Annotated in this window: 47 protein-coding genes and 5 tRNA genes (2 of these 52 running past the window's edge); 14 read left to right on the plus strand and 38 right to left on the minus strand. The window is 66.8% G+C overall.

Annotation, left to right across the window (positions count from 1 at the left end; all coding sequences use genetic code 11):
• A protein-coding gene (locus AXE84_RS11115) for a LacI family DNA-binding transcriptional regulator (protein WP_060957917.1) crosses the window boundary here: on the plus strand, window positions 1-206 show its 3' portion. The gene continues 826 nt to the left of window position 1, outside the view; only the last 206 of its 1,032 coding nucleotides appear in the window; its start codon lies beyond the left edge, outside the window; it ends in the stop codon at window positions 204-206.
• Window positions 207-289: 83 nt separating this feature from the next.
• On the opposite strand, the gene AXE84_RS11120 is transcribed toward AXE84_RS11115, so the two are convergent.
• The 4 genes from AXE84_RS11120 to AXE84_RS11135 all read right to left on the minus strand — a co-directional run bounded on the left by AXE84_RS11120 (window position 290) and on the right by AXE84_RS11135 (window position 5,644).
• Complete coding sequence (locus AXE84_RS11120) at window positions 290-2,356, minus strand: PTS beta-glucoside transporter subunit IIBCA (protein ID WP_208854602.1); 2,067 nt, start codon at window positions 2,354-2,356, stop codon at window positions 290-292.
• 231 nt (window positions 2,357-2,587) lie between these two features.
• Entirely contained in the window at window positions 2,588-4,120 is a 1,533-nt protein-coding gene (locus AXE84_RS11125) for a glycoside hydrolase family 32 protein (protein WP_060957919.1), read from the minus strand.
• A 43-nt stretch (window positions 4,121-4,163) separates the two neighbouring features.
• A complete protein-coding gene (locus AXE84_RS11130) occupies window positions 4,164-4,409 on the minus strand; it encodes a hypothetical protein (RefSeq protein WP_060957920.1) in 246 nt (81 codons plus the stop codon).
• On the minus strand, window positions 4,406-5,644 hold the full coding sequence (locus AXE84_RS11135; RefSeq protein ID WP_060957921.1) for an inorganic phosphate transporter: 1,239 nt from the start codon (window positions 5,642-5,644) through the stop codon (window positions 4,406-4,408). The genes AXE84_RS11130 and AXE84_RS11135 overlap by 4 nt, the downstream gene beginning before the upstream one ends.
• 308 nt (window positions 5,645-5,952) lie before the next feature.
• Between AXE84_RS11135 and AXE84_RS11140 the strand changes: the two genes are divergently transcribed.
• Window positions 5,953-7,554 (plus strand): Hsp70 family protein, encoded by a 1,602-nt coding sequence (locus tag AXE84_RS11140; protein ID WP_060957922.1) that lies wholly within the window; start codon window positions 5,953-5,955, stop codon window positions 7,552-7,554.
• Window positions 7,555-7,579: 25 nt separating this feature from the next.
• Here AXE84_RS11140 and AXE84_RS11145 read toward each other — a convergent pair whose 3' ends face one another.
• From AXE84_RS11145 to gndA, 7 genes are all read right to left on the minus strand, one after another.
• Window positions 7,580-8,539, minus strand: coding sequence for an aldo/keto reductase (locus tag AXE84_RS11145; protein WP_060957923.1), 960 nt, complete (start codon window positions 8,537-8,539; stop codon window positions 7,580-7,582).
• 161 nt (window positions 8,540-8,700) lie between these two features.
• On the minus strand, window positions 8,701-9,273 hold the full coding sequence (locus AXE84_RS11150) for a MerR family transcriptional regulator (RefSeq protein WP_370538944.1): 573 nt from the start codon (window positions 9,271-9,273) through the stop codon (window positions 8,701-8,703).
• A gap of 272 nt (window positions 9,274-9,545) precedes the next feature.
• On the minus strand, window positions 9,546-10,022 hold the full coding sequence (locus AXE84_RS11155) for a hypothetical protein (RefSeq protein ID WP_010615196.1): 477 nt from the start codon (window positions 10,020-10,022) through the stop codon (window positions 9,546-9,548).
• Between the two features lie 128 nt (window positions 10,023-10,150).
• Window positions 10,151-10,915 (minus strand): MerR family transcriptional regulator, encoded by a 765-nt coding sequence (locus tag AXE84_RS11160; RefSeq protein WP_176713536.1) that lies wholly within the window; start codon window positions 10,913-10,915, stop codon window positions 10,151-10,153.
• On the minus strand, window positions 10,912-11,364 hold the full coding sequence (locus tag AXE84_RS11165) for an FHA domain-containing protein (RefSeq protein WP_010615194.1): 453 nt from the start codon (window positions 11,362-11,364) through the stop codon (window positions 10,912-10,914). The genes AXE84_RS11160 and AXE84_RS11165 overlap by 4 nt, the downstream gene beginning before the upstream one ends.
• 257 nt (window positions 11,365-11,621) lie before the next feature.
• On the minus strand, window positions 11,622-14,315 hold the full coding sequence (gene pepN / locus AXE84_RS11170; RefSeq protein ID WP_060957925.1) for an aminopeptidase N: 2,694 nt from the start codon (window positions 14,313-14,315) through the stop codon (window positions 11,622-11,624).
• A gap of 81 nt (window positions 14,316-14,396) precedes the next feature.
• On the minus strand, window positions 14,397-15,872 hold the full coding sequence (gndA, locus tag AXE84_RS11175; protein WP_060957926.1) for an NADP-dependent phosphogluconate dehydrogenase: 1,476 nt from the start codon (window positions 15,870-15,872) through the stop codon (window positions 14,397-14,399).
• A gap of 425 nt (window positions 15,873-16,297) precedes the next feature.
• Between gndA and zwf the strand changes: the two genes are divergently transcribed.
• From zwf to AXE84_RS11215, 8 genes are all read left to right on the plus strand, one after another.
• A complete protein-coding gene (gene zwf / locus AXE84_RS11180) occupies window positions 16,298-17,881 on the plus strand; it encodes a glucose-6-phosphate dehydrogenase (RefSeq protein ID WP_060957927.1) in 1,584 nt (527 codons plus the stop codon).
• Window positions 17,878-18,849: a glucose-6-phosphate dehydrogenase assembly protein OpcA gene (locus AXE84_RS11185; RefSeq protein WP_060957928.1), complete on the plus strand. Its 972-nt coding sequence runs from the start codon at window positions 17,878-17,880 to the stop codon at window positions 18,847-18,849. Before zwf ends, AXE84_RS11185 begins: the two co-directional genes overlap by 4 nt.
• Window positions 18,842-19,636 carry a 6-phosphogluconolactonase gene (pgl, locus tag AXE84_RS11190; RefSeq protein ID WP_081093164.1) on the plus strand — a complete coding sequence of 265 codons (795 nt, stop codon included), beginning with the start codon at window positions 18,842-18,844 and terminating at the stop codon, window positions 19,634-19,636. Before AXE84_RS11185 ends, pgl begins: the two co-directional genes overlap by 8 nt.
• Before the next feature lie 82 nt (window positions 19,637-19,718).
• A complete protein-coding gene (locus AXE84_RS11195; protein ID WP_060957929.1) occupies window positions 19,719-20,780 on the plus strand; it encodes an HNH endonuclease family protein in 1,062 nt (353 codons plus the stop codon).
• A gap of 22 nt (window positions 20,781-20,802) precedes the next feature.
• Window positions 20,803-21,240 (plus strand): RNA-binding S4 domain-containing protein, encoded by a 438-nt coding sequence (locus tag AXE84_RS11200; RefSeq protein ID WP_060957930.1) that lies wholly within the window; start codon window positions 20,803-20,805, stop codon window positions 21,238-21,240.
• Between the two features lie 100 nt (window positions 21,241-21,340).
• Window positions 21,341-21,417 (plus strand) — tRNA-Pro (locus AXE84_RS11205).
• A gap of 473 nt (window positions 21,418-21,890) precedes the next feature.
• Window positions 21,891-22,850 (plus strand): CAP domain-containing protein, encoded by a 960-nt coding sequence (locus AXE84_RS11210; RefSeq protein ID WP_060957931.1) that lies wholly within the window; start codon window positions 21,891-21,893, stop codon window positions 22,848-22,850.
• Between the two features lie 144 nt (window positions 22,851-22,994).
• A complete protein-coding gene (locus AXE84_RS11215) occupies window positions 22,995-23,864 on the plus strand; it encodes an HAD family hydrolase (protein ID WP_060957932.1) in 870 nt (289 codons plus the stop codon).
• A 61-nt stretch (window positions 23,865-23,925) separates the two neighbouring features.
• Here AXE84_RS11215 and AXE84_RS11220 read toward each other — a convergent pair whose 3' ends face one another.
• From AXE84_RS11220 to rapZ, 18 genes are all read right to left on the minus strand, one after another.
• Window positions 23,926-24,222 (minus strand): rhodanese-like domain-containing protein, encoded by a 297-nt coding sequence (locus AXE84_RS11220; RefSeq protein ID WP_029316695.1) that lies wholly within the window; start codon window positions 24,220-24,222, stop codon window positions 23,926-23,928.
• A 63-nt stretch (window positions 24,223-24,285) separates the two neighbouring features.
• Entirely contained in the window at window positions 24,286-25,941 is a 1,656-nt protein-coding gene (gene pgi, locus AXE84_RS11225) for a glucose-6-phosphate isomerase (protein WP_060957933.1), read from the minus strand.
• A 118-nt stretch (window positions 25,942-26,059) separates the two neighbouring features.
• The gene (locus AXE84_RS13340; protein WP_236750059.1) at window positions 26,060-26,380 is read right to left on the minus strand and encodes a helix-turn-helix domain-containing protein; all 321 of its coding nucleotides are present in this window, start codon (window positions 26,378-26,380) and stop codon (window positions 26,060-26,062) included.
• A 27-nt stretch (window positions 26,381-26,407) separates the two neighbouring features.
• Window positions 26,408-28,423 carry a hypothetical protein gene (locus AXE84_RS12950; RefSeq protein ID WP_150116273.1) on the minus strand — a complete coding sequence of 672 codons (2,016 nt, stop codon included), beginning with the start codon at window positions 28,421-28,423 and terminating at the stop codon, window positions 26,408-26,410.
• Between the two features lie 251 nt (window positions 28,424-28,674).
• A complete protein-coding gene (gene der, locus AXE84_RS11235) occupies window positions 28,675-30,834 on the minus strand; it encodes a bifunctional cytidylate kinase/GTPase Der (protein ID WP_060958263.1) in 2,160 nt (719 codons plus the stop codon).
• 130 nt (window positions 30,835-30,964) lie between these two features.
• On the minus strand, window positions 30,965-32,125 hold the full coding sequence (locus AXE84_RS11240; RefSeq protein ID WP_060957935.1) for a prephenate dehydrogenase: 1,161 nt from the start codon (window positions 32,123-32,125) through the stop codon (window positions 30,965-30,967).
• Window positions 32,122-33,096 (minus strand): pseudouridine synthase, encoded by a 975-nt coding sequence (locus tag AXE84_RS11245; protein WP_060957936.1) that lies wholly within the window; start codon window positions 33,094-33,096, stop codon window positions 32,122-32,124. The genes AXE84_RS11240 and AXE84_RS11245 overlap by 4 nt, the downstream gene beginning before the upstream one ends.
• Window positions 33,093-33,692 carry an SMC-Scp complex subunit ScpB gene (gene scpB / locus AXE84_RS11250; RefSeq protein WP_060957937.1) on the minus strand — a complete coding sequence of 200 codons (600 nt, stop codon included), beginning with the start codon at window positions 33,690-33,692 and terminating at the stop codon, window positions 33,093-33,095. The genes AXE84_RS11245 and scpB overlap by 4 nt, the downstream gene beginning before the upstream one ends.
• Window positions 33,689-34,510 (minus strand): segregation and condensation protein A, encoded by an 822-nt coding sequence (locus tag AXE84_RS11255; RefSeq protein ID WP_060957938.1) that lies wholly within the window; start codon window positions 34,508-34,510, stop codon window positions 33,689-33,691. The genes scpB and AXE84_RS11255 overlap by 4 nt, the downstream gene beginning before the upstream one ends.
• Window positions 34,500-35,372, minus strand: coding sequence for a ParA family protein (locus tag AXE84_RS11260; protein ID WP_009406376.1), 873 nt, complete (start codon window positions 35,370-35,372; stop codon window positions 34,500-34,502). The genes AXE84_RS11255 and AXE84_RS11260 overlap by 11 nt, the downstream gene beginning before the upstream one ends.
• 160 nt (window positions 35,373-35,532) lie before the next feature.
• Complete coding sequence (gene xerD / locus AXE84_RS11265) at window positions 35,533-36,456, minus strand: site-specific tyrosine recombinase XerD (RefSeq protein ID WP_060957939.1); 924 nt, start codon at window positions 36,454-36,456, stop codon at window positions 35,533-35,535.
• A gap of 91 nt (window positions 36,457-36,547) precedes the next feature.
• Window positions 36,548-36,790, minus strand: a complete 243-nt coding sequence (secG, locus tag AXE84_RS11270) for a preprotein translocase subunit SecG (protein ID WP_060957940.1) — start codon at window positions 36,788-36,790, stop codon at window positions 36,548-36,550.
• Window positions 36,791-37,022: 232 nt separating this feature from the next.
• Complete coding sequence (gene tpiA, locus AXE84_RS11275; RefSeq protein ID WP_004564942.1) at window positions 37,023-37,802, minus strand: triose-phosphate isomerase; 780 nt, start codon at window positions 37,800-37,802, stop codon at window positions 37,023-37,025.
• A gap of 15 nt (window positions 37,803-37,817) precedes the next feature.
• Window positions 37,818-39,011, minus strand: coding sequence for a phosphoglycerate kinase (locus AXE84_RS11280; RefSeq protein WP_060957941.1), 1,194 nt, complete (start codon window positions 39,009-39,011; stop codon window positions 37,818-37,820).
• 112 nt (window positions 39,012-39,123) lie between these two features.
• A complete protein-coding gene (gap, locus tag AXE84_RS11285; RefSeq protein ID WP_004564944.1) occupies window positions 39,124-40,131 on the minus strand; it encodes a type I glyceraldehyde-3-phosphate dehydrogenase in 1,008 nt (335 codons plus the stop codon).
• A gap of 251 nt (window positions 40,132-40,382) precedes the next feature.
• Window positions 40,383-41,363, minus strand: coding sequence for a DNA-binding protein WhiA (gene whiA, locus AXE84_RS11290; protein ID WP_004564945.1), 981 nt, complete (start codon window positions 41,361-41,363; stop codon window positions 40,383-40,385).
• Between the two features lie 266 nt (window positions 41,364-41,629).
• The gene (locus tag AXE84_RS11295; protein ID WP_004564946.1) at window positions 41,630-42,640 is read right to left on the minus strand and encodes a gluconeogenesis factor YvcK family protein; all 1,011 of its coding nucleotides are present in this window, start codon (window positions 42,638-42,640) and stop codon (window positions 41,630-41,632) included.
• A 3-nt stretch (window positions 42,641-42,643) separates the two neighbouring features.
• Window positions 42,644-43,618 carry an RNase adapter RapZ gene (gene rapZ, locus AXE84_RS11300; RefSeq protein WP_060957942.1) on the minus strand — a complete coding sequence of 325 codons (975 nt, stop codon included), beginning with the start codon at window positions 43,616-43,618 and terminating at the stop codon, window positions 42,644-42,646.
• Window positions 43,619-43,738: 120 nt separating this feature from the next.
• Between rapZ and purT the strand changes: the two genes are divergently transcribed.
• A complete protein-coding gene (gene purT / locus AXE84_RS11305) occupies window positions 43,739-45,025 on the plus strand; it encodes a formate-dependent phosphoribosylglycinamide formyltransferase (RefSeq protein WP_060957943.1) in 1,287 nt (428 codons plus the stop codon).
• A gap of 27 nt (window positions 45,026-45,052) precedes the next feature.
• Here the strand turns inward: purT and AXE84_RS11310 are convergent, their stop codons facing one another.
• The 6 genes from AXE84_RS11310 to AXE84_RS11335 all read right to left on the minus strand — a co-directional run bounded on the left by AXE84_RS11310 (window position 45,053) and on the right by AXE84_RS11335 (window position 49,429).
• Complete coding sequence (locus AXE84_RS11310) at window positions 45,053-46,510, minus strand: glycoside hydrolase family 1 protein (protein ID WP_060957944.1); 1,458 nt, start codon at window positions 46,508-46,510, stop codon at window positions 45,053-45,055.
• A gap of 119 nt (window positions 46,511-46,629) precedes the next feature.
• A complete protein-coding gene (locus AXE84_RS11315; protein WP_060957945.1) occupies window positions 46,630-46,842 on the minus strand; it encodes a TOBE domain-containing protein in 213 nt (70 codons plus the stop codon).
• A 50-nt stretch (window positions 46,843-46,892) separates the two neighbouring features.
• On the minus strand, window positions 46,893-49,049 hold the full coding sequence (gene uvrC / locus AXE84_RS11320; RefSeq protein ID WP_060957946.1) for an excinuclease ABC subunit UvrC: 2,157 nt from the start codon (window positions 49,047-49,049) through the stop codon (window positions 46,893-46,895).
• 124 nt (window positions 49,050-49,173) lie between these two features.
• Window positions 49,174-49,248: transfer RNA gene (locus tag AXE84_RS11325), tRNA-Val, on the minus strand.
• 1 nt (window position 49,249) lies between these two features.
• Window positions 49,250-49,320: transfer RNA gene (locus tag AXE84_RS11330), tRNA-Cys, on the minus strand.
• A gap of 36 nt (window positions 49,321-49,356) precedes the next feature.
• Window positions 49,357-49,429 (minus strand) — tRNA-Gly (locus AXE84_RS11335).
• 150 nt (window positions 49,430-49,579) lie between these two features.
• On the opposite strand from AXE84_RS11335, the gene AXE84_RS11340 reads away from it, so the two are divergent.
• Window positions 49,580-49,652: transfer RNA gene (locus AXE84_RS11340), tRNA-Val, on the plus strand.
• A 163-nt stretch (window positions 49,653-49,815) separates the two neighbouring features.
• On the opposite strand, the gene AXE84_RS11345 is transcribed toward AXE84_RS11340, so the two are convergent.
• Window positions 49,816-51,192 carry a UTP--glucose-1-phosphate uridylyltransferase gene (locus AXE84_RS11345; RefSeq protein ID WP_060957947.1) on the minus strand — a complete coding sequence of 459 codons (1,377 nt, stop codon included), beginning with the start codon at window positions 51,190-51,192 and terminating at the stop codon, window positions 49,816-49,818.
• Between the two features lie 208 nt (window positions 51,193-51,400).
• Here AXE84_RS11345 and AXE84_RS11350 point away from each other — a divergent pair, with 208 nt between their 5' ends.
• A complete protein-coding gene (locus AXE84_RS11350) occupies window positions 51,401-54,097 on the plus strand; it encodes a DUF2339 domain-containing protein (protein WP_060957948.1) in 2,697 nt (898 codons plus the stop codon).
• A gap of 49 nt (window positions 54,098-54,146) precedes the next feature.
• On the opposite strand, the gene uvrA is transcribed toward AXE84_RS11350, so the two are convergent.
• Window positions 54,147-56,993 (minus strand): excinuclease ABC subunit UvrA, encoded by a 2,847-nt coding sequence (gene uvrA / locus AXE84_RS11355; protein WP_060957949.1) that lies wholly within the window; start codon window positions 56,991-56,993, stop codon window positions 54,147-54,149.
• Window positions 56,994-57,132: 139 nt separating this feature from the next.
• Between uvrA and AXE84_RS11360 the strand changes: the two genes are divergently transcribed.
• The gene (locus AXE84_RS11360; protein ID WP_060958264.1) at window positions 57,133-57,417 is read left to right on the plus strand and encodes a YciI family protein; all 285 of its coding nucleotides are present in this window, start codon (window positions 57,133-57,135) and stop codon (window positions 57,415-57,417) included.
• Between the two features lie 77 nt (window positions 57,418-57,494).
• Here AXE84_RS11360 and AXE84_RS11365 read toward each other — a convergent pair whose 3' ends face one another.
• Window positions 57,495-57,671, minus strand: partial view of an HAD-IC family P-type ATPase gene (locus tag AXE84_RS11365; RefSeq protein WP_060957950.1) — the 3' end only. The gene runs 2,313 nt beyond the window's last position; the window shows 177 of its 2,490 coding nt (coding positions 2,314-2,490); its start codon lies off the right edge, out of view — the gene reads right to left on this strand; the stop codon is at window positions 57,495-57,497.

Genomic DNA, 57,671 nt, shown 5'->3' on the forward strand with positions numbered 1-57,671 from the left:
CCATGCAGCACGCGCTGCCGGCGCTGACCACGATCCAGCAACCCATCACCAAGCTGGCACGGGCGGCAGTCGACCTGCTCCTGAAGCGGATCGACTCGGCCACCGCTGTCTCCGCGCAGAGCACGCAGTCGGGTGGTCCCGGGGTGGAGGACCTGCAGGTCCCCTCCCCCATGCCGGTGAAGCTGCTGCCCGGCCGCACCACCTAGTGATCCGCTGACGATGCTCGTGGGCCCCGGCCTGCATGGTCGGGGCCCACGAGCATCCGAATCACGGACGATCCTTGACTGGATCAGGCTTTGGCCTGAGCGGCGTCGGCCTGAACATCCGTCTTGTCGGCACCGCAGTCATCGGCCTTGCGCACGACGTCGAAGAGCGCATCGCCTCGGTGAATCGTTCCAGCACCGTGCTCCTCGATCCCCTCGTAGCCCTGGGCGTTGGAAACGACGATCGGGGTGACGGTCTGGTAGCCGGAGGCTCCGACGGCGGCCCAGTCGACGTCCACCAGCGGCATGCCCCGCAGAACCTTGTCGCCGGCCTTGACCTTGGGGCTGAAGTGCTTGCCCTCGAGCTGGACGGTGTCCATGCCGACGTGAATGAGCAGCTCGACTCCGCTGGCGGATCGTAGGCCGTAGGCGTGACCGGTCGGGAAGGCCACGAGGACCTCGCCGTCGACCGGGGAGACAACCGGCCCCTCGGCGGGTGCAATGGCCATGCCCGGACCGAGCATGCCTGAGGCGAAGGTCTGGTCCTCCACCTCGGACAGCGGGATCGCACGTCCCTGGATCGGAGCGGTGACGGTGAAGTCCTCAGTGGCCTCAGCGGGCAGCTCGACGGTCTCGGCGTGCTCGGCCATGGCCTCGGCCTCCAGGGCGGCCTCATCGGCGTCGACGTCATCGCCGGCCAGAGATGCCTTTCCTCGAGTAGTGCCGTAGGCGAAGGCGGCGCCGAAAGCGGCGAAGAAGACGATAACCTCGAGGATGAGGTACTTGACAATGTCGTCGGGAACGATCGAGACGAAACCAACGAATCCGGCGGCGCCCAGAGCCTGGTTGTGGATATCGAGCAGGGCGACGGCGGCACCCCCAAGGGAGGCCACACCCATCCCAATGAAGAACGGCCAACGCAGACGCAGGTTGACACCGAAGATGGCGGGCTCGGTGATACCAACGATCGCGGAGACACCACCAGCACCGGCCAGCCCCTTCATCTTGGAATCCTTGGTCAGGAGGAAGACCGCCAGGGTCACAGCGCCCTGGGCGATATTAGCCATGGAGGCGATCGGGAAGATGAAGGAGCCGGGACCGCCACTGCTCATCTGTGCGATGAGAGGCAGCTCCACGGCCGGGAAGGACTGGTGCAATCCGGTCACCACGATCGGCGAGTAGACCATGCCAAAGAGGAAGCCGCCCACGGGTCCGGCGGTCGTGTACAGCCAGCTCAAGCCGTTGGTAATACCGTCGGAGAGCTCCCGCGCCAGAGGGCCCACGACGACGAAGGTGAGGAAGCCGGTCACCAGCAGCGTAATGAGCGGGGTCAGCAAGAAGTCGGCAGTTCCCGACAGGCGCTTGTGGAGCCATTTCTCGATGTATGCCAGCAACCATGACACGCACAGGACAGGGATGACCATGGCCTGGTAACCGATCTTGTCCACGGTCAGCCCAAAGAGGTGCCAGACCTCAATAGTGCCGGCCTGTCGAGCCGTCTCGATCTCGTAGGCACTGGTCAACTGGGTGGACACCATGGCGGCCCCCATGGCCGCACCCAGGTAGACGTTGCCACCGAAGCGTTTGACTGCGGAGAAGCCGACGAGCACCGGCAGGAAGGCGAAGGCTGCCGAGGATACGAGGTTGATGACGTCGTCGTAGTCGGCAAGCCATGAGAACCGGTCGACGAGTCCGTAGGCACCAGTGGGGTTGTCCGACGTGACGAAGGAGGACGCAGTGAAGAAATCGGCCGTAAGGACATTATGAATCGCCATCATGAGACCGCCGGCAACAAGGGCCGGTAGCAGCGGGACGAAGATATCCGCAATGGCCTTGATGAAACGGGACAGCGGGTTACCGCTCTTAGCGGCCTGCTCCTTAGCCTCGTCCTTGGAGACCTCCTTAACCCCTCCGGTTCGGATCATCTCGGAGAAGACGAGGTCGACGTCTCCCGGTCCCACGATGATCTGGAACATGCCGCCTGCAATGAAGGTGCCCTTGAGGTCAGGGTCATTGTCGAGAGCCTTCTGGTCGACCTTGTCCATGTCATTGAGGACAAGACGCAGACGCGTTGCGCAGTGCGCTGCTGCGTTGATGTTGTCGGCGCCACCGACGTACGTCAGGACGTCCTTCGCCACGCGGGCGTGATCCATTGCCACCCGGAGGTTTCCTTTCTCGTGATGGGACCGCAGCACCTGGGAGGGCGGGAAAACCCAACGGTCGGGAACATCGCTGACCCCCTGCGGCCACACCTGTGTCAATCGATCGTCACATTACAGTGAGTTAGAGCACCCTGCAACCGGAGAGAAGCCCCTGGTCAATTCCCTGTCTTCACCCTGCTCAGGAGCCCTTCACCCCCATCATGACGCCATGTTGGGGAGGGCTCAGGACGGTGTGAATGTCCTCGTGCTGCCAGCCGTCAACGCGAGGTCCCTGTCCACCATCAGCCGTACTCCCGAGCTGTCGATGGCGACGAAGCTGCGCAGCGTGAGGACCAATGCCCCATCACCGACGAAAACCTCGGTCAGTGATCGGTCGTGAATGACCTCCAGCACCGGCGCACACCCTTCAGGAAGCGTCACGCTGCGCACCGATCCGTGCTGGGCGTAGCGGGAGGTGGTGCGGTCCACTCGCAGCACCTGCCCATCCAGGGTGATGTCCACGTGCGAGTCATCCGATCCGATCCGCAGTCCCCACGCCCCCGTGGTCTGCTCGGCGTCTGCCTCCAGGCGCAGCTGCCAGCTGCGATGCCCGCTGAGCTCATCGACCTCGTGGAGGCCCGCCTTCAGTCTCTCCCCCACGAGAGCCGGTTCCCCGGCGTCATACTGCAGTGAGGCGGCGGGGCGCTGGATGAGTCGGCCTGCTTTGAGACTCAGCATCCGAGGCATGGACAGGGCGTGGACCCACTGCCCAGTCTCGATGGAGGGCTGATCGTCCTCGGAGGCGTTGCCCGCCCACCCGGTCAGCAGCACCGGCCCCGGCTCGGAGGACCGCCGGGCGAAGACCTGAGGGGCGTAGAACTCGAAACCCCGGTCAACCTCGTAGAAGACCCCGCCGGTGTCTCGCAGCTCAGTGCCCACCAGGTGTCCCGCCGTGTAGACGCAGGGGAAGATGTTCTCAAAGCCCTCCCGGTCGGGTTCGATGCCCTGCGGGCACCAGATGAGGACGTCCCAGTCCTCACCGGTGTCCTCATCCTTCAGCCGCACCAGGCCGGGGCACTCCCACATGTACCCGAAGGCATCGAAGGCGCCTCCCGCTCCAGGGAAGCTCAGCTCGCCCTCCAGCTCCCAAGAGACCAGGTCCAGGGAGCGGTACAGGACGGCGGCGCCGGTCTTATCGGCGCGCTGGACTCCGATGAGCATGCGGTACTCCCCCGGCCGGTCAGGATCTCGGAAGACCTGCGGGTCACGGTAGTGGGACGTGTAGCCCTCGGCGTGGGTGGGGATGAGCGGGTTGCCGGGCCACTTGGTGAAGTCGGTCAGGTCGCCGCTGGTGACCAGGCACTGGCTGGCGGTGCGCTCGTCGGTCACCGGGTCCTTGAGGTTCCCGGTGTAGAACAGCTGGAACGGAACCCGCGCAGGGGCGGCATCGACCTCATGGCCCTCCAGCACGATCGCGTTGCCGGAGTAGGCGCCGCTGCGGTCGTAGGAGGAGTCCGGGATGATGGCAGGCGCGTGGTGGCTCCAGTGCAGCAGGTCCGTCGAGGAGGAATGCCCCCAGTAGACCAGCTTGCGGTGGGGATGGAAGGGACTGAGCTGGTAGAAGGCGTGATAGGTGTCGCCGTCGACAAGCAGCCCGTTGGGATCGTTGAGTCGGCCCACCGGCGGGACGACGTGAAAGCAGGGATAGTCCGGGTCGTCGGCCGCTGCAGATGTTGTAATCGCATCCTGGGCCAGGCGCTTGAGGTCCTCAGTCACGGTCGGATGTTAGCAGCACCACTGTCGTGTGCCGGGACGGTACTCAGTGGAAGTAGGGGACGATGAGCCACAGGCCGAACAACGCAATCATGGCGGCGATGGCGATGAAGACAACCGCCAGCACCTGAGCCAGACGCACCCCTTCAGCCTCGCCGGCCTCGTGCTTGGCGTGCACGGTGGCCAGCATGCGAGCCGCCAGCGAGCAGATGGTAAGGATGAAGGCGGTGCCCAGCACCGTCACTGACGCCACCAGTCCCAGCGAGCCCCAGTCGATCGCCATACCGGTCATGCCATGGATCCTGTCGTCATCCGATGCGTGCTGTCCTGGTCCGTCACACCGCCGATGATCTCGGAACGCACCTCATCCAGCGTCCGCGGTTCACGCCCCAGCTCCGGATCCTGCTTGACGACAACGACCTCGGAGGCGTCATTGACGTTGGAGAAGTCCACCCGGTTGTGCCCCGCCTGTCGGATGATGGCCAGGGCCCCCAGGATGAGCAGGCAGATGACCGCGATTGTGCCCAGCACGCCGCCCTTGACCGCTACATACGACGTGGCGGCCCCCACCAGGCCTGAGCACGGAAGCGTCACCAGCCAGGCGATCCCCATCTTGCCCGCAGTCCTCCAGGACACCTTGGTGCCCCGGCCGATCCCGGAGCCCAGGATCGACCCGGTACAGATGTGGGTGGTGGACAGGGCAAATCCCAGATGGGAAGAGGCCAGGATCGCCACCGTCGAGGCGGTCTCGGAGGCGAAGCCCTGCGGCGCCTCGACATGCACCAGCCCACGCCCCATGGTGCGCATGATGCGCCACCCGCCTGAGTAGGTGCCCAGGCCGATGGCGAGGCCCGCTGCCGCGATGACCCACCAGTGAGGCCCGGTACCGGCCTCCTGGTAGCCGCCGGCCACCAGCACCAACGTGATGACCCCCATGGTCTTCTGCCCATCAGAGGTGCCGTGAGACAGCGCCACCAGCGATGCGGTGACCCGCTGGCTGTTGCGGAAGAGCCTCTCAGAGTACGGGTTGGTCGGGTGCGCGATGCGGTAGGCCAGTGCCGTGGCCAGCGCTGCCGCCAGCCCGGCCACGACCGGTGCGATGATAGCGGGCAAGATGATCTTGGAGATCACCGTCCCCCAGTGGACTCCTTGGACCCCGGCCGCCACCACGACCGCTCCGATGAGTCCTCCGAACAGCGCGTGGGACGAGGACGATGGCAGCCCGAACAGCCAGGTCGCCAGGTTCCACAGGATGGCGCCGGCCAGACCAGCGAAGATCATGGCCGGCGCCGCCTCGATCACCGTGTCGTCGAACATCCCGTGCGAGATCGTCTTGGAGACCTCGGTCGACAGGCAGGCACCGATGACGTTGAGCACGGCGGCGACCAGAACCGCTCTTCTGGGTGTGAAGGCGCCTGTCGCCACCGACGTCGCCATGGCATTGGACGAGTCGTGGAAACCGTTCGTGAAGTCGAAGACGAGGGCCGTCACGACGACAACGATCACGAGGAAGAGAATGGTGCTCATACCGTTCCCGATGGGAGATCTGGCTGACCCTCTCGGCCGCCCTGGCAGACGGCAGCGGAGGTCCGGGTCGCGTGAGCGCAACCCACCAGTATTGTTACCCGCCGACCCCCCTGCTGCCTAACCAATCGCATAGGAGCCTCACGCCGGTTCCGGACGTGCCATCAGCGCGTCATGCCCACTCCTCAGCAACACGGTCTTTCGTCCCATCTCAGGGACGAAGTCGCTGAGCCAATTGTCACGTTCCACAAGTTCCTACCGACGTGGTGGCTTAGCCCAGAAGGAGGGGCTCGTCACGATAGGGTCACCGCATGGCAGCGGACACCATGAAGAACCTGGACAGCATCGGCAGCGGCACCCTCCCCGACCAGGGAATCGACCACGAGTCAGCAACAGACATCGATCTGGGAATCGACCTGGGGACGACACGCACCGTCGTGGCACGTGCTGACCGGGGGAACTATCCCGTTATCAGCTTCACCGACGAGCACGGCGACGAGCACGACTTCATCCCCTCGCTGACAGCGCTGCACGAGGGGACGCTCGTTCACGGTTTCGCCGCCAGGAAGGCAGCTCACCAGGGCGCTCCGTTGCTGCGCAGCCTCAAACGGGTCCTGGCCTCCCCCACGCTGACAGCTGCCACACCGGTACCGCTGGGAGACCAGACATTCTCCGTTTTGGAGGTTCTCACCAGCTATCTGCGTCACCTTGAAGGCGAGCTCGCCGATCGGGGCATCGACATCGCACGCGCCCGCGTGGTGGTCGCCGTACCCGCCCACGCCTACGGGGCGCAGCGTCTTCTGACTCTTGAGGCCTTCCAGCAGGCCGGTTTCCGCGTCGCCGCCATGCTCAACGAGCCCAGTGCGGCCGGATTCGAGTACACCCACCGCAAGGCGACCACCGTCTCATCCAGGCGCACCCGGGTGCTGGTCTACGACCTGGGCGGCGGCACCTTCGACACCTCGCTGGTCGACGTCGTCGGCACGTCTCACGAGGTGCTGGCCTCTCACGGGCTGGGAGACCTGGGCGGGGACGACGTCGATCTGCTCATGGCCACGATGGCCCTCAGCCGGGCGGGCATCTCCGAGGAGGACCTCTCCCCCACCGAGCTCGACGACCTGCTGGACCAGTGCCGCGACGCCAAGGAGCACCTCACCCCTCAGAGCCGTCGGGTGCTCATCATCCTCAGAGGCCAGGACGTCGTTCTGCCCGTGACCGACCTGTACACAGCTTGCACACCGCTTATTGAGCGGTCCTTGGCCACGATGGCCCCCTTGGTCGGCAGGCTGGACGATGGCAGCCCGGACCTGACCGAGATCGCCGGCGTCTACCTGGTCGGCGGCGCCTCCGGTCTTCCCCTGGTGCCCAGGCTCTTGCGGGAACGCTTCGGTCGTCGGGTTCACCGCTCCCCCTACCCCGGGGCCTCCACCGCAATCGGCCTGGCGATCGCGGCGGACCGCACCAGCGACTACGACCTCACCGACCGGCTCTCGAGGGGTTTCGGCGTCTTCCGGGAGGCCGACGGCGGCCACCGTCTCACCTTCGACGCGATCCTGAGCCCAGAGTCCGTCCAGGCCTCGCCCGGGGGCCGGGAGGGCACGGTGCTGACCCGCGAGTACGACGCGGCACACAACATCGGCTGGTACCGCTTCGTGGAGTGCGCCGGTGTCGATGAGAGCGGTGAGCCCTGCGGCGAGATCGCCCCCTACCAGGACATCGTCTTCCCCCTCGAGGCCTCGCTGCGGGACGTCGACGACGAGGAGCTGAGGACCTACTCGGTGCAGCGGCGCGATCACGGTCCGCGGATTGAAGAGCACTACCGCGTCGATGAGGCCGGCCTGGTTCGTGTCACCATCACCGACCTCTCCGACGGATACAGCCGCCGTTATGTTCTGGGCAGGCGCACCCTGTAGGCGCCGGCCGGCCCCGCAGCGGGGATCAAGAGCGCGCGGCGTCGGAGACTCGGGTGAGATCCCGGGTCTCCTCGTCGCTGATCTCGAGGCTCAGTGCCTCCACGATCGGCCGCAGCTGACTCAAGTTGCGCGCCGAGGCCAAGGGAGCGGTGACGCCGGGCCGATCGCGCAGCCAGGCCAGTGCCACGGCTGCCGGCTCCACCCCGTGATCCGAGGCAACCCTGACGACGGCCTCGACGACGTCATAGCACTCCGGCCGCTGGTAGTCGGCAACCATTCCAGCCCTCTCACCACTGATCGGCTCGCCTCGGCGATACTTCCCCGTGAGGAAACCGGCGGCCAGGGCGAAGTAGGGCACGAGTCCCATACCGAGCTCGGCCGCCACCTGACCCCTGGCACCCGAGCCTTCAACGTCGTCACGGTGGAGAAGGTTGTAGTGGGGCTGAAGGACAACGGGCCGTGCATACCCGTGAGCGTCGGCGATGGCGAACCACTGTCGGATGCGCTCGGGCGTGTAGTTGGACAGGCCCACGTGCCGGATCCTGCCGGCGAGGCGGGCCTCTTCAAAGGCGCCGACGGTCTCCTCCAGCGGAGTGGACTCATCGTCGAAGTGGGCGTAGTAGATATCAATGACGTCGGTGCGCAGCCGCGACAGCGACTCCTCCAGCGCCCGGCGGATGTTATCGGCGCTCAGGCCGGAACGGTCTGGCTTGGTGGAGACCTTCGTGGCCAGAACCACGCGCTCACGGACAGGACGTGAGGCGAGCCAGGCGCCGATCACGGTCTCCGACTCCCCTCCTGAGTTCCCCGGAGCCCAGTAGGAGTATCCATCAGCAGTGTCGATGAGGTTCCCGCCGCCGTCCAGGTAGGCGTCCAGCACCTCGAAGGAGGTCGCCTCATCGGCCGTCCAGCCGAAGACGTTGCCTCCCAGCCCAATGGGGCTGATCCTCAGGTCGGCCAGGGTACGGGTAGGAGCTCCAGTCATCTTGCCTCCTGGTGCGAGAGCGCCGCCGGAAGCTGCACCGCAGCGACACACGCCTTGTCATGAATCGGATCGACTCGGCCAGAATACGTTGAAGGCTGGAACCGTCACCACGGTTCCAGCCTCAGCGAACAGGCGTTCTGATGATGTGCGCCTCGCAGTGCTCAGATGGCCTGCTGCCGCTTGGCGGCGCGACGCTTGGCCAGCTCGTCCTCAACCAGAGGAGTTCCGAGGGCCTGAGCGTGATCGACGGGGAGGTCCGCCAGCGCTCCCTCGACCTCGTGCCACACCCGCCCCACGGCGATGCCGAAGACGCCCTGGCCGCCGGCGACCAGGTCGACGACCTCGTCAGCCGAGGTGCACTCGTAGACCGAGGCGCCGTCACTCATGAGGGTGATGGAGGCCAGGTCCTCGACACCGCGGGAGTGCAGGGCGCTGACGGCCGTGCGGATCTGCTGGAGCGAGACCCCAGTGTCCAGGAGGCGCTTGACGACCTTGAGAACCAGGATGTCGCGGAAGGAGTAGAGCCGCTGGGAGCCCGATCCCTTAGCGCTTCGAATCGACGGCTCAACCAACCCGGTACGCGCCCAGTAGTCGAGCTGGCGATACGTGATGCCGGCGGCTCGGCAGGCCACCGGTCCGCGGTAGCCAGAATCGGCATCGAGCTGGGGCAGCGGGTCGCCGAACAGCATGCCCTGAGTACGCTGAGGCCTTGCTATCGCACTGGCTTCATTCATGCTCACGACCTGCTCCTGTCGCCGGAAGAACACGCACCCGTAACTGGTGCGGCGGCCCGCCTCGTGCGGCCACGGCTCCACGATAGGGCCACTTGAGGCGATGCTCAACGAAGGGCACGCCCCATCTCAGTGTGCCGTCAGGCATGAATCTCTAGCTGAGGTCAACAGTCTTCATCCCAGTGTCGACTATTCCCTGCGATGAAGCCAGTTCTCTGCCAGCACTGCACCAACAGCAAGTGACGTAGATTACAACATGAGTCACACGAGTCACATCAGTCCCGCGTGTCGTCGTCATCCAGTCGATCGGTCTGCGACAACATGTGCTGCCACTTCTCCAGCCTCTCCGCTCCCTGGTCATCACTGAGGTCCACGGACCTCAGACGCGTCAGCGAGCTGCTGGCGTGCACCGGGAACCGGTGGTATCCGCTCAGGAGCAGTCCCTCTCCGGGAGTGCAGGCGACCCTCGTCAACCGACTCGTGCAGGCAGGAGTCTCCACGACGAGCCTGGCAACGATGCGTGCGTCATCATCGACGTCAAGCTCAGTGCACCCGATGCGACCGCCCAGCGCCTCGACGACGTCATCAAGAAGCCTGGGCCACGAGGGTGAGCGGTGCGAGCCATGAGCCTGAAGCACCAGCCCCTCGTGCGCCGTCACCGGAATGGCCAGCATCGCCGGCCCGCCGTCCTCCACGAGGACGGCGACCAGGCCGTCATCAGGATCAGTGGATCTGACACCCACCAATTGCATCAAGGGCACGTTCCAACCCTACGGGAGGTAGTCAGCCCTGTCCCGGGAACACGCAACCGATGCACGTTGACCTTCGTCGACGCACCCGGCCTGGCCAGGTGGCCACCCATCGGTCGTGCACGCCGCCTTCAGCCCAGAGCCTCAACGGCGCGACGCAGCAGAATCGTGTGCAGGTCCGCGACGAGCTCGGCCAGCTCCCGGGCCGTCTCCTCACCGGCGCTGCGCGACCGCGACCGACGCGGAGCCACTGCCTGGTCGATCGTATCCGCCTCCCGCTCGGCTGAGGCGCGTACTGCGCGCAGGTTGCGCAGAGGCACTCCCTTGCGGGTGATCTCCATGGCCAGGCGCACGGTCCTGAGGTTCTGCTGGCTATAACGCCCACGCACATCGGGACTGATGAGTCCGACGGCGACGAGCTCCTCAATCTGAGACTCGCTGGCACCAGAGTGGGCCAGGAGTGCCTCCAGATCCATGGGACCGTCGTCGACGATCTGTCCGTCTCGGGCAACCACCCTGGCCACGGGCTGTGGAGCGGGGGCCTCGACGTCAGCATCCAGCCGCGCCAGACGGTCACGGATGACGTGCAACGGGAGGTACTCGTCGCGCTGCACCGCCAAGGCATAACGCAGACGCTCCAGGTCCGCCTGCGAGTAGCGACGGTACCCGTTACCGACACGGTGAGGACTGATGAGCCCCTCACCCTCGAGATAACGAACCTTGGAGATCGACAGGGCAGGGAACTCCACCTTGAGGAGATCCACCACCTGCCCGATCTTCATCACAGGCTCTCGAGAGATGCCGCGGGGCCAGGTCTCGCCTGCCGGGCACTCAGAGGCCTCAAGCAAGGAGGAGGGGGCGTCTCTCTTCTTGCTTCGTGCGGTTGCAGCGCTCACCGAGACGCGGCTCCGCTCTGGGGGCCGGGGTGGTAGGTCATCCGGTACTTGCCGATCTGGACCTCATCACCGGAGCGAAGAGCCACCTGCTCAACGCGCGTGCGATTGACGTATGTCCCGTTGAGCGAACCGGAGTCACGCACGCCGTACCCGCCATCGGGCAGAGACGAGAAGACCGCGTGCTTCCTGGAGACGGTGACGTCGTCGAGGAAGATGTCGGCACGGGGGTGGCGCCCCACGGTGGTCTCCTCAGCATCCAGGAGGAACCGCGCACCAGTGGTCGGTCCGTGGTGGACGAGGAGAAGCGCCGTTCCCGACGGCAGGGCAGCGATTGCAGCGGCGTCCTGCTGACTCAGTCCCACCACCGGGGAGTCCACTGAGCTGGCGACGTCGACGACCCCGAAGGTCTGTGTGGAGGAGGGATCCTGCTCGATCGGACTGCTCGACATTATTCCTGCCCCTCGGTTCGTTGCGGCGCCCGGTGCGCCGCCTCAGGGACCACCATACCGTTCGTTGCAGCGCCGTCGAGTCAACACCACGACGCGACCACTCATGATTGGCCACGAGCCTACCGGCTGCAGGTTCACAGCAATGCCCTCGAGAAGACCGGGAGCACCACTTGAGGGTCTCAATAAGGTCACGGCTCCGCATTGATGTTGGTCAGGCTAGGACAAAGGTCTCACAGGCACGGAGATGGTCTGAGCCCTCAGAGATCCTCTGAACCAGTGCGTCGAGCGGTCAGAGCACGCCGCAGGTCGTCAAGACTCTTGAGGACGAGCCGGCGCAGAGCCGACGGCGCCTCGGGGTGCGTCGCGAGCCAGTCCTCGACCGCCTGGACGTCCGCCTCGTCCCCGCAGGCGGGGAAGAGCCCGACGACTAACCGGGTGGCGATCTCCTGGCCGCGCGCACCCCACAGCCCTTGGAGCTCCTGGAGGTAGCGGCGGGTGAATGCCCCGGTCAGCTCCCGGTGGGCGTCGACGGCGAAACCCGCCACGAGGGCGTCGATGTGGTCGTTGCTCAAAGCGGTGTCGCCCAGGAGCCTGTCGAAGACCTCGGCCTTAAGGTCCTGGCGGGGCATCGAGCTGGAGGCCTGCAGGTGATGGGTGATGCCGCTGGCCGTCGGGTCCGCCTTCCGCTGCGCCTCGAGCTCGTCGGCACTGACGGCATCCAGTTGCGCCAAGGCGGTCAGGGCCCGCCATCGCATGTCGGCGTCCAGCTCCAGTCCGGGAAGAGCCCCGTCCAGTATCTCCCGTGCACGAGCAGCCGCCTGAGCGCTGCCCGCCTCACCGAGCAGCCGCGCCTGCCCTGCAGCCTCCAGCCAGGCACGGGCCCGGACGATCTGGGCGTCGGAGCCCGGCGCGGCAGCGCGGAGCCTGCCCCACCCGCCGTGCAGGAAAGCCGGGTCCGTCATCTTCGAGGGCTCGGTCGAGTCATCGGCCACGAGGCGCTCCAGAAGCGCGCGCCGCGTGTGCGGGCCGACATACCTGCTCGTGACTCGTAGCGCCTGGTTCAGCAGGACGGTCAGGGTGCTCGGCTCGGTGTCGTCGTCGGCGTGCGCCAGGACGGCCTGAACGAACAGCGCCGCATCGATGCGAGCGTCACGCACCAGGTTGTGCAGCATCGACCAGGTCAAGGACCGCGCCATGGGATCGCGCAGGGCTCCGAGCGAAGCGGCCAGACAGGACAGCGAGGTGTCGTCGGGCCGCACGACGGCGTAGGTGAGGTCCTCGTCGTTGACGATGACGAGATCGGGAGCGGGCAGTCCCACGGCCTCGACGATGTCGAGCTGCTCGGCCTCCAGGACCACCGGCAGCCGGTGGGTGCGTACCAGCGCCCCATCCCCGTCGAAGGAGTACAAACCGACCACGAGCGTGTGCGGACGCAGGACGCTCTGCCCGGTCACCGGGTCGATCCCCTCCTGCTGCAGGGTCAGGGAGGCGATCCGTCCCTCATGAACGGCCAGCTCGTCGGTGATGACCGAGGGGCCTGCGGTGTGGAGCCAGGCGCGGGCCCAGTCGTGCATGTCACGGCCCGAGACCTGGGAGAGCACGCCCAGGAAGTCGTCCAGGCATGCGTTGCCGTAGGCCCTGCGCTCGAAGAGGAGCCCCGCGGCCTTGAAGAAGGCCTCCTGGCCGACATGGGCGACGAGCTGCTTAAGGACGGCGGCGCCCTTGGCGTAGGTGATGCCGTCGAAGGCCTGCCGGGCGGCCTCGACGTCGTCGACCTGCGCGACGATGGGGTGGGTGGTGGCCGGCCGGGAGTCCTCCAGGTAGGCCCAGGCCTTACGAGTGGAGGCGAAGCTCACCCAGGCCTCGGTGTAGCCGGCCGCTTCGGCCTCGGCCCAGGTGCCCTGATGATCGGCGAAGGACTCCTTGAGCCAGGTGTCCTCCCACCACATGGGGGTCACGAGGTCACCGAACCACATATGACACATCTCGTGGAGGATCGTGTTGGCGCGTCCGGCCCTCTGGGAGCGGGTGACCGGTCCCCTGAAGAGGTAGAGCTCCTCGTTGAAGGTGACGCAGCCCGGGTTCTCCATAGCTCCGAGGTTGTACTCGGGGACGAGAACGCTGTCGTAGGAGTCCCAGGGGAAGCCGTAGGCGTAGGCCCGGTCGTAGAGGTCCAGGCCGGCGCGGGTCAGGTCGAGGAGCTCGGCGGCATCGAGGTGCTCAGCCAGGCTGGCGCGGCAGGACCAGGACAGCGGGACCGTCAGGCCCGGCCGACTCGGGGACGTCCATTGCCCGGTCACTCGGTGCCAGGGGCCGGCCGCCAGTGCGGTGAGGTAACTGGGCAGGGGCCTGGAGGCGGCGAAGGACGTCGTCTCACAGCCGGAGTCGGTGCCGACCGAGACACTCGAGCTGCCCGCCGTCGGTCGCGCGTTGGACATGACCGTCCAGCCGCGGGGGTGCCTGACCTCCAGCGAGAAGCGGGTCTTGATGTCCGGCTGTTCCATGACCGGCCAGGCCCGGCGCGCGTCGGAGGGCTCGAAGTGGGTGTAGAGGTAGGTGGCGCCATCGACCGGGTCGTGGAAGCGGTGCAGCCCCTGACCCGAGTTGGAGTAGAGGCCGCGCGCCGCGATTTCCACCGTGTGCTCGCCCGGGTCGAGGACGGGCAGCTCGATACGGGCCCCGTCCCAGGTCACCGGGGCGGGTTGCCCGTCGATGCTGAGGGAGTCGACCGTCTGCCCCACGAAGTCCACCCAGAGTCCTTCGGCGCGTTGCCTGATGTCCAGCCCCATCAGGCAACGCACGCTGAAGGCGGCCTCGTGGCGGTCGATGGCCCCGGTGACATCGACAGCCACGTGGGCAGAGGGCACCTGGCACACGGAGGATCGCCAGGCGGCCTCCTCGTGACGCAGGTTCGTGGGGCTGTCGGAGCGGGCGGGCGCGGTGGTCGTCATGCGGCAAAATCTAGCGGCATGCGGTCGCGGCCGAGACCTCAGCGAGCCTGGTACGAGGTGGGTACCAGGCCTCGCCAAACCTCAGTCCCACTTTTCCTCGGTGCGCTCGGGCGTGGCCCACAGGGTGTGGTAGACGCCCTCGACGTCATCGGTGCGGTGGTAGGTGTGCGAGCCGAAGAAGTCTCGCTGCCCCTGGATGAGGGCGGCCGGTAGGCGCCGGGAGCGCAGCTGGTCGACGTAGGCCAGGGAGGAGGCGAAGGCCGGGGCGGGGACGCCGGTGGTGGCGGAGGTGGCCACGACCTGGCGCCAGGCGGGCAGAACCTTCGCCAGGGAGGAGGCGAAGACCGGCGCCGTGAGCAGACTGGCCAGAGAGGGGTTCTCGGCGTAAGCACGGGTGATGTCGTCCAGGAAGCGGGCTCGGATGATGCAGCCGCCTCGCCAGATACGGGCCATGGCGCCCAGGTCGATTTTCCAGTCGAACTGCTTGGAGGCGGTGGCGATCTCATCGAAGCCCTGGGCGTAGGCCGCGATCTTGGAGCCGTAGAGGGCCTGCTTGACGGCATCGACGAAGGCGCGTCGCTCCTCGGGGTCGGTCAGGGCCGTCTGTGTGGTTCCTGCAGCAATATCAGCGGCCTGGACCGCGGCCCGCGCCGCGCTGGAGGAGGAGACCGCTCGCGCGAAGGTGGCCTCGGCGATGGCGGGCACGGCCACTCCCAGCTCGAGGGCCGTTTGGGTGGTCCACACGCCGGTGCCCTTCTGGCCGGCCGCGTCGACGACGACATCGACGAAGGCCTCACCGGTGGCCGCATCGGTGTGGGACAGGACCTCGGTGGTGATGTCGATGAGGTAGGAGTCGAGCTCGGAGTCCTTCCAGGAGCGGAAGACCTCGGCGATCTCGGGAACCGTGAACCCGCCGACGTGGCGCAGCAGGTCGTACGCCTCGGCGATGAGCTGCATGTCGGCGTACTCGATGCCGTTGTGGACCATCTTGACGAAGTGGCCGGCGCCGTCGGGACCGACGTGGGTGCAGCACGGCGTGCCGTCCACGTGGGCGGAGATGGATTCCAGCATCGGCCCTAGGCGGTCGTAGGACTCGGCGGTGCCGCCGGGCATGATCGAGGGGCCGTTGAGTGCCCCTTCCTCGCCTCCGGAGACCCCCATGCCCACAAAGTGCAGCCCGCGCTCACGCAGGGAGACCTCGCGGCGCCGGGTGTCGGTGTAGAGCGTGTTGCCGGCATCGACGATGATGTCACCGGGCTCCATGAGGGCAGCGAGCTCCTCGATGACCGCCTCGGTGGCCGCTCCGGCCTGAACCATGATGATGGCCACGCGCGGCGTGCGCAGCGAGGCCACAAAGTCCTTCAGGTCGGCTGCGGGCACGAAGTCACCTTCGGAGCCGTAGCGTTCGATGAGCCTCTCGGTGCGGGCCAGCGTGCGGTTGAAGACGGCGACCGCGTGGCCATGACGAGCCAGGTTGCGGGCCAGGTTCGCCCCCATCACCCCCAGCCCGAAGACACCGAGGTCGGCTGTGGCCGGTGCGGGGGTGAAGCTGGTCATGAAAGTCCTTTCCTGTGCCGCAGCCCCTGATGACAGCGCTGCGATTCCAAGCCTTGGTGGCGGACGACACTGGCTGCGCTCTACGAGACCGCAACAGCGTGTCGGTCTTCCGGTTCACCATGCCGATGAGTGCCCACCGGCACCTGTCATCCTCGACGACCCTACCGCGTCGGGGCCTCGCGCACGAGGAGCGTCCGTGGTTCAGACGTCCCCCGAAAGACGTGCGACGGCTCACGGTAGGCCTGTCCCTGCCGGGTGCGCTGCTCCCCGGGGCGCTACAGTGACGTGTGCGGCCAGCACGGCTCCTCGAGCCGGTGCGGCAGCCCCGACCGGACACGTCACCGTCTTAGTCAGATCGCCGCAGTGCGCCGACGGCCCGCTGGTGACGCTTAGTCCGCTGTTCGTCGATCCTCAGAAAGGCTGACGTGTCCAGCTCCGATTCTGCGACTCCGTTCCCGTCGTCGAGACCCACGCGGGCGGCCAACCCGCTTCTCGACGCCCGCGATCTTCGCCTTCCGCGTATCGCGGACCCCTGCGTCCTAGTGATGTTCGGCATCACTGGTGATCTGGCTCGTCACAAGCTCCTGCCCGCGATCTACGACCTGGCCAACCGGGGCCTGCTCTCACCCAGCTTCTCCCTGGTGGGGGTCGGCCGGCGCTCCTGGTCCGACGACGACCTGCGCGCCTACGTGGAGAAGTCGGCTCGGGAGGGCGCCCGCACCCCGTGGCGTCCCGCCATCTGGGAGCAGCTGGCAGCGGGGATGCGCTTCGTGGAGTTCGCCTCCTTCGAGGACGACGCCGCCTACGACCGGCTCACGGCCGTGGTGGATGACCTGGACGCCACCCGGGGCACGCGCGGCAACCGCGCCTTCTACCTGTCGATCCCCCCGGGATGGTTCCCGGCCGTGACTGAGCGGATAGCCCGCTCCGGGCTCGTGGAGGAGTCGCCCGAGGCCTGGCGCCGCGTGGTCATTGAGAAGCCCTTCGGGCACGACCGCGCCAGCGCCCGAGAGCTCGATGACCTTGTGGGACGCATCGTGCGTCCCGACGACGTCTTCAGAGTCGACCACTACCTGGGCAAGGAGACGGTGCAGAACATCCTGGCGCTGCGGTTCGCCAACACGATGTTCGAGCCGCTGTGGAACCAGCGCTACGTCGACCACGTCCAGATCACGATGGCCGAGGACATCGGTATCGGAACCCGGGCCGGCTACTACGACACCATCGGCTCGGCGCGCGACGTCATTCAGAACCACCTGCTCCAGCTCCTGGCGCTGACCGCGATGGAGGAGCCCACCAGCATGGAGGCGGCCGCGGTGCGCCTGGAGAAGGAGAAGGTGCTCAACTGCGTGCGCCTGGAGCGCGATGGGGTGCTGGACCTGGACCTCACCACTGCCCGGGGCCGTTACGACGCCGGCTTCCAGGGAGGGCTGCCGGTGCGGGGCTACCTGGAGGAGGACGGCGTCGCCGCCGACTCCCGCACCGAGACCTTCGCTGCCCTGCGCCTGGAGATCGCCAACCGTCGCTGGGCCGGTGTGCCGTTCTACCTGCGTGCCGGTAAGCGCCTGACCCGCCGGGTCACTGAGGTCGCCGTCGTCTTCAAGCAGCCGCCGTTCCTGCCCTTTGAGTCGGCGGCCACCACGGCCGTGGGCGCCAACACCATCGTGCTGCGCATCCAGCCCGATGAGGGCATCACGCTACGGCTGGCCTCCAAGGTGCCCGGAACCCAGATGGAGCTGCGTGACGTCTCGATGGACTTCGGCTACGGAGCCACCTTCAACGAGGAGTCCCCGGAGGCCTACGAGCGCCTCATTCTCGACGCGCTTTTGGGTGATGCCCCATTGTTCCCCCACCAGCGTGAGGTCGACCTGTCCTGGCGCATCCTGGATCCTGTCATCGAGCACTGGGGCGCCGGTGGGAGTCCCGAGGGCTATCGCCCCGGCTCCTGGGGGCCGGCCAGTGCTCACGAACTCCTTGCCCGCGACGGCCGCACCTGGAGGCGCTCATGATTACCACACTGACCGCGACGACCACGTCCCGGATCGTCTCCCGGCTGGTGGAGCACGAGGGGACCTCCGGCTCCTCCCGGGTGCTGACACTCGTGATCTCCACCGACGAGAAGGGATTGGAGGATGCGCTGTGCGCCGCGCACGGTGCCAGCCGGGATCACCCCAGCCGCATCATCGCCGTCGTCAAACCGCCCGAGGAGGACACTTCCGGTCGCGCGACTCCGCGCAGCCGTGACGGACATGTCCCGGCCCAGGCCGGTGGGCACCTGGACGCTGAGATCCGTGTTGGTCACGACGCCGGTGCGGGTGAGACGCTGGTCCTGCGGCCCTGGGACGAGGCGGCTCTGCACACCGACACGCTGGTGGTGCCCTTTCTTCTGCCCGACGCCCCGGTAGTCGTGTGGTGGCCGACGACCGTCCCCAAGATCCCCTCACAGGATCCCTTGGGACGCCTGGGCTCCACACGCATCACCAACACTCCCGCGCAGGACTTCCCGGCCAGAGCGCTGCGGACGCTGGCACCGGTAAGCGCACGTGGCGACATCGACCTGGCCTGGACTCGCATCACCCTGTGGCGCGCCATGGTGGCCTCCACCCTGGACCCGCTGCTGCGTGCGGGCAGCCTGCGAGAGGTCGTGGTCGCCGGCGAGCCGAGGAACTCCTCGCTCTCCCTCATGATCGCGTGGTTGCGGCTTCGGCTGGACGTACCGGTCACGCGAGTCGATGAGGAGGGCTTCAAGGGCATCTCCTCCATCACCGCCAGAACCGACGACGGCGAGGTCATCATCGCCCGCCACGACCTGGAGCGGGTCACCATCACGCGCCCCGGCTCCCCGGAGCCCCAGGTGGTCACGATGGCCCGGCGCGAGCCGATCAGCACCCTCAATGAGGAGCTGCGCCGGCTCACCCCCGACCTCATCTACCAGGAGGTCCTGGCCACACTGCTCGAGGAGCCCGTCAATGACTGACAACCGCACGGCTGACGCCCAGGCGATCACTGAGATCCAGGCGGCGGCCTCCTCGGCTGCCAAGCCAGAGGTCATGGTGCTTCCCACCTTGAGCGACGCCGCACGCAGGGCCTGCCAGGACACCGTGCGGGTCCTGGCCGCGGCGGTGACGGATCGGGGCGTCGGCCACCTGGCGCTGACAGGCGGTTCCGGGGGGATGGCGCTGTCTGAGACCCTTGCGCCGCTCATCGCCGCCCAGCACGAGACGGTGCGCCGTGCCATCCACCTGTGGTTCGGCGACGAGCGCTTCGTGCCCGCCGGGGACCCGGAGCGTAACGATCTGCTGGCCACTCCTCTCATCGCCGCAGGCATCAGGGAGTCTCAGACACACCGGCTGGTCGCTCCGAACGAGGTCGGTGGCCTGGATGAGGCGACCGCCCGCATGGTCCACGAGCTCGAGTCGGCGGGTGTGGCCCACAGCGGCTTCGACGTCGTCCACGTGGGGCTGGGACCTGACGCACACGTCTGCTCCCTCTTCCCCGGGCACCCGGCTGCACTCGCGGTGGGAGTGCCCGCCGTAGCCGTGCGCAACTCACCCAAGCCGCCTCCCGAGCGCTACTCGCTGACCTTCGAGGCCTTGCAGCATGCCGGCCGAGTCATGGTGGTGGCCGGTGGTGAGGGCAAGGCCGAGGCGGTCCGCCTGGGGCTGGGTACTCCCGATGTGCTCAAGGCACCGGCCTCATGCTGCCGGGGAGAGCAGACCACCTGGTACCTGGATGAACCGGCCAACGCTCTGATGACTGATTGAGTCTGGTCCGCTCGACCTACCGGCGTACTGCGGTCCGACGAGTTCGAGGATTCGTGTCGTCGGGTGAGGCTACCGTTGTCCCATGAACGCTTCCGGTCGGCTCCTGGCGCGCCTGACGGTGCTCGGCGTGCTCGGTGCGTTCGGGATGACAGCAGGTCTTCCCGTTCACGCTGATGACGCCTCGCCGGAGTCCTCCCAGAAGTCCGCAGCCACGGAGCTCGCTGCTCTCCATGAGGCGCCCTGGGACCGCAGAGGAGACTTCATCCTGTCTGCGAGCGCCTCTCTTGAGGCGCTCGCAGAGCTGCCCGACGACGCTCCGGCCGCACGGTCCTGGGCCGAGGGAGGTTCCCGCACCGGCTGGTTCGGTGAAGCGTGGACCGACGTTGACGGTGACGGTTGCGACACTCGCAATGAGATCCTGGCTCGGGACCTGACGGACGCCGACTTCTCGCGTGCCGACGGCGTCCAGTCTCGTGAGGAGGGACGTGGCCGAGGTGCGGGCGTATGCCCGGACGCCACTGTCTGGGCAGGTGTCCTTCAAGATCCCTACACCGGCAGAAGAATCACCTTCACACGTGGTCAGGAGACCTCGGCGACTGTCCAGATCGACCATGTGGTGCCGCTGAACTACCTCTACGCCCACGGAGCCTGGCAGTGGGATGAGCGTACCCGACTGCTGGTGGCCAACGACCCGCTGAATCTCGTCGCCGTTGAAGGCGAGGCCAACCAGACCAAGGGTGCCTGCGGCCCGGCGAGCTGTCCCGTTGGTTCAACCGAGACCAGCAGCTGGCGGCCCACAGGCCCAGGGGGCTGGTGGCCGGCCAACACTTCCTACCGCTGCACCTATGCACGTCGCTTCGTATCAGTGGCCGCCGCCTACCGGCTTGGCCTGCCCCAGGCCGACAAGGCCGCACTGAGCACCACCTTGAGCAGCTGTCTCACAGGTGGCGACGGGACTGCATCCCTCCCCGAACGAGCCGCTCGTACCGCAAAGGAGGTCGGCTCCGTTGTGTGGCGCAGCCCCGGGTATGCCGCGCTGGCAGCGGTTGGCGCCCTGGTTCTGGGCTGCGGGCTCATCCTTCGGGGCAGACGCCGAGGGCGCGCATCCTCGCGGCGACGTCGCCGTTCTGCGTCCCGCCGCTGAGCCACTTGCTTAGGATGCCGTCATGGCAGCTCACCCTCGTTCCGCCCCCAGCGGCAACAGCACCCCAGGTGCTCCGACGTCGGCTCGTATCGACGTCTGGCTGTGGAGCGTGCGGCAGATCAAGTCCCGCTCGGCAGCGACGAGCGCCTGCAAGGCGGGGCACGTGCGCATCAACGGGGAGACCGCCAAGCCCGCCCAGCACGTCTCAGTGGGGGACGAGGTCCGCTACCGTATCGACGGGTTCGACCGCCTGCTGACCGTCACTCGGATCCTCACTAAGCGGGTGGGGGCACCCATCGCCCAGACCGCGTACATCGACTCCTCTCTCCCTCGCCCGTCTCCTCTGGACGCGCCGGCCGCCGTCATCCGAGATCGCGGGGCGGGCCGGCCTACGAAGAAGGAACGACGTCAGCTCGACGCCCTCATGGGAGGCGGGCGCCATCAGGATGACCGCTTCTGACACCCGAGGGTGAGCGGCCTCACCGCCAGTGGATTTCTGAAGGAGCCGTTCCATGGGTTAGGGTTCTGCTCGTTGCAAGCGACATTCTGCCGCGAGTCAACGGGCTGTGGCGCAGTTTGGTAGCGCACTTGACTGGGGGTCAAGGGGTCGTGGGTTCAAATCCCGCCAGCCCGACCAGGACAAAGGTCCGCACTCTCTCAAGGGAGTGCGGGCTTTTTTGTTGACAGCACTTCGGCGGCAGACGTTCATATTCCTCCGATGCCACCCTTATCAACACAAGTCACATTTGTACCCCACATAACAACCATTAGGTCTATTTAAATCGATGGGCTCTACAACAATCTACCGACCTTTAATCACGATCCAGTCAACGTTGCAATGACGGCGATCGCTCGACCTTCCCGCCACCTGCACCCAGTTTTCATTGGCATCTCAAGACGAAAGAACTACCCCTTGCAGTCGGTCACACGATTAAGCCCCGCGACGAATTCGGTCAGAAAAGTCACAACCGAATAACATGCATGGCTGACGCGACTGTGGTTGAGTGAACACCGACATCAAGGGTGTCTCACAGCATCCTGCGCATCGGCTCATCGTCGGTTGCGTAAATCAGACTGTGTTCTCACATTCCCGATCAGAGAGAACGACACATGAACATCAAGCGCGTCATCGCTGCAGCTGCGCTCACCGTCGTGCCGCTGACCGCCTCCTCGGCCGCACTGGCCGCTCCGGTCGCCCCTGAGGGTGCACCGGCAGCAGCCGCCGCGGTTCCCGCCCAGGTGACCTCGGAGGGGGCCCAGTACGCCAACACCGTCCTGAACAAGGTCAACGAGCTGCGCAGCAGCATGGGCCTTCAGCCCGTGACCCGGTACCAGGAGCTCGACGCCGTCGCACAGGACTGGTCCGAGCAGCAGGCCGCCGCCAACAACATGAGCCACCGCCCCGACTTCACGTCGGTCTACCCGCAGGGCTGGACCACAGGCTCTGAGAACGTGGCCTGGCGTACCTCGGGTGGCGACACCGGCGCACTGATCTTCGAGCAGTGGCGCAACTCCCCCGGCCACTACAAGAACATGACGGACCCGAACGTCAACTCCATCGGCATCGGATTCGCGCCGACCTCGGACGGCAAGTGGTACGCCACCCAGAACTTCGCCGCCTACAACGTCAGCAACTCGACGCTGACTCCGACGACCACGACGACCACCAACACCACGACGACGAAGAGCAACACCCCGCCGTCGACGACTGACACCCCACCGACGGGCACCACGGTCCCCAGCCCGACGCCGACCCCGGAGACCACTCCGTCGACGCCGACCACCTCGACGACTCCTCCGGCTCCGGTCGCTCCCCCGACCGCGCAGACCACCACCCCTTCGGCCACACCGACGCCGTCCGCTCCGGCCACCACGGTGACCACTGAGACCGTCACGACCACCGGCACCCCGGCCAAGCCGTCCGCGACTCCTGTCGTTGCGGCTCCTCGCACGACCCCGACGAAGCCCGCGCTGGCCACCACCGGTCCGAGCATCGCCGTTGCCGTCGTCGCCGCCGGCCTGCTCGGCTCCGGCGCCTTCCTCGTCATGCGTCGCCGCCAGGCCAGCTGACTGAGCTGAAGGCTCTCAGACCGCGAGCCGTAAACTCTGACGGGCGCCTGCTTGTCCACTGATCGGTGTGGACCAGCAGGCGCCCTTCTTCGTGCTCCTCGCGCCGTGCTGACGTAGAGGCGTCATCCTTGAGAGGATGACGCCGTGAAGCATCTTCCCCTCGAGCCCGAGCTCCTCGCAGCGTTGCCTGCGCAGATCGATCTCCGTCTTGTCGTCACCGACATGGATGGGACTCTCCTTGATGGTCAGGGGCGCGTTCCCGCCGGGCTGCTTGAGGCAGTTGAAGACATGCGAGCCGCCGGCATCGTCTTCACCCCCGCCTCGGGCAGGCAGCTGGCGAACCTGCGTGCGGTCCTGGGCTCCGCCGTCGAGGACTCACCACTGATCGCTGAGAACGGTTCCTTCGTCGTCCACGGCGGTGAGGAGGTCCACTCTGACACCATCAGCGCCCAGGATGCCGAGGCCGCCATCACCACGACCCGCAACCTGGTCGACTCCGGGTACGACGTCGGCGCGGTTGTGGCCTGCAAGCACTGCGCCTACATCGAGCGCTCCGATGCGGCCTTCCTGAAACAGGCCGGTTTGTACTACGAGGCGTTGGAGATCGTCGAGGATCTGACCGCCATCGCCCTGGATGAGGCGCTCAAGGTCGCGGTCTTCGACTTCGACGACGTCGAGAATGGGAGCTCTCAGGCACTGACCGCGGCGGTTCCCCACGTGCAGACCGTCGTCTCCGGGTTGCACTGGACGGACATGATGTCGGCGCAGGTCTCGAAGGGACGGGCCCTGGCGGCGCTTCAGGCCAGGCTCGGGGTCCTCCCGGAGCAGACTGCCGTCTTCGGCGACTACCTCAATGACCTGGATCTCTATGACCACGCGGATCTGGGCTTCGCCATGCGCAATGCCCACCCCGGCATCCATGCCGCGGCGACCTACACGGCGCCCGCCAATACCGAGGATGGTGTCCTGCGTACAGTCGAGGAGCTGCTCAGGCGCTGTCGGAGACAAGGCTGAGATACGCGGGACGGCCCCGAACCGGTCAGTCCGAGGCCGTCCAGAGAAGTCATCCGCCGATTTACTGGCCCAGCCACGCCTTCATGCCGCCGCTGACGTTGACCAGCTCACCGGTGTAGCCGGCAGCAGTCAGGGCCTTGACCGCCTTGGCGGAGCGCACTCCGCCGGCGCAGATGACCGCGGTGGGGCGGGCCGCATCGAGCTCGCCCATCCGGTCGGTCACCTCGCCCAGCGGGATGTTGACTGAGCCCGGGATCGCCGCGCGTTCGACCTCGTCGGGCTCACGCACGTCAAGGACCACCAGGTCCTCCCCCGCCTCGAGCCGCCGCCGCAGCTCATCGACATTGATTTCCTTCATCATGTCCTCCTCAACGGGATATCAGTCGCTGACACGACAGAGTATTCGGATGGTCTGGCCAGGCTAGCGGCGCAGGCTGCGGTAGCGGGTGATGAGGCCCCGGGTGGAGGCGTCCTGCCCTGCGAGGGCCTCCTCGTCGCCCTGGACGGCGGGGGCGATCTCGAGGGCCAGCTTCTTGCCCAGCTCCACCCCCCACTGGTCGAAGGAGTCGATACCCCACACGATGCCCTGGGTGAAGGTGATGTGCTCGTAGAGGGCGATGAGCTCTCCAACGACCGCGGGCGTCAGCGCCGGGGCGAGGATCGAGGTGGTCGGCTTGTTGCCGGCGAAGACGCGGGCCGGGACGATCTCCTCGGCGGTGCCCTCGGCACGCACCTCGTCGGCGGTCTTGCCGAAGGCGAGCGCCGCAGTCTGGGCCAGGTAGTTGGACAGGAACAGCTCGTGGACGTCCACTCCCCCGTCCTTGGTGGGGTGAGCGGGGTTGGCCACGGCGATGAAGTCCGCGGGGATGAGCTGGGTGCCCTGGTGGATGAGCTGGTAGAAGGCGTGCTGGCCGTTGGTGCCCGGCTCACCCCAAAAGACCTCGCCGGTCTCGGTGGTCACGGGGCTGCCGTCCCAGCGCACGGACTTGCCGTTGGACTCCATGGTGAGCTGCTGGAGGTAGGCGGGGAAGCGGTGCAGGTACTGGGCGTAGGGCAGGATGGCGTGGGAGCCGGCCTTGAAGAAGTTGACGTACCAGACGTTGAGCAGGCCCATGAGCATGGGGACGTTCTCGGCCGGGGCCTTGGTGGCGAAGTGCTCGTCAACGGTGTGGAAGCCGGAGAGGAAGTCGGCGAAGTTCTCCGGGCCGATGGCCACGGCCAGGACCGTACCGACGGCGGAGTCCACCGAGTAGCGTCCACCCACCCAGTTCCAGAAGCCGAAGGCGTTGGCCGGGTCGATGCCGAACTCGGCGACCTTGTCCAGGGCGGTGGAGACGGCCACGAAGTGCTTGGCGATGGCGCCGTCGGTCTCAATGCCCTTGGCCTGGAGGGCGGCCAGGAACCAGTCGCGGGCCATGCGGGCGTTGGTGAGGGTCTCCAGGGTGGTGAAGGTCTTGGAGGCGATGATGAACAGGGTCGTCTCCGGGTCGAGGTCCGCGACCTTCTCGGCACAGTCGGTGGGGTCGATGTTGGAGATGAAGCGGCACTCAAGGCCCTTCTGCACGTAGGGCTTGAGGGCCTCATAGACCATGACGGGGCCGAGGTCGGAGCCGCCGATGCCAATATTGACTACCGTCTTGATGGGCTTGCCGGTAATGCCGGTCCACTCCCCCGAGCGCACACGTCGGGCGAAGGCGTAGATCTTCTCCAGGACCTCGTGAACGTCGGCGACGACGTCCTGGCCGTCCACGGTCAGGGAGTCGGCGGCCGGACGGCGCAGGGCGGTGTGGAGAACGGCCCGGTCCTCGGTGATGTTGATGTGTTCACCGGCGTACATGGCGTCGCGGCGGCCCGGGACGTCCACCTGCTCGGCGAGCTCGACCAGGGCGGCGCGGACGTCGTCGGTCAGCAGGTTCTTGGACAGGTCGATGTAGAGGTCTCCCAGCTCGTAGGAGAAGCGCTCGGCGCGCTGCGGGTCGTCGGCGAACCAGGCGCGCAGGTCCGGGGTCATGGAGTCGTGGAGCTCGGTGAGGCGCTTCCAGGCGGGCGTGGTGGTGGGGTCAACCGGATTCAGCATGGCTACAGTCTATGGGTGTTGCGGCCACGCGCCACTGTCCGGCGCCAACCGTTCTCAGGATCGCGGGGTCCTGTTGGTTTCTGACGGTTGCGCGACTCTCCTCCGAGGCGCGAGCCCGCTACCGGTTACTGAGAGCCTGACGATCGCTGATGGTCTGCTGTCGGTACAGGCTCGGTGAGAGGCCCAGGGCTTGTCGGAAGTCGGCAGTCAGGTGGGCGTGGTCCGCGTAGTCGAGCTCGGCGGCCACCTGCGCAACGGTGACAGACGGATCCTCCCGGAGCCGCTGTGCCGCTTCCTGGAGCCGGTAGCGTCTGATCACTGCGAGTGGGGGCAGGCCGATGTACTTCTTACAGAGGCGTTGCAGACCTCGGATGGATCGAGGCGTCTCGCCAGCTGATCGAGATTTATGATACTTCTTGCATTTACGCCAAGTAGGCAATCATTCAACAACAGCTGTGCGGGCAGTTTAAAACCAAGCCAGATCCCTCAACCTACCACCACTGCCCGCACTACCTATGCCCTTACTCTCACCAACAACCAAATACAGAAATACAACGTTAGCGGAAATAATCACCATAAGGGAAGCAATCATATTCTGCCACCGAAGATGCTTTTCTAAATCGCGAAGATACTTTTCACCCCTTCGCCTATCCCGCAGTTCACTCTGGGGACTATCTAAAATCCCAGCTATCCGAAGCTTCTCCCTACCCAGATGGCCAACATTATTCTTAATAAAGTACGTGAATACTTTTGCCATAGGAGCCATAATCCCCAACACCACCGCGAACGAAACTGACGAGACGGACAATCGGTCAGAAATCCATATCAGCAGCCCCAAACATAAGATATTTAGCAAGGACAAACTTAGCAGATGATCTTGCAGAACACATTGGAACACCTTGGCGGTAAATGTCCAATCATCATCAGACTTTGGGATATTGAACAATTTTAAAGTCGCCACACAAAATATGCATAATACTCCTACATACGAAAGAGACAAGAATGCCCACCATGCAACATGTAGTCTAGCGGAAGAGTATTGAAACAATGCAACCCCATAGATCAAGGACGCTACTGCACATGAAACTGAACCAAAGTAGACTAGACCGGGCACTACTTTCACTCCACGCAGAACGAAAACGTTATTACGGTACGACAAGCGAGAAAACAAGAAAGACCCTACGGTCATGGTAACTACATTGACAGCACAATGCACTGCTCGATAGATTGATGTCGGATGCTGCTCCACGTGATTCTTTAAATCAAACCATACTGCCGTGATCAATACGAAAGCAGCGAACGCTATGTATGCACCAAGCAAACCAACTCTCATAGACCACTCTATATAGCGTGAATTATCAGCCCCTACCGCATTTTTTTCATACTCAATTACCACATTGAAGTTCTTCTCAACCCAATGGGATGAAAATATTATGACAACTGCTGGGAATAGAACAACCAATGCACTGTAACTATACTGGCCGCCCTGGACCGCGAGAACTTGCATACCAACAAGGCAAGCTAAAATCAGCGACGCCGTTATTACACGCAAGGCCACCCGCAAGTGGCCGTCATATAGACACGACGGAACGCTTGAAGCCGCAAGGACTATAGTGCCGATCGATACCCCAATAAAGGATTCTGTAACAGAAACTTTTTTAGGGTCGGCCATGGCAACTAACATGAAAACTGCCGCTATTACCGCAGTAGGCAAAGAGCGCAGCAGGCGCTCTACTAATGAAACAGACGACGGCGCCGTGATGAAGAATAGCCCGAATACGAACGCCAGCACGCACCCTATTCCTGCAATTAATGTCACCGGCCCCAATCCGCGGTAAACGAAGAGAAAGGGAATAGACACCGCTGTGGTTGCTAGAGTTAACGCGTATGCAACAACTCCCCGATAATTCAGGTTGCACACATGTGCAACGAAGGCAACCAGCGCACAAACGAACAAAGGCTTACCCCACAAACCAACGTAGTTAGGAACACTCAATGGAAGCGCTCCGTTAACTTGACGCAAGTTATCGGTTGCCAAAAGGGATGAAAATAGAACCAGCAGATAACCGACAGTCATGTACCTCAAAGCGGAGTTGCGTTCCCAGTCTCCTCGATTGTGGCCAACGTGTACCGCCACCCCAATTATGCTAGTCAGCACTCCACACATGACGACCAAGAAAACCGCATGGTACCATCCAGGAAGATTAAAACCTCCCCCACGATTAAAGGTCCAGTTTTTGACAGTGTCTGCGTTCAGGTTCCACTGAACTTGCGTCAGCAATCCGACTATCAAGCCAAGCAATCCAGCAATGCAAGCCACTGTTCGGGATACATTTCTCCAAGAACTTCTTATCTCAACATATCCAATCGCACATACCGTCGGAAGAATCAGAGAGTCACCCCAGTTCGCCGACAGGTAATAAGGAAGTGTTTCCAATCCATTATATGTATGTTTGTAACTGAGTTCCCAGAACACCCTCATAGTGCCCCAGCCGAATAAGAAAACAAGCCACCAGACAACCGCTGGCGCCACATATAATTTGACTACGTGCCTGCATTGACTGAATGAATTAGAAGCCTCGTTTAGATTCGACACAATAGCCACCCTTTCTTATGGGTCATCAAGTCATTATTTGAGGCCCCATCCTAGTTCAATTCTCGTCACCAAACCATATGCGACAGACCGACCAGTCAGCCCCTAAAGTTAACAATCGGCTCGAATATATAGTCGTCTCAGCGCCGCTGGCGCTTCTCACGTACGCGCACCCCGATCTGGATGGGGGTGCCGGTGAAGCCGAACTCCTCACGCAGGCGCCGCTCGATGAAGCGCCGGTAGCCGGCGTCGAGGAAACCGGTGGTGAAGATGACGATCCGGGGCGGGGCCACCTGGACCTGAGTGGCGAAGAGGATGCGGGGCTGCTTGCCGCCTCGCACCGGGTGCGGGGTGGCGGACTGCAGCTGCCCCAGGAAGCCGTTGAGCCGGCCTGTGGGCACGCGCGTGGTCCAACCCTCCAGTGCGGCGTCGAGAGCGCGCACGAGCCGGTTGGTGTGCCAGCCGGTCCGGGCTGCCAGGTTGATGTGGGGGGCCCAGGAGACGTGGGCCAGGTCGTGCTCGACCTCCCACAGGAGCATCTTCTGGCGCTCCTCGTCCACCAGGTCCCACTTGTTGTTGACCAGGACCAGGGCTCGGCCGGCATCGACGGCCTGCTGGACCACGCGCACGTCCTGCTCGCTGATCGGCTCGGAGGCGTCCAGCAGGACGACGGCGACCTCGGCCTTGTCGATGGCGCCCTGCGTGCGCAGCACCGCATAGTAGTCCGCGCCCCGTGACTGCTTGACCCGCCGGCGGATCCCCGCGGTGTCGACGAAGACCCACTGGCGCCCGTCGAGCTCGATGATCTCGTCGACCGGGTCACGGGTCGTGCCCGCGGTCTCGTTGACGACGACGCGCTCCTGGCCCGCGATGGAGTTCAGCAGAGAGGACTTGCCGACGTTAGGACGCCCCACGAGAGCGATGCGGTGCAGGTCCCCCTCCGGCGCTGCGGTGGCCACGGCGGAGACCTCCGGAAGGACCTCCATGACGGCGTCGAGGACCTCGCCGCTGCCCCGGCCGTGAAGGGCCGAGACCGGGAAGGGCTCGCCCAGCCCCAGGTTCCACAGGGTCGCGGCGTCCCCCTCCTGGGCCGGGGAGTCGACCTTGTTGGCGGCCAGGACCACCGGCTTGCCGCTGCGGCGCAGCATCCGCACCACGCGGGCATCGGTCTCAGTGATGCCGACCTGGGCATCGACGACCAGCAGGACGGCATCGGCCATCTCCACGGCGATCTCGGCCTGGGTGGCCACGGCGGCGTCGAGGCCGGCCACGTCCACCTCCCATCCGCCGGTGTCGACGATGGTGAAGCGGCGCCCGGCCCACTCCGCCGGGTAGGAGACCCGGTCGCGCGTGACACCGGGGGTGTCCTGGACGACGGCCTCACGGCGGCCCAGGACCCGGTTGACCAGCGTCGACTTGCCCACGTTGGGGCGGCCGACGACGGCCAGGACCGGCAGCCCGGGCTCGACGCTGTCACCGGTGGGCAGGCCGCCGTCGGCCTCCAGGAGGGCGAGGTCCTCCTCATCGAGCTCGTAGTCGGCCAGGCCCGCCCGCATGGCCTGGGCCCGCAGGTCCTCCTCGGCGTCCCGCTGGGCGGCGGCGTCGGCGGCCTCCTCCACCAGGTCCAGGACCCGTTCGACCGACTGCTCCAGGGTCAGCTCCGAGGTGTCCACCAGGGTGACGCCCTCGGGTGCGGTGAGGAACTGGGAGACCGTGGCGTCGTCGCGGTCGCGGCGCACCACCTGGTCGCGCAGGGCGTCGGCGTCAACCTGCTTGCCGGCGGCCTCCAGGTCCCCGGCGCGGCGGGCCAGGCGGGCCTCCTCCGATGCGGTCACCAGCAGGCGGGCATCGGCGTCGGGCGCGATGACGGTGGTGATGTCACGTCCCTCGGCCACGATGCCGGCGCCCTCGGAGAAGGACCCGGCCTGCCCGGTCGCCTCGAAGCGGATGATCTCGCGCTGGCGGCGCGCCAGGTCGGCACGCACCTCGAGGTTGGTGGCGACCTTCGAGACGACAGTGGCGATGTGCGGGTCGCGGATCGCGGTCGATACGTCCGCGCCGTCCACCATGAAGGTCGGGTGCTCGGGATCCAGCCCCATGTGCAGGGGCATCGCGGCGACGGCCTCGGCGACGGCGGCCCCGTCCTCCAGGTCGATCCCCTCGTGCTCGCACCACCAGGCGGCGGCCCGGTACATGGCACCGGTGTCCAGGTAGGCCAGTCCCAGCTCGGCGGCGACGCGCCTCGAAACGGTGGACTTGCCCGATCCGCTCGGTCCGTCGATCGCAACGACGATTCCCATGGTGCCCTCCATCAGGGTCCGATTGACGGTCATGAACTGGGCCAAGCGTCCCACACTCCGGCGCAGTACCACGGATCAGGCCCCCATGAGCACTGACACAGGCGGACCTCGGTGACGGATTGAACCGGCTTCAGCCCGCGACGACGCGCCAGCCCTGGGCGTCCAGCGCCTCCTCCAGCCGTAGGGCGGCCGCCGGTAGGACGGAGATGAGGGCGATGCCCGCGCTCTGCCCGGCCGAGTGCTCCAGGGAGAAGTCCTCGATGTTGACGCCGGCGGCGCCGATGTCGGAGAAGAGCCTGCCCAGCTCACCGGCGGCGTCGGGTACCAGGACCTGGACCTCGGTGTAGCGGCGCGGCGCGCCACCGTGCTTGCCGGGGATGCGTGCCCGACCGAGGTTTCCCCGAGTCATGACGTCGGTGACCGCGCCGACGGCCCCGGGAGCGACCACACGTGCCGTTCCCGGGGCCGTGTGCTCCGCACTGTCCGGATCGCAGACTACCGTCTCGATCCCCGTCATCAGTGCAGCTAGGTCATCACTGATCCGGCGCAGCAGCTCAACCACGGGCCCGGCGTTGCCCACGATGATGGCCGACCACAACCTGGGATCCGAGGCCGCGATCCGGGTGACGTCGCGAAGACCCTGCCCTGACAGGGCCAGGGCCCCCTCCCCCAGTTCCTCCAGGCGGGCGGCCACGAGTGAGGAGACGAGCTGGGGCATGTGGGAGACGGCGGCGACGGCGGCATCGTGCTCCGCCGCCCCCATGCGCACCGGGGTGGCGCCCACATCGACCGCCAGGTTCCTGATGACCAGCTCCGCCTGCGGATCGGAGTCCTGACCGACGACCACCCAGGGGCGGCCAGCGAAGAGGTCGCAGTCCGCGACGCCGGCGCCGGAGCGCTCCCGGCCGGCCATCGGGTGGGAGCCGACGTACCTGCGCGCCTGCGCTCCCGCCCGGGACCGGACCTCGGTGACGACCCGTTCCTTGACGGAGGCCACGTCAGTGACCACGGCACTGGGGTGGGCGTTCAACTGCGCGACGACGACCTCGGCGGCCACGTCGGGAGGCGTAGCCACGACAACAACCTGCGGCTCGGGGCTGTCCTCGCCGTGAAGCGCTCCCGCACCCATGTCTCGAGCCAGGGCCAGGGAGGTGGGCGAGGTGTCGGAGAGCAGGACCTCAACACCTGCCGCCCGCAGCGCCAGGGCGAGTGAGGTTCCCAGCAGCCCCGTGCCGACGATGAGCACCGGGCCGCGCGTGGACACTGATGCCCGCGGTTCGGGGGCGCTCACAGCCCGACCTCCTGCTGCAGCGCAGCGATCTCCTCGCTACTGAGTGGGCGGGTCTGGCCGGGGCGCAGGTTACCCAGCCGCAGCGGTCCGAGCCGGGTGCGCGCCAGGCGCGTCACCGGGTGGCCGACGGCGTCCAGCATGCGTCGCACGATGCGGTTCTTGCCGGAGTGGAGGGTGATCTCGACGATGGAACCGCGCGGCCCGGAGTCCTTGACGGTGACCCGGTCCGCCTTGGCCTCACCGTCCTCCAGCTCGATGCCGCGCCGCAGCTTGCGCGGGACCCAGGGCTCAACCTGTCCCTCAACGATGGCGACATAGGTCTTGGCGATCTCGAAGCTGGGGTGCATGAGCCGGTGGGAGAGCTCGCCGTCGTTGGACAGCAGGAGCAGCCCCTCGGTCTCGGTGTCGAGGCGGCCGACATGCACCAGGCGCAGCGAGTCGGGCAGCTCGGGGTGCTCGGCCAGGTAGTCGCGTCCGTACTGGGCCACGGTGGGGCGGCCCTCAGGGTCCTCCATAGTGGTGACGACCCCGGCCGGCTTGTGGAGCATGAGGGTGATAAGCTCGGGGTTGGTGAGGATCCGGCTGCCGTCAACGCGGATCTCCTGGGTCAGCGGGTCCACCCTGACGCCCGCCTCGGTGACGGTGACGCCGTCGACGCTGACGCGGCCGTCGGCGATGAGCTGCTCGCAGGCGCGGCGAGAGGCAACCCCTGCGTGGGCCAGGACCTTCTGCAGCCGTTGTCCGGAAGCGACGTGCGGGTCGTCCTGGCCGCCCTTGGTGGCGCGCTCACGCTTCTGAAGCAGACGGGCTTCCTCGTCCTCGTCGATGGCCTCGGCGTCGAAGGCGGCCAGGTCACCGGCGTCGGCCTGCTCGTCGAGCTCTTCGAGGTCGTCCTCGTCGTAGAACTCCTGCGCCCCAAAATCGCTGTGGGGCACAGAGTTGGTTCGGGTGTGGCGGTTTCTCGGGGTCATGGGGTCCTCCTACCGGCCATCTCATCGGCCTGTTCGACGATCTCCCCCAGCGCCTCGACGCGGGGGAGGTAGGGAGCCAGGGGTGGCAGCTCGTCCAGGGAGTCGATTCCCAGGTACTCCAGGAAGTCTCCCGTGGTCCGGTACAGAATCGCACCGGAGGTCTCGGCACCGGCCTCCTCGATGAGGCCGCGGGCGTGCAGGGTGCGCATGACGCCGTCGACATTGACCCCGCGGATCTGCGCGACGCGCCCCCGGGTGACCGGCTGCCGGTAAGCGACGACGGCCAGGGTCTCCAGGGCGGCCTGACTCAGGCGTGCGGTGGCGCCGCCGATGATGAACTGCTCGACGAGGTCGGCGTGCTCAGGCGCGGAGGCGAAACGCCACCCACCTGCCGCACGTCGCAGGAGGAATCCATGAGCACGGCTGCCGGGCGCCTCTCCACGGTACTCGGCTGCGAGACCCTCGAGCAGCTCCTCGCATACGCTCTCCTCCATACCGAGGGCCTCGGCGATCGCAGAGGTGGTCACCGGCTCGTCGGCGACGATGAGGATGGCCTCAGCAGCACTGCGCAGCTCAGACCCCACAGCCTCGCTCATGCGAATTCCTCCTCGAGCTCAGTGAGGTTCTCAGAGGTCATCATGCCGGTCAGGTCGTCCTGACCGCCGCACCAGGTCACGGTGATCTCGCCCATGGCCTCCGTCTGGTCCAGCTCGGCGCTGCCCTGCCGGTGGAGGATGAGCAGCGCCAGGAAGCGGGCCACCACGACGGCGGTGCGCTCGGCGTCCTCAATGATCTGGGCGAAGGTCAGGGTTCCGTGACTGCGCAGCCTGCTGGCGATGAGGCTCAGTTGCTCACCGACCGGTACCCGCTCATGCAGGTGGACGGTCTGGACGCCCGGATCCGTGGGCCGGGTGAAGGCTCCCACCGCCAGCCGCGTCAGCTCCTCGGGGGTGATGGTGGCCACGAGCTTGGGCAGCAGCGCCGCCAGATGCGGTTCTAGGGCGACGATGCGCGGGTAGCTGCGTGCGGAGGTCTCCGCCCGGTGTCGGAAGGCAGCTGCGGCCTCCTTGAAGGCCCGGTACTGCAGGAGCCGGGCGAAGAGCAGGTCGCGGGCCTCGAGCAGCTCGAGGTCGGGCTCCTCCTCGTTCTCGTCATGGGGCAGAAGGCGGTGGGCCTTGAGCGCCAGGAGGGTGGAGGCCACGACGATGAACTCAGATGCGCGCCCCAGGTCCCAGTCCGAGCGCATGTGGGCGATGAAGTCGTCGGTCACCTCGGCCAGCGCCAGCTCGGTGACGTCGAGCCGCTTGCGGGCGATGAGGCTCAGTAGCAGGTCGAAGGGGCCTTCGAACTGGGGTAGCGTGACGCTGAATCCGGGCAGCCTGGGCGGCCCCTGCTCCTCAGGCTCAGGCGACATCGCCGCGGGCGATGACCTCACGGGCCAGCCGGCGGTAGGCGTCCGCACCGGGGTGGGAGGGCGCGTAGCTGGTGATCGGCTCGTTGGCCACGGAGGCGTCCGGGAACTTGATCGTGCGCCGGATGCGCGTGTCGAAGAGCTGCTCGCCGAAAGCCTGCTCCAGGCGCTCAAGCACCTCCCGGGAGTGCAGGGTGCGGGAGTCCACCATGGTGGCCAGGATGCCGTCGATCTCCAGGGTCGCGTTGAGACGGTCCTTGACGCGTTCGACGGTCTCCACCAGGAGCGCCACCCCGCGCAGGGCGAAGAACTCGGTCTCCAGCGGGATGATGACGCCGTGGGAGGCGGTCAGGGCGTTGATGGTCAGCAGTCCGAGCGAGGGCTGGCAGTCCACGAGGATCACGTCGTACTCGTCAAGCACCGGACGCAGCACCCGCTTGAGGGCCTGCTCGCGGGCGACCTCGTTGACGAGCTGGACCTCGGCGGCGGACAGGTCGATGTTGGCCGGGACGATGTCCAGCCCCTCCACCGTGGTCTCGTGGATGACCGTGCGGATGTCCGGACGGCTGGCGACGAGCAGGTCGTAGATGGTGGAGTCGAGCTCGTGAGCGTTGATGCCCAGGCCGGCCGAGGCCGCTCCCTGGGGATCGAAGTCGACGATGAGGACCTTGCGCCCCAGCTCGGCCAGGGCCGCACCGAGGTTGATCGTCGTCGTGGTCTTGCCGACGCCGCCCTTCTGGTTGCACATGGAGATGACCCGAGCGGGTCCGTGCGACTCCAGCGGCGCGGGAACGGGGAAGTCCTTCTCCTCGCTCTCGTCGGTGCCGGGGTTGTCGATCAGGCCTGGCTGGATGGAGTCATTCACGTCATCCAGCCTAGTCGAAAGCCGACCGACATCGCCCAGTTCAGACGGGACACGCCATAGATCAAGGCCAACGGGACCCCGCTTTCAGGCGCGGCCCGGTGCGCACTCAGGCTTCCCCCACCAAAGCCTGGGGTACGGCCCTCACCTGCGGGCTCATCGATCAGGCCAGAGCCCGCGGGTGACTGGTGGCGTAGACCTCCCGCAGGTGGTCGACGGTGACCTTCGTGTAGATCTGGGTGGTGGTGACCGAGGCGTGTCCGAGCATCTCCTGGACGACACGCACGTCCGCCCCTCCCGCCAGCAGATGCGTGGCGAAGGAGTGGCGCAGGGTGTGGGGGGAGATGCGCCGCTCGTCGGCGCCGTCCGTCCCGATGAGACCGGCCCGTTCAGCGGCCTGTTGGAGGACCGCCCAGGCGCTCTGCCGACTCAGGGGCCTGCCCAGGGTGTTGAGGAAGACCTGTGCCACTCCCCTGCCCTTCTCGGCCAGGACCGGCCGCCCTCGCACCAGGTAGGCGTCCAGCGCCTCCCAGGCGTAGGCCCCCATGGGGACCACGCGTTCCTTGCGTCCCTTGCCGAACAGCCTCAGCAGCCTGGAGTCGGTGTCAAGGTCGTCGACGACGAGCCCCACCGCCTCGGAGATGCGGGCGCCGGTGGCGTAGAGGACCTCCAGCAGCGCTCGGTCGCGCAGGCTCACCGGGGAGTCGTCAACGCCCGCTGCCTCCAGGAGACGGCGGACCTCATCGACCCCTAAGGCCTTGGGCAGGCGCCTTCCGGGCTGGGGCGGGCGCACGGTGGCCGAGGGATCCTCTGAGGTGGTGCCCTCGGCCAGGAGGAACTTGTGCCAGCCGCGCACGGCCGTGACGGTTCTGGATGCCGAGGACGACGCCAGCGGACGGGCGCCGTCGGATCCGGTGCGCAGGACCTCGAGGAAGCCGGCCACGTCGTTGCGGCTGACGTCCTGCGGTGCTGAGATGCCGGCGCTCCTCAGGTAGCGCAGGTAGCGGCCGAGGTCGCGCTCGTAGGCGCTCAGGGTGTGAGGGCTCAGCCCGCGCTCGACACGCAGGTGGGCGAGGTAGCCGCGCAGCCCTCGGTCCAGATCGTCTCCACGCGGATCGGGGGTGGTATCGACGGTCGGATCCGTCGTGTGCGCTGTGCTCGTCGGAGTCCGCCGAGGCTCAGCCGAGCTTGGCGACCAGGCCGAGCCCGACGATCGTGATCGTCCAGATGACGGCCACCGCCACCGTGATGCGGTCGAGGTTGCGCTCGGCCACGCCGGAGGACCCTGCGGAGGAGGAGATACCGCCGCCGAACATGTCCGACAGACCGCCGCCCTTGCCCTTGTGCAGGAGGATCGACATGATGAGGAAGAAGCTCGAGAGGACGAGCAGCACCTGAAGGACGATACGCACTACGTTCACGTCACGTTCCCTTCGTTGTTGGTTCCGTCTTGCTGCGGGGGCCTCACGCTCCGGCATGGGTCCGGCGCGACTCCCGACAGGGTCCGCGCCCCCACCTGTCCGCGTGGCAGTCTACCTGTAACGCGCGGGGTCCCGGACACCTCGGGGTGTGAGGTGTCCGGGACCCTGTCAGCGAGCGGTGAGACGCTGCGGAGAAGTGATTGCTCAGTTCCTCCGCCGCGACTCGGCTCGCTCAGGCGTAGAAGCCGGCCATGGCGGCGAAGGAGTCCGCCTTGAGGGAGGCTCCGCCGACGAGTGCGCCGTCGACGTCGGGCTGGGCCATGAGCTCCTTGATGTTGCCGGGCTTGGCGGAACCGCCGTAGAGGATGCGGGTGGCGTCAGCGGTGGCGTCGCCGTAGTCGGCACGCAGGGCCTCGCGGATCGCTCCGCACACCTCCTGGGCGTCCTCGGCGGTGGCGGTCTCGCCGGTGCCGATGGCCCAGATGGGCTCATAGGCGATGACGATCTTGGCGACGTCCTCGCCGCTCCATCCTTCCAGGGCGGCGCGGATCTGCCCCAGGACGAAGTCGACGTGGGTGCCGGCCTTGCGGATCTCCAGGGCCTCACCGCAGCACAGGATGGGGGTCATGCCGGCGTCGAGCACCTTGCGGGCCTTGGCGCCCACGAGGGCGTCGGACTCGCCGTGGTACTCGCGGCGCTCGGAGTGGCCCATGACGACGTAGCTGACACCGAGCTTGGTGAGCATTTCGGTAGAGATCTCACCGGTGTAGGCGCCGTTGTCGTGGATGGAGACGTCCTGGGCGCCGTACTTGATGTCCAGGGAGTCGGCCTCGACGACGGTCTGCACGGTGCGGATGTCCGTGAAGGGCGGGATCACGAGGACCTCGCACTTGGTGTAGTCGTGGTCGTGGTCCTTGAGCTCCATGGCCAGGCCCTGGACGAGGTGGTTGGCCTCGAGGTGGTCGAGGTTCATCTTCCAGTTGCCCGCCATGAGCGGGGTGCGGTTACTCATCTGGGTTGCCTTCCTTCAGTCGTTGAGCACGGCGATACCGGGCAGGGTCTTGCCCTCGAGGAGCTCGAGGGAGGCGCCGCCACCGGTGGAGATGTGGGAGAACGTGGCCTCGTCGAAGCCGAGCGTGCGCACGGCCGCGGCGGAGTCGCCGCCGCCGATGACGGAGAAGGCGTCGGACTCGGAGATCGCCTTGGCCACGGCCTTGGTGCCCTCGGCGAAGGCCGGGAACTCGAAGACGCCCATGGGGCCGTTCCACACCACGGTCTTGGAGGTGGCGATGGCATCGGCGAAGAGCTTTCGCGTCTCAGGGCCGATGTCCAGGCCCATCTGGTCGGCGGGCAGTGCGTCAGCCGGCACCACGGTGGCGGGGGCGTCCGCGGCGAAGGTCGGGGCCACGACGGTGTCGACGGGCAGCAGCAGCTCGACGCCGTTGGCCTTGGCGGTCTCCAGGTAGCCCTTGACGGTGTCGATCTGGTCCTTCTCCAGCAGGGAGGTACCCACCTCGTAGCCCTGGGCGGCCAGGAAGGTGTAGGCCATGCCGCCACCGATGAGGAGACGGTCGGCCTTGCTCAGCAGGTTGGAGATGACGCCGAGCTTGTCGGAGACCTTGGAGCCGCCGAGCACCACGGTGTAGGGGCGCTCGGGGTCGTTGACGGCGCGCCCCAGGGACTCGATCTCCTTGACGACGAGCAGGCCGGCGGCGGAGGGCAACAGCTTGGCGACGTCGTAGACGGAAGCCTGCTTGCGGTGCACGACGCCGAAGCCGTCGGAGACGAAGACGTCGGCCAGGGCGGCGAGCTCGGCGGCGAAGGCCTCGCGCTCGGCGTCGTCCTTGGAGGTCTCGGCGGCGTTGAAGCGCACGTTCTCCAGCAGGACGATCTCTCCGTCACCGGCTGCTGCGACGGCGGCCTTGGCGGACTCGCCCACGGTGTCCTCGGCGAGGGTCACCTTGACACCGGTGACCTCGGCGAGGCGCTTGGCGACGGGGGCCAGGGAGTAGTCGGGGTTGACCTGCCCCTTGGGGCGCCCCAGGTGGGCGGTGATGATCACCTTGGCGCCGGCGTCGAGCAGGGTGCGCAGGGTGGGCAGAGCGGCCTGGATGCGGCCGTCGTCGGTGATGTTCTTGTCGGCGTCCAGCGGCACGTTGAAGTCGGAGCGGACCAGGACTCGCTTGCCCTTGAGGTCGCCCAGGGACTCGATGGTCTTCATGAAGCCTCTCATCGGTTGTGGGTGAAGGTGTGGGTGTGGGACGGACGGCGCCCGCGCACGCATAGCGTGGCGCGGGCGCCGTCTTCTAGAGAGTCATGCTCTCGGTCTGGTCTCAGGCGAGCTTGGAGCCGACCAGGGAGGTCAGGCGGACCAGGGCGTTGGAGTAGCCCCACTCGTTGTCGTACCAGGAGAGGACCTTGACGAGGTTGCCGATGACCTTGGTCTCGGTGGCGTCGAAGATCGAGGTGTGCGGGTTGCCCACAATGTCGGTGGAGACGATCGGGTCCTCGGTGTACTCGAGAACGCCCTTGAGCTCGCCCTCGGCGGCGGCCTTGACGGCAGCCTTGACGGCCTCGACGGAGACCTCCTTCTCGGCGATGAAGGTCAGGTCGGTCAGCGAGCCGGTCGGGGTGGGGACACGCACGGCCAGACCGTCGAACTTGCCCTTGAGGGCGGGCAGGACGAGGGCCACGGCCTGGGCGGCACCGGTCTTGGTGGGGATCATGTTCAGCGCGGCGGCGCGAGCACGGCGCAGGTCGCTGTGCGGGGCGTCGAGGACGCGCTGGTCACCCGTGTAGGAGTGGATGGTGGTCATGATGCCGCGCTCGATGCCGAAGTTCTCGTGGAGAACCTTGGCCAGGGGGGCGAGGCAGTTGGTGGTGCACGAGGCGTTGGACACGATGTTCATCGTGGCGTTGTCGTAGTCGCCCTCGTTGACACCCATGACGAAGGTGCCGTCGACGTTCTTGGCGGGAGCGGAGATGACGACCTTCTTGGCGCCACCGTCGAGGTGGGCCTTGGCCTTCTCGCCATCGGTGAAGAAGCCGGTGGACTCCACGACGACCTCGACGCCCAGGTCGCCCCAGGGCAGGTCGGCGGGGTTGCGCTGAGCGAGCACCTTGATGTGCTTGCCGTTGACGGTGATGCCATCCTCGTCGTAGGAGACCTCGCCGTCGAAACGACCGAGGATCGAGTCGTACTTGAGCAGGTGGGCCAGGGTCTTGTTGTCCGTCAGGTCGTTGACGGCGACAACCTCGATGTCGGCGCCCTGCTCGAGGGCGGCACGGAAGAAGTTGCGGCCGATCCGGCCGAAGCCGTTAATACCAACGCGGGTGGTCACTTTGTGTCCTCCTAGTGCGCCGGTTGGCGGCGCACGGTTGCTGGGGCTCTTTTCACACATGGCGTGTGCTCCGGAACCTCCTCTTCAGCTCACATCCGATTCAGCTCCGGTACGGCCGAGTCTAGTCACACTGGGCAGGCGCTGGGAGTCGCCGACCACGCCACGGGCGAACACTGTGATGCACAAGCCAAACCGAGGGGACCAAAGACCATCAGGCGCCCCCAAGGCAAGGACCGAGGTCCCATCTCACCTCAGGGCTCGAGCATCTCCTGGGTGAGAACCGACTCCGTGTCGGGGATGCCCAGCTCGTGGGCCTGCTTGTCCGCCATGGCCAGGAGGCGGCGGATACGTCCAGCGACGGCGTCCTTGGTCAGCTGTGGGTCGGAGAGCTGCCCAAGCTCCTCCAGGGATGCCTGCTTGTGCGCGATGCGCAGGCGACCGGCCTGAAGCAGGTGGGCGGGGACATCGTCCCCCAGGATCTCGAAGGCTCGCTCGACGCGGGCACCCGAGGCGACGGCGGCGCGGGCCGAACGGCGCAGGTTGGCGTCGTCGAAGTTGGCCAGGCGGTTGGCGGTCCCCCGGGACTCGCGCCGAGATCGGCGCTCGGCCCACACCTTGAAGGCCTCCGGCGCCCCCATCCGCTCCAGGAGAACACCGATGGCCTCACCGTCGCGAACGACGACGCGGTCGGCCCCGCGCACCTCTCGGGCCTTGGCGGAGATGTCGAAGCGCCGCGCGGCCCCGACCAGGGCCAGTGCGGCCTCGGAGCCGGGACAGGTGACCTCCAAGGAGGAGGACCGGCCGGGCTCGGTCAGGGATCCGCGGGCCAGGAAGGCTCCACGCCAGGCGGCAGCGGCGGCGTTGCGCCCTCCTTGAATGACGGACACCGGCATGCCCCGCACCGGCCGGCCCCGGTCGTCGACCAGCCCGGACAGCCGGGCCAGGTCCTTGCCGCGCTTGGTCACTCGCAGCACGTAGCGGGACCCTCGGTGCAGGGAACCGCCCTGAACCACCATGACCTCGGGCTCCATCCCGTAGAGCTCCTTGAGGTGCTGGTGCAGGCGCCGCACCGCTCCGCCGTGATCGAGCTCGGCCTCGACGACGATGCGTCCGGAGACGATATGGAGCCCTCCGGCGAAGCGCAGCATCGCGGAGACCTCCGCCCGTCGTTGGGCGGCGTTCTCAGTAGCGACGAGCGCGAGCTCATCCTTGACGGTGACCGTCAGCGACATGGGCGGGCTCCTCGTGGTCGGGGTTCGTGATTCGGGACTGGCAAACATGGTTGACGCTGCGGCCGTTGCCAGGGCGTCCCGGGTGCTGGCGAGGCGCAGCTCGAACATGCGCGGGCGAAGCGACTCAAGACGTCAGGGCGATGTCATACGGCTCCCGAGGCGTATCAATGGAGAATTTTTAGCCGCAGCACCCGGCAGGCGGCTGGAAGTGGCCGCCGAGAATTATGAACGATCATGCACAGCGGGACTCTTCAATGAGTCCAGCATCACATGTCATCACGTCCACTGAGATCGGTGACGTCCCCCAGAGCCCCCTCGAAGGCGTCCCGGAAGGCGGCTGCCAGGCGAAGCGGATCGTGGTGGCACAGGGCCTCGCCGGTGCGCACCTGGCGCAGGACGACGGTGGCCCCCATGGCGGCGGCCACCGCTGCAAGATCCTCGACGTCCTCAACGGTGGAGGGGTCGGCCAGCACCACGTCCAGGCGCAGGTCGGGCGCGTACTGGCTCAGGACCCGAAGATGATCGGCACTGGTCATCCCGTCGGTCTCGCCCTGCTGAGCGGAGAGGTTGAGGACCACGACCTTGCGGGCCGAGGTGTTCACCAGCGCGCGGCGCATGGACGGCAGGATGAGGTGCGGTAGCACCGAGGTGTACCAGGAGCCGGGCCCCAGGACCACCCATTCGGCCTCATCGATGGCGCGCAGCGCCTCGGGGTGGGCCTCGGCGTCCTGAGGAACCATCCCCACGTTCTCCAGACGTCCGCGGGCCGAGGCCACTGCCACCTGACCACTGACCCGGCGTCGACTCCCCCCGGAGACGATGTCGGCCTCAATGACCAGGGGTGAGGAGGACATGGGAACGACGCGGCCGTGGATCGTCAGCAGGCGCCCCACCCAGTCGAGCCCGGCAACTTCGTCCCCCAGCAGCTGCCACAGCGCCAGGATGAGCAGGTTCCCCAGGGCGTGATTGTCGAGCTCGCCCTGCCCCTCGAAGCGGTGCTGGAGCACGTCTCGCCAGGTCAGGCCCCACTCGGAGTCCTCGCAGAGCGATGCCAGCGCCATTCTCAGGTCTCCTGGCGGCAGACAGTCGAACTCTCGGCGCAGGCGTCCCGAGGAGCCTCCGTCGTCGGCGACGGTGACGACAGCGGTGAGCCGGTGGGTGACGTGGCGCAGCGCCCGCAGCGTGGCGGACAGTCCGTGCCCGCCTCCCAGGGCGACGACGGCGGGTCCCTCCTCACCGCGGCGGGGCCAGCCCGCCGCATCGATCGTGGTTCCCACTGCCTACTCCCGTCCCAGATCGCGGTGCTGGACAACGACCTCGAAGCCCCCGCGCCTCAACCTGGCCCCGAGCCGCTCCGCCGAGGCCACGGAACGGTGCTTACCGCCGGTGCAGCCCACAGCCAGGGTGACGTGGGGCTTGAGCTCATCGACGTACTGCGGGAGCGCGGGGATGAGCAGGTCGGCGTAGCCGTCGACGAAGGCCGCCGCCCCCTTCTGGGCGAAGACGTAGTCGGCCACCGGAGCGTCACGTCCGGTGAGGTGGCGCAGCTCGGAGACCCAGTAGGGGTTGGGAATGAAGCGCACGTCCAGAACGTGGTCGGCGTCCAGGGGAATGCCGTACTTGAACCCGAAGGACATGACGTTGATACGCAGGGCCAGGTCGGACTCGTGCGCCACGAGCTCGCGCACCCGCCGGGCGAGGTCGTGGACGGAGTAGTTGGAGGTGTCGATGACGCTGTCGGCCACGCCCCGCAAACCCCCCAGGAGAGTGCGCTCGTGCTCAATCCCGTCCAGGACGGAGCCACTGCCCTGCAACGGGTGGGGTCGGCGAGAGGACTCAAAGCGTCTGACCAGCACGGCGTCGGAGGCATCCAGGAAGATGAGCCTCACGTCGGTGCCGTTGTTGCGGACCTTGCGCAGATAGTCCATGAAGTGGGAGAAGAACTCGCGACTGCGCACATCGACCACCGCGGCCAGCCGGTGCACACCGGCGCCGACCGTCGTCATCATTCCCGACAGAGCCGGCAGCAGCTGGGGCGGCAGGTTATCCACGACGTACCAGTCGAGGTCCTCCAGCGCGTTGGCCGCGCGCGAGCGCCCCGCCCCGGACATACCCGTGACAATAATCATCTCGGGGCGTTCCGCCGGGGGAACCGGAGGAGTCGCCTCATCGAGGGCGGGGATCTCAATGGGAACCGTGTCCTGAAGCCGCTGGCGCTTGCCGGAGGAGGACTGAGGGCGGCGCTCGTCATGCATGCACCAAGCATCGCACGTCCAGCTCGCTCCACCCGTCGCCGACGCCGGTTTACCGGTAGCGTTTCATCGTTGCCAGTACTCACTGCCGCCGGTTCCCGGCGCCAGACACCAGGAGGCCCCATGAGCTCCTCCCCCATGTCCGACCAGGCTCTCTCATGCCAGTTCACGCCTCAGGAGACGCCGATGCGTCGGCCCACCGCCCCAGTGCTGGGTACGCCCTGGACCAGCAGCGCAACGAAGGTGGCGCTGCTGGGCGCCGGTGAGATCGGCAAGGAGGTGGCGATCGCTCTGACCCGCCTGGGGGTGGAGGTCACGGCGATCGACCGCTATGAGGGGGCTCCGGCCCAGCAGGTGGCGCACAACGCCATGACGGTGGACATGAGCGACCCCGAGGCGCTGACGGCCGCCATCCGCGCCAGCGGTGCCGCCGTCGTGATCCCGGAGATCGAGGCGCTGGCCACCGACGCCCTGGCGGCGCTGGAGAGCGCCGGCGAGGTGCAGGTGGTACCGACCGCCCGTGCAGTGCAGCTGACGATGAATCGTGAGGGCATCCGACGCCTGGCGGCTGAGGAGCTGGGGCTGGCGACCAGTCCCTACGCCTTCGCCTCGTCCTTAGACGAGCTGCGCGCAGGTGCTCAGCAAGTGGGCTTTCCGTGTGTGGTCAAACCGGTCATGTCCTCATCCGGGCACGGCCAGTCCGTGGTACGCGGGCCGCAGGACCTGGAGGCGGCCTGGCGCTACGCGGCGGCCGACGGGCGCGTGGACCGAGGCCGGGTCATCGTGGAGGGATTCGTGCGTTTCGACACCGAGATCACGCTGCTCACGGTGCGCTGGCGTCATCCCGGCACCGGGGAGACGGTGACGAGCTTCTGCGAGCCGATCGGGCACCGGCAGGTCGACGGGGACTATGTGGAGTCCTGGCAGCCGCAGCCCCTGAGCCCGGTGGCCCTGGAACGGGCCCAGCAGGTGGCCGAGCGCGTGACCGCGGCGCTGGGCGGCTGGGGCCTGTTCGGGGTGGAGCTGTTCATCTGCGGGGAGGAGGTTCTCTTCTCCGAGGTCTCCCCGCGCCCCCATGACACCGGCCTGGTGACACTGGCGAGCCAGCGCCTGAGCGAGTTCGAGCTGCACGCCCGCGCCCTGCTGGGGCTGCCCGTCGACACCGCGCTGCGCTCCCCCGGCGCCTCGGTGACCATCAAAGCGACGGGAGAGTCCGCGCCGGGTGAGGGCGTGCGTTTCGCGGGTCTTGATGAGGCGCTCGCTCATGAGGGCGCGGATCTGCGACTCTTCGGCAAGCCGGTGGCTCACGAGGGTCGGCGCCTGGGCGTTGTCGTGGCCTACGCCGACGACGTGCAGGTCGCCCGAGATCGGGCGCGGTCCGCCGCCCAGGCGATCCGTCCCAGCGTCTGAGCCACCCGGGCCACGCCGTCTCAGCACCTATCCCCGTGGCGGTTTCTGCGCCGCAGGTACGAGGCGGGCGCCGTTGGAGGCGATGACGTCGCGGTACCAGCCGAAGGACTTCTTACGGTAGCGGGCCAGGGTGCCGCTGCCGTCGTCGTCGCGGTCCACGTAGATGAAGCCGTAGCGCTTGGACATCTGGGCGGTGGAGGCCGAGACCAGGTCGATGCAGCCCCAGGAGGTGTAGCCCAGGACCTCGACGCCGTCGGCGATGGCCTGGGCGACCTGGACCAGGTGGTCGTTCATGTAGGCGATGCGGTAGTCGTCCTCAACCGTGGGGCCGTTGGGGCCGTCAACGAGAACATCCTTGGCTCCCAGACCGTTCTCGACAATGAACAGGGGCTTACCCCAGCGGTCCCAGTAGTCGTTGAGGATGGTGCGCAGGCCCGCCGGGTCGATCTGCCACCCCCACTCGGAGGCCTCGAGGGTGGGATTGGGAACGCCGCCCATAAGGTTGCCCCGGCCGGCCTCGGCCGGCCGGGTAACGGTCTCGCACACGGACATGTAGTAGGAGAAGGAGACGAAGTCGACGGTGTGCTCCCGCAGCAGCGCGCGGTCCTCCTCGGTGATCTCCAGCTTGATGCCCTTGTCTCGCAGGGAACGCAGCAGGTAGCCGGGGTACTCGCCGCGCACGTGGAGGTCCCCGAAGGCGTAGTTGGCGCGCTCGGCCTGCTTGGCCGCCCAGACGTCACGGGGATCGGGGGTGAGCGGGTAGGTGGGCACGGCCAGGATCATGCAGCCGACCCGGATATCGGGGTTGACCTCGTGGGCGATCCTCGTGGCGGCCGCGGAGGCGACGAGCTCGTGATGGATGGCCTGGTAGAGGTCCTGCTCGCTGAGCCTGTCCTTGGGGGTGGCGATGCCGCCGGACAGGAAGGGCTCGTGGAGGACGGAGTTGATCTCGTTGAAGGTGAGCCAGTACCTGACCCGCTCGCCGTAGCGCTCGAACAGGGTGCGGGCGTAGCGCTCGAAGAAGCCGATGAGGCGACGGTCGGTCCAGCCGTCGTAGGTACGGGACAGGTGCAGCGGGGTCTCGTAGTGGCTGATGGTGACCAGCGGCTCGATGCCGTACTTCTCGAGCTCGTCGAGGACCCGGTCGTAGAAGGCCAGCCCCTCCTCGTTGGGCTCGGTCTCGTCACCGAGCGGGAAGATGCGGCTCCAGGCGATGGAGAAGCGGAAGACCTTGAAGCCCATCTCCGCCATCAGAGAGATGTCCTCGGCGTAACGGTGGTAGAAGTCAATGGCCTTGAGCTTGAGGTTGTCCGGCGTGGGGGCCTGGGTGGGCGGGGCCAGGATGCCCCGGGGCATGACGTCCTGGACGGACAGGCCCTTGCCGTCCTCGTCGTAGGCGCCCTCGATCTGGTTGGCGGCGGTGGCTCCGCCCCACAGGAAGCCGCCGGGGAAGCGCAGGTCAGGGTCGGGCGATGGTGTGGTCATGGCTCCTCATCCTCCGTGTGTTCTGTCAGGTGCAGGTTTCAGAAGGTTCCGGGCCAGTGACCGCCACGATCAGATCGCGCTGACGGAGGCCTACCTGCGCCTCATGGCGGCGTCCGACCTCAGTCCTGGAGGCCCACCATGACCGAGGAGGCCTTGACGACGGCAACCGCCTGCTTACCCTCTGTCAGCTCGAGCTCCTCGATGGCGGCGTTGGTGATGGAGGAGGTGATGATGACGCCGGGGGCGACCTCGATCTTGACGACGCCGTTGACGGCGCCCTTCTCGATGGAGACGACGGTGCCGGGCAGCTGGTTGCGGGCGGAGATCCTCATACGGGGTGTCCTTTCGAGTTGGCGTCAGTCCAGCACGTCACGAATTCACACTACTGTTCAGTACCTGGACTGTTGAGGTGAGCCAGAATCGTACCCGCCAGAGCCGGTCCGATGCCCTTGACTCGGGTGATGTCATCCACATCGGCCTGCCGGATGCGCGTGACTGAGCCGAACTCCCGCAGGAGGGCCGCCTGACGCGCCGGTCCCAGGCCGGGGATACCATCCAGGACGGAGCGGGTCATGCCGGCCGAGCGCTTCTTGCGGTGGTGGGTGATGGCGAAGCGGTGGGACTCGTCGCGCAGGTGCTGAAGCAGGTAGAGGGCGGGCGACGTGCGCGGCAGGATAACGGGGAACTCCTCCCCCGGCACCCACACCTCCTCCAGGCGCTTGGCCAGGCCGATGAGCGGCACGTCGATGCCGAGCTCATCGAGCACGGTGCGCGCGGCATTGACCTGCGGCAGACCGCCGTCGACGACGACCAGCCCGGGCGCGTAGGAGAAGCGCCGGGTCTTGCCGGTCTCGGGATCGATGGGCCCGGAGACGACGGCAATGCCCTCGACATCCTCGATCTCCTGCGCAGCCCGAGCAGCGGCCTCACCGCGCCCCTGCTCAGCGATGAGGCGTTTGAACCGGCGGGTGAGGACCTCGTGCATGGCGGCGGTGTCGTCAGCGGCGCCGCTGCCGTCCTGGCCGCGCACAGTGAAGCGTCGGTAGTCGGACTTGCGGGGCGCACCGTCCTCGAAGACGACCATGGAGCCGACCTGGTAGGTGCCCTGGGTGTGGGAGATGTCGTAGCACTCGACGCGCAGGGGCGCCTCGGGCAGATCGAGGGCCTCGGCGAGCTCATCGAGGGCGAGGGCGCGCTGGGTGAGATCCCCCGCCCGACGGGTCTTGTGCAGCCGCAGAGCCTCCTGCGCGTTCTTGCGCACCGTCTCCATGAGGGCGGCCTTGTCGCCGCGCTGCGGGACGCGCAGGTCAACCTTCGCTCCGCGCAGGCCGGCCAACCAGGTTCGCACGGTGGCGGCATTGCTGGGCAGCTCGGGAACCAGGATCTCCTTGGGCACCGCCGTGGTGGCGGTGTGGGCGACGTCGTCGACGCTCGTGGCCGCCGACTCTCCCTTGCGCCGGGAGGCGTCACCGTTGGAGCCGAGGGTGCCGCTGCGGGGCTGAGGGCTGGAGGGAGCGCGCTCCCCCACCCCGACGGAGGTGGTGGTGCCCGAGGAGGTGGGGGCACCGCTGTGGTGGACGGCGCCGGCGTCGGCCGGATCAACGAGGGAGGCGTAGACCTGCTCCAGGAGGCGCTCGATGAGCTCGGCGTCCCCGGCGTCGTCGATGAGGTCCACGACCCAGCCGCGCTGCCCGCGCACCCGGCCGCCGCGGACGTGGAAGACCTGGACGGCGGCCTCGAGCTCGTCGCGGACCAGGGCAAAGACGTCGGCGTCGGTCGCGTCGGGAAGGACGACGGCGTTGCCCTCGATGACTTTGCGCAGTGCGGCGGCGTCGTCACGCAGGCGGGCGGCCTTCTCGAAGTCGAGGGCGGCGGCAGCCGCCTTCATCTCAGCCTCGACCTGGCGCAGGTAGGGGCCGGTGCGACCGGCCATGAAGGCGCAGAAGTCCTCAGCCAGCGCCCGATGGTCCTGCGGGCTGATGCGGCCCACGCAGGGGGCCGAGCACTTGTCGATGTATCCCAGCAGGCAGGGGCGCCCCGAGGCCTGGGCGCGGCGGAAGACACCGGCGGAGCAGGAACGCACCGGGAAGACCCGCAGCAGCTGCTCGACGGTCTCGCGGATGGACCAGGCCTGAACGAAGGGACCGAAGTAGCGGGTTCCCGGTTTGCGGGCCCCGCGGACCACCTGGACGCGGGGGTAGGTCTCCCCCATCGTCACCGCCAGGTAGGGGTAGGACTTGTCGTCCTTGTACATGACGTTGAAACGGGGGTTGAACTCCTTGATCCAGGAGTACTCCAGGGCCAGGGACTCCACCTCGGTGGACACGACCGTCCATTCCACCGCGCATGCGGTGGTGACCATCTTCTGGGTGCGCGGGTGCAGTGCGGCGAGGTCCTGGAAGTAGTTGGACAGGCGCTGACGCAGGTTCTTGGCCTTGCCGACGTAGATGACCCGTCCCTGCCCGTCCAGGAACCGGTAGACCCCCGGGGACGTGGGGATCTCGCCCGGGGCAGGACGGTACGTCGAAGGGTCGGCCATGCCCGCAAGCGTAGACGCCCATCATCCTCGTCCACGACCCGCGGCCCGGCAGCCGGCCGCCGGTGCACCCAGCCCGAGAACAACGAAGGACCCGAGCCGGTAGGGCTCGGATCCTTCGTCATGTTGGTGGGCGATACTGGGATCGAACCAGTGACCTCTTCCGTGTCAGGGAAGCGCGCTCCCGCTGCGCCAATCGCCCGAGGTGGGTACCGGATTCGAACCGGTGTAAACGGCTTTGCAGGCCGGTGCCTAACCTCTCGGCCAACCCACCATGAGATGCTGGGGCTGGGCGCTCCCGGCTCCTCGGAGCGGATGACGGGACTCGAACCCGCGACCCTCACCTTGGCAAGGTGATGCTCTACCAACTGAGCCACATCCGCATGAATCCTCACGGTTCGTCCGAACCGCTCGGTGCTGGAAAACCATAGCACCAGGATCGCAGTGGCAGGCAAATGGCATTGCGGTGATTCACCTCACCGGGCAGCCGTTTGCTCCGGGGGCACCAGGCTGGCTATGGTTAGCGCCGCACCGGGCGATTGGCTCAGGGGTTAGAGCGCCTCGTTCACACCGAGGAGGTCACTGGTTCGATTCCAGTATCGCCCACCGGATAGCAGATTGCTCACGCTTGCCCTCCTTGCGAGGGCAAGCGTTTTTTCTTTTCCGCTCCGCGAAGTGGTGCCGGACCTCATGACTGAGTGTCCGGCACCACCGCGAAGCGACCGGCCGTAACCAGCCGCGACCAGCAGGGTCGCGATCATCGGCTCATTCAGATACGGCTGCCGTCGGCGATTCTTCCGGGCGAGCCCTCCGCTTCCACGCGCGCCTCACCGGTGGCGACGACGTCGGCACCGAAGGTCCAGTCGCCCTCCACCGTCAGCGACTGCGCGTCCTTGATGGAGGGGACACCGTTTGGGAACCGGGCCTCGAAGTCCTGGATCTTCTTGTAGAAGCGCGGGTCGAGACTCACGGTGCAGGCCTGGTCCGGGACCATCTGCAGCAGCCCGTCGTCGTCGACCTCATAGACGTCCGAGCGCACCAGCAGCAGGTCGTTGGTGGTCTTGACCGGCAGGAAGCGGGAGCGCGGCACCTCGATGGCAGTGGCGCCCTCGAAGGCCTCGACGGCGGCACCCATGGCCGTCTCAAGCTGGATGACCGGCGTTGAGGAGGAGTCGGCGGGGTCCACCGTCTTGCTGTTCCTGATGAGCGGAAGCCCGAGGATCCCACCTCGCTCAACCAGGGTTTCGCGCAGCACCTTGAGATCGAACCAGAGGTTGTTCGTGTGGAAGAAGGGGTGGCGGAACTGGTCGGTGAAGTAGTGCATCTGGTCCTCGGGGGTCTGCGCTGTGTCACGCAGGATGATGCGCCCGTCGCTCTTACGTACAGCCAGGTGCCCGCCTTTGACATCGGCCGGTGTGCGCCGGCACATCTCCGGGGCGTAAGGGGCGCCGGAGGCGGCGAACCAGCCAGCAATCCTGGCCGAGGGCGCCGCACCGAGGTTGTCGGAGTTGGCAGTCATGGCGTACCGGTAGCCCTTGTCCAGGAGGGCGTCCAGCAGCCCGGAGGCAAGCAGGGCGGTGTAGATGTCGCCGTGGCCCGGGGGGCACCACTCGAGCTCGGGGTCGGCCTCCCACTCCACGGGAGTCAGATCGTCGGCGCGCAGCTTGGGCTCGCGGTTCTGCAGGAAGTCCAGGGGCAGGCCATCGACCTGGATCTCGGGGTGCCCGGCCAGCACCTCAAGGGAGTCCTCGCGGGTGCGGAAGGAGTTCATGAGGATCAGCGGCAGGCTCACGCCATAGCGTCGACGCGCCGCCAGGACCTGATCGACCAGCAGGTCCAGGAAGGTCTTGCCATCACGGACCGGCAGGAGGGACTTGGCGCGATCCAGGCCCATCGAGGTGCCCAGCCCCCCGTTGAGCCGGATGAGGACCGTCTTGCTCAGCGCCTCGCGTGCCTGCTCCTCGCTGACCTCGACGTCAGCCAGGGAGTCGATCTGCGTGAGGGGCTCGATGGTCTCCTCGGGGATGAGTCCGGTGGCCCCCGCCTCCAGGGACTGGTAGTAGTGGGTGAAAACCGTGATGGCCTGCTCTGCGACACCGGCGTCGCGCATCTTGTGCTGGGATGAAGTGAGTCCGTTCTCGCTCATGCCACCCAGCCTATCCCAGCCTGACCGCTATTGTGTAACTTTGTTCGACTTTGTTCGTTCTTGAATGAATAGGCCTCTCCTCATTTTCGAGTTATCCACAGGGCACTTGTACCCCCTTCACGACATCGACGACTCCCCCTTACTCTCAGATGAACCGGTTGAGTGACACGTGCTCACCGCCGCGCACCGAGTGACGAGGAGAACCGTCATGTCTATGCCGCCCACTGTCGGGCCGAATGTCGCCCTGGTCCTACAGCGACTGGACCTCATCGAGAGGAAGATCGACTGGCTCGCGGAGCGCGTCACCTGGCTGACCTACTCCTCCGCCACCCCAATGCAGGAGAGCAGCGACTCCCCCGCCACGACGAGGAGCAGCAGCCCAGCTGTCGCCTCGAACATCGCCGCCGACGGCGCTGACGAGCACCACGCCGGCTCCTCACCCACCAGCGCCACCTCACATCCGGAAACGACTCCGCCCGCGATTTCCCCGCAGACGAGGTCCGCCTCGGAGCACTCCTGGCAGCGTCTCAACGAGTCCCCTGTTCAGGCCCCGGTCGATGAGGCCCTCCCTGCGGACCAGGACACCTACCCCACGAAGCCCCCGACCTCGGACACCCCCCGAGCCTCCCAGCTTGAGATGCCCCGAGCCCAGCTCTACCAGGCCCCCGCCCCCGTGGATCCCGCGCGATCCTTCGCGGCCCAGGCGAGTTCGACTCCAGTGCAGCATGCACCCGCGGCGGACAGCACCCCACATATGCAGGGGGCCAGTCAGGTGGGACCTGGCGAGTTCGTTCAGGCACACGGCGCTGAGGCCGAGGCGGTCCCCGGCTGGGCCCAGCGGGCAATGCAGGAGGGCAACCTCGGACGCTATCTGCTCTCCGGTGCCGCAGCGGTGCTCGTCCTGTCGGCCGGGGTCAGTCTGCTGGCTCTCGTCTGGGACTACATTCCCAACCCGGTCAAGATCCTGGGACTGGCACTCATCGCGGTCACAATGACGGCCTGCGGGGCACGCCTGGGGGTCAGTCATCCCCGTCATCGTGTTGCCGCGGCGACGATCACGGGAACCGGTGGGGGACTCGGTTTCGTCGCCATCGTGGGAGCCGTTCTTCTCGGTGGAATGCTCAGCCCAGAGCCCGCCCTGGCCCTGATGGCTTGCTGGGGCCTCGTGCTCCTGGCCGTGTCACACATGACGCGGGTGCTGTTCACCGCGGTCGTCTCCACCCTCGGCGCCCTGGTGACCATCGGGTTCGCAGTCAGTCACGTGGCGCGTCAGCCTCAGGCCGCACTCATCACGTGGCTGATGATCGGTATCTACGTCACGGTGCTGGCACTGACCTGCGTGGTCCTGTCCCGTCACACGGAGCGGATGAGGCTGGCCGCCTGGTATCCGGTGACATCGATGGTGGCAACGGCGACAGCCCTCATCGCCGCACCGATCCGGTCGATGCTGCGCGTCTCCACCATCGGCGGCACCAGCGTCATTCTCATCCTATGCGTGCTGCTGGTGTCTCAGACGATGCTCGCGAGCACGCGGCTGTGGAGCATCGGGATCAAGACCTCGGGCTGGGACTGGGGTCCGACGGCGGTGGTCCTCATGCTGGAGTTCGGAAACCTGATGACGGAGCAGACGAGTCTCCACCTGGCACACAGCGTCGTCGTCATCACCTTCCTCCTCGAGCTCCTCCTGCTGGCCGCAGCGGCACTTGCGACACTCCCGCCCTGCTGCCCCACTGATTGGCGCAGTACCATGGCGCTTGGACACGAAGTTGCGTTCTTCCCCCTCGCGCTGATTGGGATGACGATCATCGGCGACCCCCGAGTCCATCTCTTCGTCGTCGTCGCTGCGCTGCTGTGCCTGCTTCCGGCGATCTTGAACGCAAGAGCAGAACCGGCCCCGATCCTGGCCCTTCTCGGGACTGTGCCGATTCTCATGGCCCCGGGCTCTGTTCACTCCCGCGGCGACGTCTGGTCTCTCATCATCTCCGTGGTGATCTCGGTGCTCATGGTCGTCGTGGCCGAAGGGCTCGGTGACCGAGTCACGCACAGCTCTCCGCCCCCAGCCTCGTATGCCGCGCTGTCGCACGTTCAAGCACGGGCGCTGGCCCTGCGAGCGGCTCTGGCGACAGTGGCCTTCAATATCGCAGTCGTCGTTCCGTTCCTGGGCTCCGGCCTCGTGGAGGGCTTCCGTGGTCCCTGGGCGGGCCTGCGCATGGTTCCGGGTCTGGTGACGATCGCACTCATCGCGCTGGGGGCGGTCTCCAGTGGCGCCACGCCTCTGCGAGTGCTCAGTGGACAGTGCCGAGGAGCCCGTTACCGGGTGGGTCCCCACGGCGAGGCTCTGCCCGATCCGACAGGGAGGCAGACGGGAGCACCGGCACCGTCCTGGATCATCTCGGGGATGGTGGCCGTGCTGGCACTGATGACGCTCTCGTGGGCTGAGGCCACCTCCAAGACGATATGGACGCTGCTGCTGGTCGCCGTCGCTCTGGGGCTGGGAGCCAGCGCCACGTGGCTCCTACTTCCCTGGCGACGGAGTGCTGAGGTGTGCCTGAGCCTTGCGATCGGCAACTCGTTGCTCATGTGGTTCTCAGTCATGGTGGCCACCGAGATCGGTCCGGGCTCAGTCCTCATGTCAGTGCTGGTGCTGCTGACTGGTGGGGCCTGCATCGTCCTCGGCTTCAGGACACGCCTGACGATCCTGCGCCACTACGGACTGACCCTGGTACTCCTGTCCGTGCTCAAGCTCGCTGTTGTGGACGTGGCCTCGCAGAACTCGATCATTCGAGTCATCTCGCTGGCGGCCGCGGGCGTCGTCTGCTTTGTTCTCTCCCTGCTCTACAACCGCTTCGCGCAGGAGCAGCGTCGCGAGAGCAACCAGGCCCCCATGGGGCCCGGAAGCATCTGAGAGCGGCGAGGACCGACGTCGAGCCGTCCGGCTAAGCCGGACCGAGGAGTCAGCCGCGGCCGGCCTCCAGCACCGGGGCCAAGAACTGACCGGTGTAGGACGCCTCGGTGGCCGCGACCTTCTCCGGGGTTCCGGCCACGACGACGGTTCCCCCGCCCTTGCCGCCCTCTGGGCCCATGTCGATGACCCAGTCGGCGTTGGCGATGACGTCGAGGTTGTGCTCGATGACGACCACGGAGTTGCCCTTGTCCACCAGTCCCTGAAGCACCCCAAGCAGCTTACGGATGTCCTCGAAGTGCAGCCCGGTGGTCGGTTCATCCAGGACGTAGATGGTGCGACCGGTGGAGCGGCGCTGCAGCTCGGTGGCGAGCTTGACGCGCTGGGCCTCACCGCCGGAAAGAGTGGTGGCTGACTGCCCCAGGCGCACGTACCCCAGTCCCACTTCGACCAGGGTGTTGAGGTGGCGGGAGATGACGGAGGAGGCGGAGAAGAACTCGGCCGCCTGGTGGATGGTCATGTCCAGGACGTCGGCGACCGTCTTGTCCTTGTAACGGATCTCCAGGGTCTCCCGGTTGTAGCGGGCGCCGTGGCAGACCTCGCAGGGGACGTAGACGTCGGGCAGGAAGTTCATCTCGATCTTGAGCGTGCCGTCGCCCTTGCAGGACTCGCAGCGTCCGCCCTTGACGTTGAAGGAGAAACGCCCGGGTCCGTAGCCGCGCACCTTCGACTCGGGCACGGCCGCGAAGATCTTGCGGATGTGGTCCCACACGCCGGTGTAGGTGGCGGGATTGGACCGAGGGGTACGTCCGATCGGCGACTGGTCCACGTGGACCACCTTGTCCAGGTGCTCCACGCCTCGCACCGTCTTGTGTCTGCCGGGTACGCCGCGGGCGCGGTTAAGGCGGTTGGCAAGCACCTGGTAGAGGATGGAGTTGACCAGGGAGGACTTCCCCGACCCGGATACACCCGTGACGGCGGTGAGCACGCCAAGCGGGAAGGAGACGGTGACGTCCTTGAGGTTGTTCTCCCGGGCTCCGACGACGGTGACCTCACGGTTCTTATCCCGCTTGCGCCGAGTAGCGGGGATCTCGATCTCACGCCGCCGTGCCAGGTAGTCACCGGTGATGGAACCCTCGGCTCCGGTCAGGCCCGCGACGTCGCCGGAGTAGACGACCTCACCGCCCAGCTCACCGGCTCCGGGCCCGATGTCGACGATCCAGTCGGCCGAGCGGATCGTGTCCTCGTCATGCTCGACGACGATGAGTGTGTTGCCCAGGTCCCGCAGCCGCTGGAGGGTCTCGATGAGTCGGGTGTTGTCGCGCTGGTGCAGGCCGATACTGGGCTCGTCCAGGACGTAGAGGACGCCCACTAGGCCTGAGCCGATCTGGGTGGCCAGGCGGATGCGCTGGGCCTCGCCCCCGGAGAGCGTGGCCGCACCACGGGCCAGGCTGAGGTAGTCCAGCCCCACGTCCACAAGGAAGCCGAGGCGCGCGTTGATCTCGGTCAGGACGCTTCCGGCGATCTGGGCGGCCTGGCCGGTCAGGTTGAGGTCGGCCAGGAAGTCGCGGGCCTCGTTGATCGGAAGCTCGCACAGCTGAGCGATGGACAGCTCGCCCACGCGCACGGCCAGCACCTCGGGCTTGAGGCGGGCTCCGTCGCAGACGGGGCAGGGGATCTCACGCATGTAGGCCTGGTAGCGCTCCCGGGACCAGTCGGACTCAGTCTCGTCGTGCTTGCGCATGACGTAGTCGAGCACGCCCTCGAATCCGGTGGAGTAGATGCGTTCACGCCCCCAGCGGTTGCGGTAGGTGACCTTGACCTCGTAGTCCTTACCTCGCAGGATCGCCTCACGAGCCCGCGCAGGCAGGGCGCGCCAGGGGGTGTCGACGTCGAAGGAGAGCTCCTTGCCCAGGGCCTCAAGCTGGCGGGTGAAGTACTTCTGGTGGCTCGACCAGGGGGCGACGGCGCCCTCGGCCAGGGTGAGCTCCTCGTCGGGGACGACGAGCTCGGGGTCCACCTCGAGCCGGGTGCCGATTCCGGTGCAGGCGGGGCAGGCGCCGTAGGGGGCGTTGAAGGAGAAGGTGCGGGGCTCCATCTCGTCCAGGGCCAGGGGGTGCTCGTTGGGGCAGGCGCGCTTCTCAGAGTAGCGCCGCTCCCGGTGGGGGTCGTCCTCGGGTAGATCGACCAGCTCAATAATGACCAGGCCCTCCGCCAGCCCCAGTGCTGTCTCGACGGAGTCGGTGAGGCGCTGACGAATACCCTCGCGGACGACGAGGCGGTCGACAATGACCTCGATGTCGTGCTTGAGGCGCTTGTTGAGGGTCGGGGGGTTGTCGAGGCGCTCGGCGGCGCCGTCGACGCGCACCCGGTTGAAGCCGCGTCCGCGCAACTCGGTGAAGAGCTCGGAGTACTCGCCCTTGCGGCCCCGCACCACCGGGGCGAGAACCTGGAAGCGAGTGCCCTCGGGCAGGGCGCGGACCTGGTCCACGATCTGCTGCGGGGTCTGGGAGGAGATGACGGCGTCACAGACCGGGCAGTGCTGGATGCCGGCCCGCGCGTAGAGCAGACGCAGGTAGTCGTAGATCTCTGTCACGGTGCCCACCGTGGACCGGGGGTTGCGCGAGGTGGACTTCTGGTCGATGGACACCGCCGGGCTCAGGCCCTCGATGAGCTCGACGTCGGGTTTGTCCATCTGCCCGAGGAACTGACGGGCGTAGGAGGACAGGGACTCCACGTAGCGGCGCTGCCCCTCGGCGAAGATCGTGTCGAAGGCGAGGGAGGACTTGCCCGAGCCCGACAGTCCGGTGAAGACGATCATCGTGTCGCGCGGCAGGTCCAGGTCGACGCCCTTGAGATTGTGCTCGCGGGCCCCACGGATGATGAGAGAGTCGTTCACGGGATTCGAGTCTAAGGGGTGAGCGCACATCCCGTGCGTCGCACATGTGTTCGACGTGTCTCATGGCCAGGACACCGGAAGAATGACCGTGCTCCCGGGTTCTCACCACGGTCGGAGCGAGCACCCCTATGCTGAGGCCATGAGCAAGATCTACGCCGTCGAGTACCACTACGTCACTGACAAGGACGAGGAGATGGCCGCTGTCCGTCCCTCGCACCGCGCTTTCAACGGCCGCCTGGCCGACGAGGGCCGGCTGCTGGCCGCCGGCCCCTATGTGGGCACCCACGATGCCCTCATCGTCGTGCGGGCCGAGGACGAGGCCGGTGCACTGGCCCTCCTCGAGGACGATCCTTTCCAGCAGGCCGGCTTCATCTCTGAGCGCATTCCACGCGAGTGGAACCCCGTCATCGGGGTCCTGGCCTGATCCAGTCTGCCTCTGGCTGAGGCACCGGCCTTCACGCGCGGCCGGTGACCCCAGTCCCTGACCACGGGGCACGGCTCTTAGCCGCGGTCGCCCACGATCCGGCGTCGCACCAGGTGGACCAGCTCAATGCCGCCAACGGCCAGGCCCGCCATGAGCGCGATGACCCACCACACCCCAGGGGTGGGCCAGGCCAGCAGGAAGAAGGCGCGCACCGGTGGGGCGACGACGCCGAGGACCGCGATCGTCCCCATGAG

It is taken from the genome of Actinomyces oris (assembly GCF_001553935.1).
Classification (GTDB): Bacteria; Actinomycetota; Actinomycetes; order Actinomycetales; family Actinomycetaceae; genus Actinomyces; species Actinomyces oris_A.

Excerpts from the sequence above, each read along its gene's own strand:
- AXE84_RS11120 (WP_208854602.1), bottom strand. The coding sequence starts at position 2,356 with ATGGATCACGCCCGCGTGGCGAAGGACGTCCTGACGTACGTCGGTGGC.
- AXE84_RS11130 (WP_060957920.1), bottom strand. The coding sequence starts at position 4,409 with ATGACCGGTATGGCGATCGACTGGGGCTCGCTGGGACTGGTGGCGTCA.
- AXE84_RS11135 (WP_060957921.1), bottom strand. The coding sequence starts at position 5,644 with ATGAGCACCATTCTCTTCCTCGTGATCGTTGTCGTCGTGACGGCCCTC.
- AXE84_RS11140 (WP_060957922.1), top strand. The coding sequence starts at position 5,953 with ATGGCAGCGGACACCATGAAGAACCTGGACAGCATCGGCAGCGGCACC.
- AXE84_RS11145 (WP_060957923.1), bottom strand. The coding sequence starts at position 8,539 with ATGACTGGAGCTCCTACCCGTACCCTGGCCGACCTGAGGATCAGCCCC.
- AXE84_RS11150 (WP_370538944.1), bottom strand. The coding sequence starts at position 9,273 with ATGAATGAAGCCAGTGCGATAGCAAGGCCTCAGCGTACTCAGGGCATG.
- AXE84_RS11155 (WP_010615196.1), bottom strand. The coding sequence starts at position 10,022 with ATGCAATTGGTGGGTGTCAGATCCACTGATCCTGATGACGGCCTGGTC.
- AXE84_RS11165 (WP_010615194.1), bottom strand. The coding sequence starts at position 11,364 with ATGTCGAGCAGTCCGATCGAGCAGGATCCCTCCTCCACACAGACCTTC.
- pepN (WP_060957925.1), bottom strand. The coding sequence starts at position 14,315 with ATGACGACCACCGCGCCCGCCCGCTCCGACAGCCCCACGAACCTGCGT.
- gndA (WP_060957926.1), bottom strand. The coding sequence starts at position 15,872 with ATGACCAGCTTCACCCCCGCACCGGCCACAGCCGACCTCGGTGTCTTC.
- AXE84_RS11185 (WP_060957928.1), top strand. The coding sequence starts at position 17,878 with ATGATTACCACACTGACCGCGACGACCACGTCCCGGATCGTCTCCCGG.
- pgl (WP_081093164.1), top strand. The coding sequence starts at position 18,842 with ATGACTGACAACCGCACGGCTGACGCCCAGGCGATCACTGAGATCCAG.
- AXE84_RS11195 (WP_060957929.1), top strand. The coding sequence starts at position 19,719 with ATGAACGCTTCCGGTCGGCTCCTGGCGCGCCTGACGGTGCTCGGCGTG.
- AXE84_RS11200 (WP_060957930.1), top strand. The coding sequence starts at position 20,803 with ATGGCAGCTCACCCTCGTTCCGCCCCCAGCGGCAACAGCACCCCAGGT.
- AXE84_RS11210 (WP_060957931.1), top strand. The coding sequence starts at position 21,891 with ATGAACATCAAGCGCGTCATCGCTGCAGCTGCGCTCACCGTCGTGCCG.
- AXE84_RS11220 (WP_029316695.1), bottom strand. The coding sequence starts at position 24,222 with ATGAAGGAAATCAATGTCGATGAGCTGCGGCGGCGGCTCGAGGCGGGG.
- pgi (WP_060957933.1), bottom strand. The coding sequence starts at position 25,941 with ATGCTGAATCCGGTTGACCCCACCACCACGCCCGCCTGGAAGCGCCTC.
- AXE84_RS12950 (WP_150116273.1), bottom strand. The coding sequence starts at position 28,423 with ATGAGGGTGTTCTGGGAACTCAGTTACAAACATACATATAATGGATTG.
- der (WP_060958263.1), bottom strand. The coding sequence starts at position 30,834 with ATGGGAATCGTCGTTGCGATCGACGGACCGAGCGGATCGGGCAAGTCC.
- AXE84_RS11245 (WP_060957936.1), bottom strand. The coding sequence starts at position 33,096 with ATGACCCCGAGAAACCGCCACACCCGAACCAACTCTGTGCCCCACAGC.
- scpB (WP_060957937.1), bottom strand. The coding sequence starts at position 33,692 with ATGAGCGAGGCTGTGGGGTCTGAGCTGCGCAGTGCTGCTGAGGCCATC.
- AXE84_RS11255 (WP_060957938.1), bottom strand. The coding sequence starts at position 34,510 with ATGTCGCCTGAGCCTGAGGAGCAGGGGCCGCCCAGGCTGCCCGGATTC.
- tpiA (WP_004564942.1), bottom strand. The coding sequence starts at position 37,802 with ATGAGTAACCGCACCCCGCTCATGGCGGGCAACTGGAAGATGAACCTC.
- AXE84_RS11280 (WP_060957941.1), bottom strand. The coding sequence starts at position 39,011 with ATGAAGACCATCGAGTCCCTGGGCGACCTCAAGGGCAAGCGAGTCCTG.
- whiA (WP_004564945.1), bottom strand. The coding sequence starts at position 41,363 with ATGTCGCTGACGGTCACCGTCAAGGATGAGCTCGCGCTCGTCGCTACT.
- rapZ (WP_060957942.1), bottom strand. The coding sequence starts at position 43,618 with ATGCATGACGAGCGCCGCCCTCAGTCCTCCTCCGGCAAGCGCCAGCGG.
- purT (WP_060957943.1), top strand. The coding sequence starts at position 43,739 with ATGAGCTCCTCCCCCATGTCCGACCAGGCTCTCTCATGCCAGTTCACG.
- AXE84_RS11310 (WP_060957944.1), bottom strand. The coding sequence starts at position 46,510 with ATGACCACACCATCGCCCGACCCTGACCTGCGCTTCCCCGGCGGCTTC.
- AXE84_RS11315 (WP_060957945.1), bottom strand. The coding sequence starts at position 46,842 with ATGAGGATCTCCGCCCGCAACCAGCTGCCCGGCACCGTCGTCTCCATC.
- uvrC (WP_060957946.1), bottom strand. The coding sequence starts at position 49,049 with ATGGCCGACCCTTCGACGTACCGTCCTGCCCCGGGCGAGATCCCCACG.
- AXE84_RS11345 (WP_060957947.1), bottom strand. The coding sequence starts at position 51,192 with ATGAGCGAGAACGGACTCACTTCATCCCAGCACAAGATGCGCGACGCC.
- AXE84_RS11350 (WP_060957948.1), top strand. The coding sequence starts at position 51,401 with ATGTCTATGCCGCCCACTGTCGGGCCGAATGTCGCCCTGGTCCTACAG.
- AXE84_RS11360 (WP_060958264.1), top strand. The coding sequence starts at position 57,133 with ATGAGCAAGATCTACGCCGTCGAGTACCACTACGTCACTGACAAGGAC.